The organism is Streptomyces sp. NPDC001770 (assembly GCF_053596135.1).
The window spans coordinates 1-47,830 of sequence record NZ_JBSFFN010000047.1 but is presented as its reverse complement, the minus strand read 5'-3'; the positions used below and the strand labels follow the sequence as shown (position 1 = coordinate 47,830).

The 47,830-nt window shown below is 72.3% G+C and carries 43 protein-coding genes and 1 pseudogene; 21 read left to right on the top strand and 23 right to left on the bottom strand.

Annotated features, from left to right (window positions below; genetic code table 11):
* Positions 1-136: 136 nt before the first annotated feature.
* Positions 137-1,084 carry an SDR family oxidoreductase gene (locus ACWCSV_RS30805; RefSeq protein ID WP_451147836.1) on the bottom strand — a complete coding sequence of 316 codons (948 nt, stop codon included), beginning with the start codon at positions 1,082-1,084 and terminating at the stop codon, positions 137-139.
* A 125-nt stretch (positions 1,085-1,209) separates the two neighbouring features.
* On the opposite strand from ACWCSV_RS30805, the gene ACWCSV_RS30800 reads away from it, so the two are divergent.
* Positions 1,210-1,773 carry a TetR/AcrR family transcriptional regulator gene (locus tag ACWCSV_RS30800; RefSeq protein ID WP_451147834.1) on the top strand — a complete coding sequence of 188 codons (564 nt, stop codon included), beginning with the start codon at positions 1,210-1,212 and terminating at the stop codon, positions 1,771-1,773.
* Between the two features lie 202 nt (positions 1,774-1,975).
* Here the strand turns inward: ACWCSV_RS30800 and ACWCSV_RS30795 are convergent, their stop codons facing one another.
* From ACWCSV_RS30795 to ACWCSV_RS30775, 5 genes are all read right to left on the bottom strand, one after another.
* Positions 1,976-3,073 (bottom strand): Ldh family oxidoreductase, encoded by a 1,098-nt coding sequence (locus ACWCSV_RS30795; protein WP_451147844.1) that lies wholly within the window; start codon positions 3,071-3,073, stop codon positions 1,976-1,978.
* A 55-nt stretch (positions 3,074-3,128) separates the two neighbouring features.
* The gene (locus ACWCSV_RS30790) at positions 3,129-4,847 is read right to left on the bottom strand and encodes a thiamine pyrophosphate-dependent enzyme (protein WP_451147832.1); all 1,719 of its coding nucleotides are present in this window, start codon (positions 4,845-4,847) and stop codon (positions 3,129-3,131) included.
* A gap of 13 nt (positions 4,848-4,860) precedes the next feature.
* Positions 4,861-5,721, bottom strand: coding sequence for an amidohydrolase family protein (locus tag ACWCSV_RS30785; RefSeq protein WP_451147830.1), 861 nt, complete (start codon positions 5,719-5,721; stop codon positions 4,861-4,863).
* Positions 5,722-5,841: 120 nt separating this feature from the next.
* Positions 5,842-7,041, bottom strand: a complete 1,200-nt coding sequence (gene lhgO / locus ACWCSV_RS30780; protein ID WP_451147828.1) for an L-2-hydroxyglutarate oxidase — start codon at positions 7,039-7,041, stop codon at positions 5,842-5,844.
* Positions 7,042-7,113: 72 nt separating this feature from the next.
* Entirely contained in the window at positions 7,114-8,562 is a 1,449-nt protein-coding gene (locus tag ACWCSV_RS30775; RefSeq protein ID WP_451147826.1) for an aldehyde dehydrogenase family protein, read from the bottom strand.
* Between the two features lie 229 nt (positions 8,563-8,791).
* On the opposite strand from ACWCSV_RS30775, the gene ACWCSV_RS30770 reads away from it, so the two are divergent.
* Positions 8,792-9,079 carry a putative quinol monooxygenase gene (locus ACWCSV_RS30770; RefSeq protein ID WP_451147824.1) on the top strand — a complete coding sequence of 96 codons (288 nt, stop codon included), beginning with the start codon at positions 8,792-8,794 and terminating at the stop codon, positions 9,077-9,079.
* 97 nt (positions 9,080-9,176) lie between these two features.
* Here the strand turns inward: ACWCSV_RS30770 and ACWCSV_RS30765 are convergent, their stop codons facing one another.
* The 12 genes from ACWCSV_RS30765 to ACWCSV_RS30710 form a co-directional block, all read right to left on the bottom strand.
* Positions 9,177-10,229 (bottom strand): methionine synthase II (cobalamin-independent)-like protein, encoded by a 1,053-nt coding sequence (locus ACWCSV_RS30765; protein WP_451147822.1) that lies wholly within the window; start codon positions 10,227-10,229, stop codon positions 9,177-9,179.
* Between the two features lie 3 nt (positions 10,230-10,232).
* Entirely contained in the window at positions 10,233-10,712 is a 480-nt protein-coding gene (locus ACWCSV_RS30760) for a GlcG/HbpS family heme-binding protein (protein WP_451147820.1), read from the bottom strand.
* Positions 10,709-11,500, bottom strand: a complete 792-nt coding sequence (locus tag ACWCSV_RS30755; RefSeq protein ID WP_451147818.1) for an alpha/beta fold hydrolase — start codon at positions 11,498-11,500, stop codon at positions 10,709-10,711. The genes ACWCSV_RS30760 and ACWCSV_RS30755 overlap by 4 nt, the downstream gene beginning before the upstream one ends.
* Before the next feature lie 25 nt (positions 11,501-11,525).
* Entirely contained in the window at positions 11,526-11,897 is a 372-nt protein-coding gene (locus ACWCSV_RS30750; protein ID WP_327178965.1) for a VOC family protein, read from the bottom strand.
* A gap of 34 nt (positions 11,898-11,931) precedes the next feature.
* Positions 11,932-12,720: a fumarylacetoacetate hydrolase family protein gene (locus ACWCSV_RS30745; protein WP_451147816.1), complete on the bottom strand. Its 789-nt coding sequence runs from the start codon at positions 12,718-12,720 to the stop codon at positions 11,932-11,934.
* A gap of 6 nt (positions 12,721-12,726) precedes the next feature.
* The gene (locus tag ACWCSV_RS30740) at positions 12,727-14,175 is read right to left on the bottom strand and encodes an NAD-dependent succinate-semialdehyde dehydrogenase (protein WP_451147814.1); all 1,449 of its coding nucleotides are present in this window, start codon (positions 14,173-14,175) and stop codon (positions 12,727-12,729) included.
* 78 nt (positions 14,176-14,253) lie between these two features.
* Positions 14,254-15,180 carry a VOC family protein gene (locus ACWCSV_RS30735; protein ID WP_451147812.1) on the bottom strand — a complete coding sequence of 309 codons (927 nt, stop codon included), beginning with the start codon at positions 15,178-15,180 and terminating at the stop codon, positions 14,254-14,256.
* A 162-nt stretch (positions 15,181-15,342) separates the two neighbouring features.
* Complete coding sequence (locus ACWCSV_RS30730; RefSeq protein ID WP_451147810.1) at positions 15,343-16,248, bottom strand: LysR family transcriptional regulator; 906 nt, start codon at positions 16,246-16,248, stop codon at positions 15,343-15,345.
* Between the two features lie 339 nt (positions 16,249-16,587).
* Complete coding sequence (locus ACWCSV_RS30725; protein WP_451147808.1) at positions 16,588-17,529, bottom strand: sugar ABC transporter substrate-binding protein; 942 nt, start codon at positions 17,527-17,529, stop codon at positions 16,588-16,590.
* A gap of 95 nt (positions 17,530-17,624) precedes the next feature.
* Positions 17,625-18,638, bottom strand: a complete 1,014-nt coding sequence (locus tag ACWCSV_RS30720) for an ABC transporter permease (protein ID WP_451147806.1) — start codon at positions 18,636-18,638, stop codon at positions 17,625-17,627.
* Positions 18,635-20,173 carry a sugar ABC transporter ATP-binding protein gene (locus tag ACWCSV_RS30715; protein WP_451147804.1) on the bottom strand — a complete coding sequence of 513 codons (1,539 nt, stop codon included), beginning with the start codon at positions 20,171-20,173 and terminating at the stop codon, positions 18,635-18,637. Before ACWCSV_RS30715 ends, ACWCSV_RS30720 begins: the two co-directional genes overlap by 4 nt.
* A 38-nt stretch (positions 20,174-20,211) precedes the next feature.
* Positions 20,212-20,805, bottom strand: a complete 594-nt coding sequence (locus ACWCSV_RS30710) for a carboxymuconolactone decarboxylase family protein (protein ID WP_451147802.1) — start codon at positions 20,803-20,805, stop codon at positions 20,212-20,214.
* Positions 20,806-20,991: 186 nt separating this feature from the next.
* On the opposite strand from ACWCSV_RS30710, the gene ACWCSV_RS30705 reads away from it, so the two are divergent.
* Complete coding sequence (locus ACWCSV_RS30705; protein ID WP_451147800.1) at positions 20,992-21,399, top strand: cupin domain-containing protein; 408 nt, start codon at positions 20,992-20,994, stop codon at positions 21,397-21,399.
* Positions 21,400-21,485: 86 nt separating this feature from the next.
* On the opposite strand, the gene ACWCSV_RS30700 is transcribed toward ACWCSV_RS30705, so the two are convergent.
* From ACWCSV_RS30700 to ACWCSV_RS30685, 4 genes are all read right to left on the bottom strand, one after another.
* On the bottom strand, positions 21,486-22,022 hold the full coding sequence (locus ACWCSV_RS30700; RefSeq protein WP_451147798.1) for a hypothetical protein: 537 nt from the start codon (positions 22,020-22,022) through the stop codon (positions 21,486-21,488).
* Positions 22,023-22,109: 87 nt separating this feature from the next.
* Positions 22,110-22,955, bottom strand: coding sequence for an ABC transporter ATP-binding protein (locus tag ACWCSV_RS30695; protein ID WP_451147796.1), 846 nt, complete (start codon positions 22,953-22,955; stop codon positions 22,110-22,112).
* Complete coding sequence (locus ACWCSV_RS30690; RefSeq protein WP_451147794.1) at positions 22,952-24,076, bottom strand: FecCD family ABC transporter permease; 1,125 nt, start codon at positions 24,074-24,076, stop codon at positions 22,952-22,954. Before ACWCSV_RS30690 ends, ACWCSV_RS30695 begins: the two co-directional genes overlap by 4 nt.
* Positions 24,073-25,047, bottom strand: coding sequence for a FecCD family ABC transporter permease (locus tag ACWCSV_RS30685; RefSeq protein WP_451147842.1), 975 nt, complete (start codon positions 25,045-25,047; stop codon positions 24,073-24,075). Before ACWCSV_RS30685 ends, ACWCSV_RS30690 begins: the two co-directional genes overlap by 4 nt.
* 431 nt (positions 25,048-25,478) lie before the next feature.
* Here ACWCSV_RS30685 and ACWCSV_RS30680 point away from each other — a divergent pair, with 431 nt between their 5' ends.
* From ACWCSV_RS30680 to ACWCSV_RS30645, 8 genes and pseudogenes are all read left to right on the top strand, one after another.
* Positions 25,479-26,462, top strand: coding sequence for an ABC transporter substrate-binding protein (locus ACWCSV_RS30680; protein ID WP_451147792.1), 984 nt, complete (start codon positions 25,479-25,481; stop codon positions 26,460-26,462).
* Complete coding sequence (locus ACWCSV_RS30675) at positions 26,459-27,250, top strand: 2,3-dihydro-2,3-dihydroxybenzoate dehydrogenase (RefSeq protein WP_451147790.1); 792 nt, start codon at positions 26,459-26,461, stop codon at positions 27,248-27,250. The genes ACWCSV_RS30680 and ACWCSV_RS30675 overlap by 4 nt, the downstream gene beginning before the upstream one ends.
* 88 nt (positions 27,251-27,338) lie before the next feature.
* Positions 27,339-28,553 (top strand): isochorismate synthase, encoded by a 1,215-nt coding sequence (locus ACWCSV_RS30670; RefSeq protein ID WP_451147788.1) that lies wholly within the window; start codon positions 27,339-27,341, stop codon positions 28,551-28,553.
* Positions 28,550-30,241: pseudogene (locus ACWCSV_RS30665) on the top strand ((2,3-dihydroxybenzoyl)adenylate synthase); the annotation flags it as partial. The gene ACWCSV_RS30670 and the pseudogene ACWCSV_RS30665, both read left to right, overlap by 4 nt.
* Positions 30,242-30,265: 24 nt before the next feature.
* Complete coding sequence (locus ACWCSV_RS30660) at positions 30,266-30,898, top strand: isochorismatase family protein (RefSeq protein ID WP_451147840.1); 633 nt, start codon at positions 30,266-30,268, stop codon at positions 30,896-30,898.
* 4 nt (positions 30,899-30,902) lie between these two features.
* Positions 30,903-31,130 carry a phosphopantetheine-binding protein gene (locus ACWCSV_RS30655; protein ID WP_451147786.1) on the top strand — a complete coding sequence of 76 codons (228 nt, stop codon included), beginning with the start codon at positions 30,903-30,905 and terminating at the stop codon, positions 31,128-31,130.
* Positions 31,127-35,065: an amino acid adenylation domain-containing protein gene (locus ACWCSV_RS30650; RefSeq protein WP_451147784.1), complete on the top strand. Its 3,939-nt coding sequence runs from the start codon at positions 31,127-31,129 to the stop codon at positions 35,063-35,065. Before ACWCSV_RS30655 ends, ACWCSV_RS30650 begins: the two co-directional genes overlap by 4 nt.
* A 244-nt stretch (positions 35,066-35,309) precedes the next feature.
* Positions 35,310-35,831 carry a 4'-phosphopantetheinyl transferase family protein gene (locus ACWCSV_RS30645; RefSeq protein WP_451147782.1) on the top strand — a complete coding sequence of 174 codons (522 nt, stop codon included), beginning with the start codon at positions 35,310-35,312 and terminating at the stop codon, positions 35,829-35,831.
* An 83-nt stretch (positions 35,832-35,914) separates the two neighbouring features.
* Here the strand turns inward: ACWCSV_RS30645 and fes are convergent, their stop codons facing one another.
* Complete coding sequence (fes, locus tag ACWCSV_RS30640) at positions 35,915-37,183, bottom strand: enterochelin esterase (RefSeq protein ID WP_451147780.1); 1,269 nt, start codon at positions 37,181-37,183, stop codon at positions 35,915-35,917.
* 208 nt (positions 37,184-37,391) lie between these two features.
* On the opposite strand from fes, the gene ACWCSV_RS30635 reads away from it, so the two are divergent.
* The 10 genes from ACWCSV_RS30635 to ACWCSV_RS30590 all read left to right on the top strand — a co-directional run.
* Positions 37,392-39,461, top strand: a complete 2,070-nt coding sequence (locus tag ACWCSV_RS30635) for a hypothetical protein (RefSeq protein ID WP_451147778.1) — start codon at positions 37,392-37,394, stop codon at positions 39,459-39,461.
* Between the two features lie 251 nt (positions 39,462-39,712).
* On the top strand, positions 39,713-40,765 hold the full coding sequence (locus ACWCSV_RS30630; RefSeq protein ID WP_451147776.1) for a YncE family protein: 1,053 nt from the start codon (positions 39,713-39,715) through the stop codon (positions 40,763-40,765).
* Positions 40,766-41,121: 356 nt separating this feature from the next.
* Positions 41,122-42,186, top strand: a complete 1,065-nt coding sequence (locus tag ACWCSV_RS30625; protein ID WP_451147774.1) for a lipoate--protein ligase family protein — start codon at positions 41,122-41,124, stop codon at positions 42,184-42,186.
* 122 nt (positions 42,187-42,308) lie between these two features.
* Positions 42,309-42,707, top strand: coding sequence for a TOBE domain-containing protein (locus ACWCSV_RS30620; protein ID WP_451147772.1), 399 nt, complete (start codon positions 42,309-42,311; stop codon positions 42,705-42,707).
* A 218-nt stretch (positions 42,708-42,925) separates the two neighbouring features.
* Positions 42,926-43,759, top strand: a complete 834-nt coding sequence (modA, locus tag ACWCSV_RS30615; RefSeq protein WP_451147838.1) for a molybdate ABC transporter substrate-binding protein — start codon at positions 42,926-42,928, stop codon at positions 43,757-43,759.
* Positions 43,760-43,821: 62 nt separating this feature from the next.
* Positions 43,822-44,661 carry a molybdate ABC transporter permease subunit gene (gene modB, locus ACWCSV_RS30610; protein WP_451147770.1) on the top strand — a complete coding sequence of 280 codons (840 nt, stop codon included), beginning with the start codon at positions 43,822-43,824 and terminating at the stop codon, positions 44,659-44,661.
* Positions 44,658-45,749: an ABC transporter ATP-binding protein gene (locus tag ACWCSV_RS30605; protein ID WP_451147768.1), complete on the top strand. Its 1,092-nt coding sequence runs from the start codon at positions 44,658-44,660 to the stop codon at positions 45,747-45,749. Before modB ends, ACWCSV_RS30605 begins: the two co-directional genes overlap by 4 nt.
* Positions 45,750-45,946: 197 nt before the next feature.
* Entirely contained in the window at positions 45,947-46,456 is a 510-nt protein-coding gene (locus tag ACWCSV_RS30600) for a hypothetical protein (protein WP_451147766.1), read from the top strand.
* Between the two features lie 113 nt (positions 46,457-46,569).
* Complete coding sequence (locus ACWCSV_RS30595; protein ID WP_451147764.1) at positions 46,570-47,412, top strand: DUF4097 family beta strand repeat-containing protein; 843 nt, start codon at positions 46,570-46,572, stop codon at positions 47,410-47,412.
* 98 nt (positions 47,413-47,510) lie between these two features.
* A partial coding sequence (locus ACWCSV_RS30590) for an ATP-binding cassette domain-containing protein (protein ID WP_451147762.1) occupies positions 47,511-47,830 on the top strand: 320 nt, incomplete at its 3' end.

The following is a 47,830-nucleotide window of genomic DNA, read 5'->3' as shown; positions in this document are numbered from 1 at the left end:
ACCTCCCCGGCCGAAGACACACGCGGGGAACGGCACGACGGCCACGGGCCGGGACCACGCGGACACCCCCGCACGGCCCCGGCCCGTCGCCGTACCACGGCAGGCCCGTCGCCGTACCACGGCGCCGGACACCGCTTCAGGCGCGCTGGGCCCAGGCGAAGTAGTGGCCGTCCTTCAGGTCGGCGATCAGCCCGGGACGGGTCGGCTGCCATCCGAGGAGGTCGCGGGTGATCCGGGCCGAGGCGGGGCCGTCGATTCCCCAGAAGCCGCCGAGCACACCGACGTACTCCCCCGCCTGCTCAGGGGTGACGGACACGGCCGGCACGTCGAGGTGCGCGGCGAAGACCTCGGCCACTTCCCGGATCGGGACGCCCTCGTCGGCGACCGCGTGCAGAACCGACCCGGCCGGCGCGGACTCCAGCGCGAGGCGGAACAGCCGTGCGGCGTCGTCGCGATGGACCGACGGCCAGCGGTTGGCGCCGTCCCCGACGTAGGCGGCGGCGCCCTTCTCGCGGGCGAGGCCGATCGCGGCCGGGATGAAGCCGTTGTCGCCGTCGCCGTGCGTGGCCGGGGGGAGGCGTACGACGGAGGAACGGACACCGGAGCCGGCGAACGCGAGTGTGCGGTGGGCGTTGCCCAACCGGCCCTCTCCACCGCTGATCGGGCTCCCACCGTCCCCTTTCTCCGCCAGTCCGTCGCGTTCGGTGGCGACGGCCCCCGGCGGGAGTCCGAGCACGCCGAGGATGCCGGAGGCGACCACCAGGGGCTTGCCGGTGCCGCCGAGGGCCTCGCCGAAGACCTCGATCGCGGCCCGGTCGGCATCGGTGGCCCCGGCGTAGTCGCCGGAGAACGCGATGTCGTGCTTGAACGCGAGGTGGATGACTCCGTCGGACGACGCGGCGGCGTCGCGCAGGGTGCCGAGGTCGTCGAGCGTCCCCGCCCGGACCTCCGCTCCGGCATCCCGCAGGGCTTGTGCCGCGGCGTCGGAGCGGGCGAGCCCGACGACCGTATGACCGGCGGCGAGCAGCTCGGGAACGAGCCCGCGGCCGACCCAGCCCGATGCTCCGGTGACGAAAACGCGCATGGGGAACCTCCAGGAAGGGGGCGTCCGCCGGGCGAATCCACGGCAGGCGGCCCTTGAAGTCTGCCCCCATTCTTTGTACGGTCGTACCAGAAAAGTCAAGCGGCATCCAAGGTACGGAGGCATCGATGGCGGGGCGTCCCGTGGACCATCAACGGCGGGCCGAACTGCTCGACGCGGTGGTCGACTTCACGGTGGACCACGGGTTCTCGGAGCTGTCGTGGCGGCCCGTCGCCGCGGCCCTCGGGGTTTCGCCGACGACCCTGGTGCACCGCTTCGGCACCAAGGAACAGATGCTGCAAGCCGTCCTCGGCCGCCTGCGGGAGCGCATCTTCCGGGCCACCCGCGACACGGTCGGCCATCAGGCCGGCCTGGCGGCCTCCGTGCGCGCGGTCTGGAACAGGGCCTCCGACCCGCGGCAGGGCGCGGAATTCAGGCTGTTCTTCGCGGTCTACGGGCGTGCGCTCCAGGCGCCGCAGCAGTTCTCGGACTTCCTGGAGCACGTCGTGGCGGACTGGATGAACGCCCTCCGCGATGCGCAGGGGCCGGACGCCGATCCGGCGGCGGCGACCCGCACGGCCACCCTCGTGATCGCCACGGTCCGGGGCCTGCTGCTCGACCTGCTCGCCACCGGTGACCGGGACCGGGTCGAGGACGCGGCCGAGAGCTTCCTCGCGGCTCTCGACGGATGACCGCCGCCTCGTCGCCGCACAGGTCCCGACCACTGGCGGGCCGGACCACCGGGCCGGGCTCCGTGCGTCGTCCGTGAAGCGGAGAGGCCGGGGAGGAACCCCCGCACAGTGGGTTCCTCCCCGGCCTCCTCGTGGGCGGTCGGCGCGGGGGGCGGGTCCGGTCCTGCCGGTACCGTGCCGCCCGCCTCACCGACGCCGCTCCTCAGCCCGCGGCCACCGGCTCCGGCGGAATGACGCCGAACTCAGCCGCACGCCCGGTGAGCTCGCGCCAGACCTTCGGGGCCACCGGGAGACCCTTCTCGCCGCGCTCGACGGCCAGGGCCGCGCTCCGCTCCCCGGGGTAGAACACGCCGGAGGCGTCGTCCGCCTGTGGCAGGCCCTTGAGGGTGGCCAGTGTGGAGTCGACGGCGGTGGTGAAGGCCGCCGGGTCGCCGAACGCCGCCGGGTCGAGGGCGATGAGCAGCGCGTTCTGGCGGTGCTTGCGGCCCTTCGGGTCGTCCGAGTGGAAGGCGGCGAAGATCGGCGCGCCGACGAGGACGCTGGTGAGCAGCTCGAAGGCGATCGACATGCCGGAGCCCTTGGCGCCGCCCAACGGGAGCGGCATGACGGCCTGTTCCGGGTCGGTGGTGGGGGTTCCGTCGGCGGTGGCCGCCGCGCCTTCGGGGAGCGGGGTGCCGCTCGCCTTGGCCTGGCGGATCCTGCCGAGGGCGATGGTGGCGGTGGCCATGTCGAGGACGAGCGGCGCGTGGGCGTCGGCCGGTACGGCGATGGCGAGCGGGCTGGTGGCGACGGCGGCGCCCTTGACGCCGGTGTAGCCCATGTTGGGCATGCCGGAGACGAACCCGATGCCGATGAGGCCCTGTTCGGCGATCTTCGACACGTAGTAGCCGATGGCCCCGGTGTGGACGGTACGCCGGACGGCGACGGCGGCGATGCCGTTGGTACGGGCCCGGCTCACCGCCTCGTGGGCGGCGGCGGTGAGGGCCACCGGGCCGGGCGCGTGGTCGGCGTCGATGACCGTGGCGGCCGGGGTCGACGATTCGACGGTGAGCTCGGCCTTGGCGTTGGCCACACCCTTGGCGAGCAGGTCGAGGTAGGCGGGGACGCGGGCGATGCCGTGCGAGTCGACGCCGCGCAGCGCGGCCCAGACGAAGACGTCGGCGGTGGTGCGGGCGGCTTCGGCGGCGAGGCCGCCCTTCTCCAGGAGGGCGGCGGAGAAGGTGCGCAGGTCCTCGGCGGCAACGAGGACCTTGCCCGGCTTGGAGGTGGGCCGGTCGGTCAGGGTGGGCCGGTCGGTCATGGCGGGCTGGTCGGTCATGGCGGGCTGGTCGGTCATGGTGGCGGTGCCTCCTGGGTCAGCGGGTGACGAGTACGTCGACGACGGCGGTGGTCCCGTCGGCGACGGCCTTGAGCGCGCGCTCCAGCGCGGGCGCGAGGGCGTCGGTGGTGTCGACGGTCTCGGTGTGCATCCCGAACGGCTCGGCGAACGCGGCGAGGCGGGGCAGCCGGTGCAGGTCGGTGCCGAGCCATTCGCCGGTCCCGGCGGCGGCGCCTTCGGGGTAGAACCTGCGGTGGTTGAGGTTCATCGACTTGTAGACACGGTTGTTGAACACGAGGATGAGAACCGGCAGTTCGTACGTCCTGGCGGCGTCGTACGACTGGATCACCGGGTTGTAGGTGAAGGCGCCGTCGCCGACCGTGAGGACCACCGGCTTGTCCTTGGCCGCGAGTTTGACGCCCAGGGCGACCGCGATGCCCTGTCCGAGTCCGCCCTGCACGTAGAAGTACGAGTCGGGCTCGGAGGTCCGCAGGTGCCGCTTCACGATCCTGCTGTGGGTGATGGTCTCGTCCACGACGATCCCGCCGGTCCCGTCGAGCAGCCGGCGCAGGGTGGCGGCGACGAGGACCGGGTCCACCCCTTCGCTCTCCTCCGCCTTCGTCTCGGCGGCGGTGACGGCCGCCTGTTCGGCGGCGTACCGCTCCTCCTGCGCGGTGCGGCGCAGGGCGACGGTGGCGCGCTGGTCCTCGGTGAAGTCCCTGGCCCGCTTGGCCAGTTGGCGCAGTGTGTTGGCGACGCTGCCTTCGAGGTAGGCGTCGGCGAAGAGTACCTGGTAGACGATGTGCGGTCGCTGCGGCACCTCGTCGACGACGACGATCGTCGCCTTCGAGGGGCGGCGGCTCGGCGGGTAGAAGGGGACGCGGCAGTTGACCAGGAGGATCAGGTCGGCTTCGTCCATCCAGGGGCCGATGTCGCTTCCGGCGTGCAGCGGGTGGGTGCGGGGGAAGTTGCCGCAGACCGCCGAGTCGGGTTCGACCACCGGGATGTTCCATGCCTCGGCGAAGGCGAGGAGCGCTTCGAAGCCGCCCTCCTCGCGGCCGGCCGTCTCCGTGACGATCACCGGGTTCTTCGCGTCGCGGATCAACTGGGCGACGGGGTCGACCTCTTCGGGCGAGCTGTGGGTGGAGCCGGGCGCGACGATCGGCTTGGCTCCGCGGCCGTCCCACTCCTCAAGAAGGATCTCCAGGGGGATGTTGAGGTAGGCCGGGCCGGCCGGTGCCCGCCAGGAGAGTTCCGCCGCCCGGGCGATCATGGTGGGCAGGGTGTGCACGCTGGCGGCCTCGGTGGCCCACTTCGTGAAGGGCTGGGCGACGCCGTGCGGGCCCCCCACGATCGAGAGGTTGCGGTACCACTGGCCGCCCGGGTCCTGCCCGGGGCCGTCGCCGTAGGTGCTGGACTCCGAGGAGGTGACGACCATGGGGACGCCGGCGAGCAGCGCCCCGTGGATCGCCATGGAGCCCTGGAGCAGGCCGGGGGCCGCGTGCAGGAGGACTCCCTGCGGGCGGCGGGTGACGAGGCCGTAGCCGGTGGCCATGCCGACCGCGACCGTCTCGTGGGTGAGGTCGAGGTAGTGGGGGGCCGGGTCACCGTCGCGGTGACGCCGGGCCAGTGACTCCCACACCGGGGCCCATTCGGACCCCGATGAGCAGAAGAGGTAATCGGCGCCGACGGCGTTGAAGGCGGAGACGACGGCGTCACCGCCGTCGACGCCTGGCGTGTTGCTGCTGTCCGTCATCTCAGGTGTTCCCTCAGCCCTCGACCGGCCAGCCGAGGACCTCGCTGATGCCGCGGCCCATCATCCATTCGAGCTCTTCGGGGGTGAAGTCCCAGTGCTTGGTGAACTGCTCGATGGTGTCGGTGTAGGTGATGCCGTGACCGAGCAGGCGGGTGATGTCGGTGCCGTAGAAGCACCGCTGCGGCCCCATCCTGTCGACCATCTCGCGGACGTACTTCTCGATGTTCTTGTTCGGGAAGGGCTCGGTGGAGTACCCGGGCAGGGCCGAGACCTTGACGTAGATGTTGGGGTACTGGGCGAGGTCCGCGGTCTCGGAGACCCAGTAGCCGATGGAGTCGTCCACACAGCGGGCCATGATGCCCATGTGGTCGATGATGATCTTCAGCTCGGGGTGCTTGGCGGCGATCTGGCCGAGTTCGCGCTTCCAGATGGGCGCGTGGACCATCGTGGGGACGCGGAGCTCCTCGGCGATCGGCCAGTACCAGTCGTTGGTGCCGTCGATCATCCAGTTGCGGTCCTGCGGCCGGTGGAAGGTCAGGCGGGTGCCCTTGATGTGCGGGTTCTGCGCGAAGTCCCGCAGCATGGCCGTGCCCTCGGCCTCGTTGTCCTGGGGGACGCGGGCCATGATGCCGAAGCGGTCGGGGTGGGCCTCGCAGGCTTCGAGGGCGTAGTCGATGCGGTTGCCCTCCCACGACGGCGGAAGGATGAGGGCGCGGTTGACGCCGGCCTCGTCCATCAGCTCCAGCGCCTCCTCGTAGGAGAAGGCCTCCTCGCGGTGGCCGTTGAGGCGGATGCGCTCGCGGGCTCCGGGGACCCAGGGGCGGTCCGGGGCCTCTTCCTTCCAGATGTGGATCTGGGTGTCGACGACGAACATGGGGAGCCTCTTCCGTTGCGGGGTGGGGTGGTGTGCGTCAGACGTTAGAGCTGGTGGGGGCGTTTGCTAAGACCCCTGGAGCGCAACCAGTTGTTGCGCGAACCGGCAGGTCGCAGGCGGTCACGCCGGGGCGAACACGGCCTCGGCGATGTGCTCGGCGATGGCCATGGAGGCCGTGGCGGCCGGCGAGGGGGCGTTGCGCACGGCGGTGACGCGGCCGGCCCGGTGGATGCGGAAGTCGTCCACGAGCGAGCCGTCCGGGTCGAGTGCCTGGGCGCGTACGCCCGCTCCGCCGCGGACCACGTCGGCGGCGCCGACGCCGGGGACGTACGCCCCCGCGTCCCTCATGAAGGCCCTCGTGGAGAGCGAGCCCCGGTACTCCTTGATGCCGGTCCGCCAGTGCTGGGCGGCCATCCGCCAGGCGCCGGGATACGCGGCGAGCCGCGCGAGGTCCTTCACGGAGACGTCCGACAGCCGGTAGCCCTCCCTGGCCAGTGCCAGGACGGCGTTGGGGCCGACCTCCACGGAACCGTCGACCCGGGGGGTGAAGTGCACCCCGAGGAAGGGGTAGCGCGGGTCGGGTACGGGGTAGATCAGGCCGCGCACCAGTCCGGTGCGCTCCGGTCTGAGCAGCATGTACTCGCCCCGGAAGGGCACGATCCTGGGCGCCTTGTCGTCCCGCGCCAGCCGGGCGACGGAGTCGGACTGGAGGCCCGCGCAGAGGATCAGCCGGTCGACGCGTACGCGCTCCTGGCCCGAGGCGACCTCGATGCCGCCGGTCACTTCGGTGAGCGCGTCCACCGCGAAACCGAGCCGCACCTGGCCTCCTGCGGCCTCGATGTCCTCGGCGAACTGGCGGGCGACGGCCGGGTAGTCGGTGATCGCGGTGCGCGGCGAGTGGAGGGCCGCGATGCCGCCGGCGTGCGGCTCGATCTCCTTGATCTCGTCCTTCGAGATCTTCCGCAGGTCGGGCACATGGTTGTTCCTGGCCCGTTCGTACAGGTTCTCCATGCGGCCGAGTTCGTCCTCGCGCACGGCGACGACGAGCTTGCCGGTCTCCTGGTACGGGAGCTTGTGCTCCTGGCAGTACGCGCGCAGCAGGGCGACGCCCCGTACGCACAGGTCGGCCTTGAGGCTGCCCGGGGCGTAGTAGATGCCGGCGTGGACCACGCCCGAGTTGTGCCCGGTCTGGTGGACCGCGACCTGCCGTTCCTTCTCGAAGACCACCACGCGGGTTCCCGGGCGGCGCAGCGCGATCTCGCGGCCCGTCGCCAGGCCCACGATGCCGGCTCCGACGATGCCGATCGTTTCGTCGCTCATCGGCATCCTCCTTTCTTGCTGATTACGCTGGGTGGAACTGGGTGGAGCCCGATGATTCCGGGTGGCCGCGCGTCAGGAACCGAAGTGGAGGGCGACGGTCTTGACGCGGGTGTAGAAGCGGAGGGCCTCGGTGCCCTGCTCCTTGAACGCGGAGCCCGAGTCGCGGAAGCCGCCGAAGGGGTGGTGCACGTCCCAGCCGGTGGTCGTGGTGTTGACAGCGACCTGCCCGCAGTCGGCCTCCTCGGCGAATCGGTGGGCGGCGCGCAGGTCGCGGGTGAAGAGGGCGGCGGCGAGTCCGAAGCCGGAGTCGTTGACCTCCTCGACGGCCTCGTCGAAGCCGTCGACGGCGCGGACGACGACGACCGGGCCGAAGACCTCCTCGCGCCAGACGGCCATGTCGCGGGTCACGTCGCCGAGGACGGTCGGCAGGACCCAGCAGCCGTGGGCGTACGCGTCGTCCTTCGGGGTGTCGCCGCCGACGAGGACGGTGGCGCCCTCCTGGACCGCGCGCGCGATGTCGTCGAGGACGCTCCGGCGCTGGCCGGCGCTGACGAGCGGGCCGACGGAGAGGGTGCCCGTCTCCCGGGAGCCGAGCCCCAGGGCGGCGACCGCGTCCAGCAGCAGCCCGGTGAACTCCGCGTGCACGGACCGCTCGACGAGGACGCGGCTGGTGGCGGTGCAGCGCTGGCCGGTCTGGCCGAACCCGGCGGCGATCACGGCCTTCACGGCGGCCGTCAGGTCGGCGTCGGCGAGGACGACGGTGGCGTTCTTGCCGCCCAGCTCGCCCTGGAAGCGGACGTTGCGGTCGGCGAGCGAGCGGCGGATGGACTCGCCGACCGCGTTGGAGCCGGTGAAGGTGACGGCGGCGATGCGCGGGTCCGCGAGCAGCGGGGCGGAGATGGAGCCGCCTCGGCCGGTGACCACGCCCAGCACTCCGGCGGGCAGGCCGGCGTCGTGCAGGGCGCGGGCCAGGTGGAGCGCGGACATCGGGGTCTCGGAGGCCGGCTTGAGGACGACCGCGTTGCCGGCGGCGAGGGCGGGGGCCAGCTTGCGGGCCGGGGTCAGCAGCGGGTCGTTCCACGGGGTGATCGCCAGAACGGTGCCGAGGGGCTCGTTGTGGAAGCTGGTGCGCGTCTCGGGCCGGGCGTCGTGGACGAGGGTGCCGTAGCCGGTGCGGGCGAGACCCGCGTAGTACTCGAAGAAGTCGGCGGCCTTCTGGACCTCGCCGCCCGCCTCCTGGAGGGTCTTGCCGTTCTCGGTGACGACCGCGTCGGCGATTTCGGCGGCCCGCTCGCGGAGCAGCCGGGCCGTCTCGTGGAACACCCGGGCCCGCTCGAAGGGGCTGGTGCGCCGCCAGAGCGCGAAGCCCTTCTCGGCCTCGTCGTACGCGCGGGTGACCTCCCGGGCACCGAGCGCGGGGACCCGGGCGACCGGGGTGCGGGTGTCGGACGGGTCGTGGACCTCCAGCCATGCGTCGGCCGCCACCCACTGTCCGCCGAGAAGGGTTTCCATGGTGCGCATCTGGATCATTGCTCCCGTCCGACCGCGGCTGCTGCGCGCGGTCTACCGATGTAACGGCGTGGTCGTCACGACAACACCGCAAGTCCGCGGGGGTGACCAGGCCCGCGGCGGCAGACATTGCTTGCACGTCGCGCACGGGCCCCCGCGCGTCGGCTGTGCTGGAATCGGCACCGCTGAAGGCCCTGACGAAGTCCCCGACGAGAGCCCTGACGAAGAAGGAGGCCGCACCATGGCATTCGCCGTGATCGCCCACTACACCTGTGACCCCGCCGATGAGGACACGGTGCGTGCCGCGCTGCTGAAGACGCGCGCGCACACGCTGACCGAGCCGGGGAACCTCGGGTACGAGGTGCACGCGGAGGTGGACCGGCCGGGCGGGTTCGTGCTGTACGAGCGCTACGCCGACCGGGCCGGCTTCGACGCCCACGCGGCGGCGGACTACTTCGACGAGCTGATCGTCCGGACGGTTCGGCCGCTGCTGACGGACCGTGCGGTGACGTTCGCTGAGGTGCTGTAGCCCGGGTGGGCGCCATGGCGGCGGGGGCCGGACGCGGAGGCGTTCACCGGCCCCCGCCGCCATGGGCGTGTCCTGATCCCCCGCCGCCGTGCGCGGGTCAGAACTCGTTGCCCCAGCAGTAGCGGGCGAGGGTCTCCACCTGGACCAGCTTGCGGTGCTGCTCCTCGGCGCTCAGCAGCGGGCGGACGGCCACGTCCGCGAAGCCCCGGGAGGGCGAGAGCGCCATGTCCTCCAGGTCCTTGACCTCGGCCGCCGCGTCGATGCGGGCCATCACCGCGTCGATCTCCTCCATCGCGGCGGTGGTCGCGTCCACCGCGCCGAGGCAGGCGTCGCGGTCCTCGGGGAGGGCGCGGAGCAGTTCGAGTTCGGCATCGGTGCCCCGGTCGAGCGGCAGCACCCAGCGGTCGGCGGGGACCGTCGCGTACAGCCGCTCGGCGCGGGCGCGGTCCACCGCGCCGGGTGCTGCCCAGCCAGGCGCGACGGCGATCCGTACGCCCTCGGGGCGCTCGTCCAGCCGGACCGCGAGGGCCTCCACGGCGAGGGCGTCCTCGAAGGAGAGTGCGCCGGTGGCGCCGGGTCCGGCGGCCGTGTGGGCGAGCAGCAGCGGGTTGTTCAGCTGGATCAGGCGCACCCCCTTGGCGACGAGCAGCCGGATCTCCGCGTGGACGATCTCCGCCAGGGCCTCGCCGAGTTCGCGGGCGGAGGCGGGGCCTCCCGAGCCGGCCAGGGCCGGGTCGAAGGTGGTGGCGGCGAGGTACGCCGGGGAGGGCAGCGCGACCTTGGGCGCGACGACCGTCAGCTCGCCGAGCAGGCCGGCCCACTCGGCGACCAGCGGGCCGCCGGCCTCGGGGAGGGTTTCGGCGACCCAGCGGGCCAGGCCGTCGCTCTCCTCGCCGGTGCGCCGGAATCCGGTGACGCGGTCGAGGACGGCGCTGCGGAAGTCCTCACGGGGCAGGTCGCCGTCGGTGACGACGGTGGAGCGCAGGCGCCGCTGGAGGACCACGGCCTCCTTGACGGCCGCGCGCTCGGCCTCGCGCAGGCTCTCGGCGTCGGCCCCGCTCCCGGCGGTCCGCTCGCGGGCGGCCAGCAGGGCGGGCGGCCGGACCAGGCTGCCGTGATGGTCGATGCGGTAGTTGAACGTGTCCGCCATGGTTCAGGCGTCCTTTCCGGCGTTCGTGACGGGCTTGCCGGAGACGCCCCAGGCGGCGAACTCCAGTTCGTACCCGAGGGCGGCGAGCGTCTCGTCGGCGATCTGCTGGTCCTCGTCGGCGGTGCCGCCGGCGATGCCGAGGCCGCCGATGATCTCGCCGTCCTTCTTGATGGTGACGCTGCCCTCGGTGGCGAGGATGGGCATCGCGGCGCCGGGCAGCTGGGAGAGCTGGGAGAAGAAGACCGGCTGGCTCTCCTGCCACTTCTTCAGCATCTTCCCGGGGCGCTGCATGACGGCGGCGGTGTACGCCTTGGCCCGGGCGATGTCCGGGGTGAGGGGGCGGGCCCCGTCCGGGCGGCGGATGGCGACGGGGAAGCCTCCGGCGTCCACCACGGCCACGCTCACCGCCTTGCCGAGGGCCTGGGCCCGCTGGTGGGCCTCGGCGATGATCTCTTCGGCGGCGGCGAGGGTGAGGGTGCTCATGCGGCTTCCTTCGGTGCGGTGAGGGTGCGGCGCAGCCGGGCGACGGCGGCGTTGTACGGCTCCGGGGTCTCCCAGTACATGGAGTGCGGGGCGCCCGGGACGATCTCCAGGTGCGAGCCCTCGACCAGTTCGTGGGCGCGGGTGACCGTCTTGACGCTGAGCACCGCGTCCTTCTCGCCCGCGAGGAAGGCGACGGTGACGCCCGAGTCCCGTATCGCGTCCAGGGCGGGGCCGTCGGTGTCGAGGTTGCGCAGGTCCTGCATGGTGGCGGTGTTGAAGGTGCCCATCTGCTGGAAGAGGAAGGTGAGGTCCTTCCGCTCCTGCTGGAACTCCTTGGTCAGCAGCCGGTCGATGACGGGGAGTTTGACGGCCTCGGCGCGGTCGGCCGCGGCGAGTTCCTTCAGCTCGGGGTGGCTGATGCCGCCCAGCGAGTGGCCGAGGACGACCGCGCCGACGCGCCCGGGGCGTACGAGGCCGGCGCGCAGTGCGGCGACGGAGCCGATGGACTGGCCCACCAGCATGGCGTCGGTCAGGTCCTCCTGATCGAGCACGGCGACGACGTCCCCGTAGAAGGCCTGTCCGTCGAACTCGCTCTGCGGTACGGACAGTTCGGTCCGCCCGAAACCACGGAGGTCGAGCGTGACGACGGTGAATTCGTCGCGGAGGGCCGCCACTTGCTGCCACCAGGCGGCGTGGTGGCCTCCGGAGCCGTGGACGAACACGATCGCCGGGCCGCTGCCGTGGCGCTCGTAGTAGATGGACGCTCCGTCTGAATCGACGTAGGGCATGGAAGGATCTCCTGGTCTTGGCGGTTCAGTTGGGGCGCTTGCCGTGGAAGACCAGCTCGATCATCGTGTGGTCGGGGTCGTGGATGTAGCAGAACTTGGACTGGTTCTCCGGGCGTTCGATGGGGCGGGTGTGCCGGATGCCGAGGTCGGCGAGGTGCTCCATGAAGTCGTCCCAGTCGTCGACCTCGACGGCGAAGTGGTAAGGCGCCATCCGGTCCATGTCCTCGACGGGGGTGAAGTGGAGGTCGAAGTTGCCGCGGGTCATCAGCACCACGCGGGTGTTGGACTTCGGCATGATCCGCTTCATCCCGAAGACCCGGGCGTACCACTCGGCGGTGCGGTCGGGGTCGGTGGTGGGGAAGTTGACGTGGTGGATGTAGCGGGGTTCCTTGCTCACGGGGTACTGCCTTTCGGGGGAAGGTGGTGGCCGCTCAGCGGCGGTCGGGCTCGGCGAGGACGGTGTTCGACAGGACGCCGATGCCGCTGATCTCGACGTCGACCGTGTCGCCCGCCTCGATCTGGCCGGTGGACTCGGCGCCCATCCACAGCACGTCGCCGGGGTGCATGGTGATGTGCCGGGTGATCTCGACCATGAAGTCGTAGGGGTCGAAGACCATGTCGCCGGTCGGGAACAGCGCGCGGGTCTCGCCGTTGACGCGCAGCGTGGTGGTCTGTGCCAGGGCGTCGACGTCGGTCTCGATCCAGGGGCCCATCGGCTTGAAGGTGTCGCTGTTCTTGGCTCGCCAGAAGGTGCGGTCCTCGTGCTGCCAGGTGCGGGCGCTCACGTCGTTGCCGATGGTCCAGCCGAAGACGGCGTCCCGCGCCTGTTCGTACGTGGCGTGCCGCAGGGTCCTGCCGACGACCGCGACCAGTTCCGGTTCGGCCTCGAACCGGCCGCGTACCCCGGCGGGTTTCACGATCGCCGTGCCGTGGCCGGTCAGCGCGTTGTTGGCGCGGTAGCCGGCCTCCGGCCGCTCGGGCACGACTCCGGCCTTGTCGCCGAGCAGCCGGGCGTGCTCGATGTGACGCGGGTAGTTCATGCCGGCGGCGTAGAAGACGGGTGGGACGACGGGCGGCAGCCACTCCGCCTCGGCGAGCGGGATGGTGCCGATGACGGTGGGGTCGCCGTCCAGCGGGGAGTCGGAGAGCAGGCGTACGGAGTCGTCCTCCACGCGGCCCCAGACGGCCCGGCCGCCCACCCGGACCCGGGTGTATCGCATGGCGGATCAGTCCGTCAGCAGGTGGGAGACGCGCTTGGTGACCAGGTAGGCGTCCAGGCCCTCGGGGCCGCCCTCGCGTCCGTAGCCGCTGGCCTTGACCCCGCCGGACGGTGCCTCGTGGACGGATCCGCCGCAGTGGTTGAGGGAGAGGATGCCGGCCTCGAACTCGCGGGCGAGACGCTCGGCGGTGGCGGCGGAGCGGGTGAAGCCGTACGCGGCGAGGCCGTAGGGCAGCGAGTTGGCGATCCGCAGGGCCTCGTCGAGGTCGCGGAACGCGACGATGGGGGCGAGCGGGCCGAAGGGCTCGTCGGACATGAGCGCGGCGTCCTCGGGGACGTCGGTGAGGACGGTGGGGGCGAAGAACCAGCCCGCGCGGTCGAGGCGTTCGCCGCCGGTGCGGATCTTCGCGCCCTTGGCGACGGCGTCGGCGGTGAGTGCCTCCATCGCGCGCAGCCGGCGCTCGTTGGCGAGCGGGCCCATGGTGACGCCCTCGTCGAGCCCGTCGCCGACGACGACCGCCTCGGCGGCGCGGACGAACTCCTCGGTGAACTCCTCGACCAGGCTCTCGTGGACGAGGAAGCGGCTGGGCGAGGTGCAGACCTGGCCGGCATTGGCGAACTTGGCGGCGGCGGCGCGGCGGGCGGCGGTCACCGGGTCGGCGTCGGCGCACACGATGACCGGGGCGTGGCCGCCCAGCTCCATGAGCGACGGCTTCATCTCGGCCCCCGCGGCGGCGGCGAGCAGTCTGCCGACCGGCACGGAGCCGGTGAAGGCGACGAGCCGGGTGGCGGGGTGGGCGATGAGGTGGGCGGAGACCTCGGCGGGTTCGCCGAAGACGAGGTTGAGCACGCCTGCGGGCAGCCCGGCGTCCTCGAAGCAGCGGACCAGTTCGACGGCGGTGCCGGGGGTCTCCTCGGAGGCCTTGATGACGAGGGAGCAGCCGGCCGAGAGCGCCGCGGCGATCTTCCGCATCGGTGAACCGGCGGGGAAGTTCCAGGGGGTGAAGGCGGCGACCGGGCCGATGGGCCGGCGGCGGACGGAGAGCAGGGTGCCGTCCTCGGAGGGGATGATCCGGCCGTAGGCGCGGCGGGCGTCGTCGGCGTCCCAGCGCAGGGCCCCGGCGACCCGTTTCGCCTCCCCGGTGGCTTCGCTCAGCGGTTTGCCCTGTTCGCGGGTCATGATCCGGCCGACCTGGCCGGCGCGGGAGACGAGCAGGGCGGCGGCTTTGTGGAGGATCGCGGTGCGCTCGGCTATCGGGGTGTCGCGCCAGAGCGCGAAGCCGGCGGCCGCCGCTTCGGCGGCGCGGTCGAGGTCGGCGGTGGTGGCGAGCGGGACGTGTCCGATCACCTCTTCGGTGGCCGGGTTCACGACCGGTACGGTCGCTCCGGCCCCGCCCTCGCACCATTCGCCCGCTATGTACATGCGGATGGCGGGGTAGTCGTCGTGGGTCGTCATGGGTGCGTGTGCCCTCTCACGCTCGGCGGGTGGGTAGTCGGGAGGCGCCGGGTGTCGTCCGGCGGGTGCGCGGGCCCGTCAGGAGGCGGGGGTCCCGGACGCGTCACGGGAGGTGCGCAGGGTCCAGATGTGGTGCGGCGGGGTGGTTTCGTGGACGCGGGTCTCGTACGAGGCGTCGACGCGGTCCATGTCGGCGGCGTACTCGACGCGGCCGCCGCAGGGGGCGTGGACGAAGCGGAAGACGTTGGAGCCGACGGTGTGCCGGCCGAGCCTGCGGGCCTCCTGCCAGCCCTGGGCGATCATGTGGTTGCCGCCCTCGATCACGTCGTCGAACCCGGGGACCTCGTAGCTGACGTGGTTGACGCCGGCCCGGTCCGGGCGGTGGCAGAGCAGGAAGTTGTGCTGGTCGTCGTCGCCCTCGCACTGCATGAAGGTGCCCATCGGCTTGACGATGTCGGTCGCCCGGAAGCCGAGCCGGTCGAGGTAGAAGGCGACGGCCTTCTCCTGTCCGGCCTTGGGGATGTTGAGGGCGACGTGGCACATGCGCAGCGGGCGGACCCGGCCGACGGGTTCCAGCGGGGTGTTCCAGCGGCGCACGCTGCCGGAGGTGTTGGCCTCGCGGGGTCCGCCGGCCGTGTCGGGCGCCTCGGGGCGGGCGAGGGCGAGGCCGAGGCCGAAGCCGGTCTCGTCCCGGGTGTGGTGCACCCCGTCACCGGTGAGGGTGACCTCGCGGTCGACGGCGACCCGGGCGACGAGCTTCGCCAGTTCCGCCTCGGTGTCGACGCCCCAGACCACCTCGCGGAGGGTGGGGCCTTCTTCCAGGGCGGGCGGCAGGGAGGGGCCGGGGAGGGTGTCGAGGTGGAGTGCCTGGCCCGCCTGGGTCTCGAACGTGGCGCGGGTGGCGGTGCGTTCCCCCGGGATCAGCCCGAAGTCCGTGAAGAAGCGGACACAGGCGTCGAGGTCGTCGATGCTGTAGGTGACCGACTCTATTCTCTGAATTCCCATGAACTCCTCGTTCCGCGGGCCGCGGGCGCTGGACGCGTTGCACCGGCCCGGTCAGCATAGAAATCCGTACGCACAGCCCTCAATGAACCGGCATTTCGGATGATGCAATCATTTCTTGCACGGATGGTCGCGTCGTCCGGTTGCCCCGGGGCCCCCGTTGCCTCACATGGCGGGAATGGGGTTCTCCGAGAACCACTTGGCGAGGAATTCGAGGAATACGGTCACCTTGCGCGGCGTCTCCTGGCCGGGTCCGTAGATCGCGTACAACGGCCGTTCGGGGACCGCGAGTTCGGGGAGCAGTACCCGGAGCGCGCCGGAGACCAGGTCGTCGTAGGCCGGCCGCTGCGGGAGCAGAGCGATCCCCCGGCCGTGCACGGCCGCCTTCTGCAGTGCGATGTAGGAGTTGGACGAGAACGCCACGTTGCGGATCTTGTGCAGGGTGCTCGCGTGGCCGTGCCCGACGCGCCAGACGGGATCGTTGACGTGGACCAGGCAGTCGTGGAAGGCGATGTCGTTCGGGTGGCTCAGCGTCCCGTGCTCTTCCAGGTACCTCTCCGACGCGCACAGTACGAAGGGAAGTGAGGCGATTTTCTTCAGGCGGACACTGGAGTCCCGCAGGTCGCGCGTATGGAAGGCGATGTCGAATCCGCCGTCCAGGAAATCGTAGGTGCGGTCGGAAATTCCGCCCAGTTCGAAGCGGACGACGATTTTCGGGTGGGCGACGGAGAAGGCCGATATGGCGTCACCGAGATCGAGGCTGCCTATCCACTTCGGGCAGATGATGTTGAGCGAACCCTCCGGCCGGTCGTGGAGCTGCGCGATGTGCGAGTCCTCGGCGGAGATCTCCTCCAGGATGCGCGCCGCGAACTCCGCGTAGCGGAGTCCGGGCTGGGTGAGGCTGACGGAACGGGCCGTGCGGTTGACGAGACGGACCCCGATCTGGCGTTCCAGTTCCGCGACGTGGCGCGAGATGAGTGATCCCGAGGAGCTCAGCGCTTTGGCCGCCCCGCTGAAGCTGCCGATGTTGGCGACGGTGACGAAGCTGCGCATGAGGAGCAGACGGTCCATGGTGGTACCTCCGGCCGCTCACGGCCCCGGTGGTGGCCGGGCCGTGCGTGGCGGGTTGTGCGGGCGGAGCCTCCGCGCGGCGCTCCGGAACGGGATCACTCAGTGGGTGCGCGGAATGGGTGTTCCGGAACGGGGTGCGCCGGAACGGGGGGTCTTGGAACGGGTGTGCCGGAACGGGGCGTCTCGGAACGGGGTGTGCCGGAACGGGCCGTCTCGGAACGGGGTGTGCCGGAACGGGCCGTCTCGGAACGGGTGTGCCGGTACGGTGTCGCGGGCCCCCGGTGCCCGGAGTCTGTCGGGTGACCGCCGATCGCCCGATCGGAGGCCGCCCGCGCCGGCTCAGGGGCAGTACTGCGGAGCCTTGTCCAGGTTGTCCTTGGTGACCAGCAGGATCGGCGTCTTGTCGATCTTGCTGATCTTCTTTTTGTCGAGCAGTCCTATCGCATTGTTCACCGCAAGGGAACCCGTGCTCATGGCCGAGTTCGCCACGGTTGCGGAGAGTTCGCCCTTCTCGACCCCTTCGAGGCCCCGGTCGGTGCCGTTGACCGTGACGATCTTGACGTCCGCGCCTGCCGAGGAGAAGGCCGTACGGGCGGCGAGCGCCATCTCCTCGTTGGCGACGAAGGCGTACTGGAGATGCGGGTGCGCCTGGATCATGTTCTCCGCGACGTCCTTGGCCTTGGCCGCGTTGAACATGCCCGGCTGGTTCGCGACGACCTTCGCGGTGGCCGGCAGTGCCTTGGTGAATCCGGCGACCAGCATGTCGGAGGCGGCACCGGGGGCACCGGCGATCACGCCGACCTCCACGGACCTGCCCGCGGCGTCCTTCTCCACCCAGCCCGCGTCCAGCGCGCCGACCGCGCCCAGGTCCACGACGACCGCGCCGAGGATCTGGGAGGGGTCGTCGGTGACGACGGAGGTGAGGAAGATCGGTATGCCGGCGCTCTTCGCCTTGGCGATGTCGCCCTTGAGCGCGTCGACGTTCACCGTCTGCACGATGAGCGCGTCGACGTTGCGCGAGATCATGTCCTCGATGTTGGACAGCTCGGTGCCGGGATTCTGGTGCGAGTTGGCCGTGTAGATCTTCGCGTCGCCGTTCTTGGCCGTGGCCTCCACCGCCTTCTGGAGGCAGGTGTGGAACTCGGTGTCACCGCCGTTGACGAAGCCGAGGGTGACGGAGTCACCGCCGGGACCGGACTGGCCGCTGCAGCCGCTGAGAGCCAGCGCGGCTCCCACGACGGTCGTGGCCAGCACTCTTCGCGGGTGGGTGGACAGGCTCATGGGGTATCGCCTTTCGTGGCGTGCGTGGGACATCGGTGGCCGTGCACGGAGAGTGGGGCGCGGTACGGGAGTGCCGGACCGCGTGACGGAGTGCGTCAGTGACGGGACTTCTTGTGGAGCTGGTTGGCGATCGCCGCGATGAGCAGGACCGAACCGACCGAGATCTGCTGGAAGTAGCTGGACACCTGGAGCAGGTTCAGGGCGTTGGCGACGACGCCGAGCAGGACGACGCCGAGGGCGGTGCCGACGACGGTGCCGCTGCCTCCGGCGAGCGAGGTTCCGCCGATGACGACGGCGGCCACGGCGGTGAGCTGCAGGGTCAGACCGCCGGTTCCGGGGCTGCTCGCGCCGAGCCGGGACAGCAGCATCAGCCCGGCGAGTCCGGCGAGGGTCCCGGCCAGCCCGTAGAGCAGGAGCTTGTTCCGGTTGACGCCGATGCCGCTCAGACGGGCGACGTGCTCGTTGCCCCCGATGGCGAACGCGTCGCGGCCGAAGACGGTGAACTTCATGACCAGACCGGCCACCACCAGCACCAGGACCGCCACGATCAGCAGGTAGGGGATGCCGAGGATCTTGCCGTTGCCCAGGGAGGAGAGGTGGGTGCCGATCGACACGCTCAGACCGTCCAGGACGAGCAGCGCGACCCCGTCCAGCAGGGTGGCCGTCGCCAGCGTGGCGACGAAGGGTGCCACGTTCGTGTAGGTGACCACGAGCCCGTTGACCAGGCCGATGAGGGTGGCCAGCACGAGGGAGACGACGACCGTCACCGCGGTGGACTCGCCGTGGGCCAGCAGCTGGGCGGCCACCGCCGTGACCACGGCCGCGTTGCTGCCCATCGAGAAGTCCATGCCTCCGGCCGTCATGAGCAGCGTGAGACCGGCGGCGAGCACCGCCGACACGCTGACCTGGCGGAGGACGTTGATGAGGTTGGTCGAGGTGGCGAAGGAGTCCGTCTCCAGGCTCGCGAAGACCACGACGATGATCAGCACGGCGAAGAGGCCCGCGTGCGGGACACCGAAGAGGGACCGCAGCGAGGTGCGCGCCCCGGAAGCGGTGTCCGGGCTGCTTTCCTTCGCGCGGGGCTGTGCCGGGGGCGCTTCGAGGCTCACTTGCTCTGTCCTCCGAGGGCGAGGGCGACGAGTTGGTCGCGGGTGATGGTGTTGACGTCGTGTTCGGCGACCGCCCGTCCCCCGCTGACGACGATCACCCGGTCGGCCAGCCGCATGACCTCCTCGGCGGAGGAGGAGGCGAGCAGCACGGCGACACCGCGGGCGGCGAGGTCGTCGACGAGGGTGTGGATGTCCGCGATGGCAGCGACGTCGACGCCGTTGGTGGGGTCCTCCAGGAAGCAGGCGACGGGCGCGGTCTCCAGCCACTTCGCCAGCAGGACCTTCTGCTGGTTGCCTCCCGAGAGGCGGCCGACGGGCGGGTTGCGGGTGAGGGAGACGACTCCGTAGCTCTCCCGCCGCGGGGCGGCCCGGCGGGAGAGGGCGGACCAGCGCTGGAGGCGGCGGCGCTCCAGGCGGTCGCCGGCCAGCATCAGGTTCTCGTCCAGCGAGAGTTCCGGGATCAGGCCGAGGGCCCTGCGGTCGCCGGTGACGCAGCGCAGACCGCTGGCGAGGGACCGGGGTATCCGGCCGAAGGGTACGGCGTCGCCGTCCACGCTCATCTCGCCCGCGTCGGGGCGCCGGCGGCCGGAGAGCAGGTCGAAGAGGCGTGACTGCGCGTCGCCGGCAGGGCCGAGGACGGCCACGATCTCGCCCTTGCGCACCTCGACCGCGAAGTCCTCGATGGCGCGGCCGTGCGTGAGCCCCCGGACCGCGAGGCCGGTCTCCCGTGACGGGGTGGGGCGTTCGGGGCGGGTGGAGACGACGTCCCGGCCCACCATGGCGCGCACCAGTCCCGCGGCGTCGGTGCCGGCCGCCGGCCCGCTGTGCACCACCGCGCCGTCCCGCAGGACGGTGACGTGGTCGGCGACGGAGAGCACCTCGTCGATGTAGTGCGAGATGTAGACGACGGCCATGCCCTCGTCACGCAGGGTCCGCACCAGCGCCCTGATGCGGTCGGCGGCCTCGGCGCCGAGGCAGGCGGTCGGCTCGTCGAGGATGAGGACCCTCCCGCCGCGCCGGACCTCGCGGGCGACCTCGACCATGGTCTGCTCCGCGACGGTCAGCCCGCCCGCGGTCCGCTCCACGTCGATGGCGATGCCGAGGTCCGCGAGAGCCTTGCGGGCCTGCTCCCGGACCGACTTCCAGGCGACGAACGCGCGGGGTGCGGGCAGGTCGCCGAGGAGGATGTTCTCGGCGACGGTCAGCTCCATGACCAGTTCGCGGCGCTGGGGCACCGTCGAGATGCCGAGCCGCCGGGCCTGCCGCGTCGACAGGCCCGGCTGCGGCTGCCCGTCGATCTCGACGGTGCCGCCGTCCGCCTGGTGGACTCCGGCCAGTACCTGGACGAGCGTGGACTTGCCGGCCCCGTTCATCCCCATCAGGGCGTGGATCTTCCCCGGCCTGATGTCGAGGGAGACCCCTTTGAGGGCGGCGGCCCCGCCGAAGCTCTTCCTGAGGTCGCGGATGCGGACCACCGGCTCCCGGGGCGCCTCGACGGCGGTGGTGCTCCTGTGCGGTGCGGTACTGGTCGTCACGTCACAACTCCCCTCGGTACGTCGGTCGGCGGGCTGGGTCACGGCTGTGACCGCTCCCCGTCACCGGCGACGCGGGCGAAACCGCGGATGTCGGGGAACGGCGGCTCGCGGTCGGCCTGGAGGTCCACCTGGAAGGTGTTCAGGCACATGCCGAGCATCGTGAAGTTGCCCAGCGAGCCGATGGCGTCGACCAGGCCCTGGGAGCCGAAGTGCTGGTGGGCGGCGGCGAAGGTCTCGTCGGAGACGAAGTGCTTCTCCAGCACCTCCTGGCAGAAGGTGTAGAAGGCGGTGTCCGCCTCGTCGTCGAACTCAGGGGTCCGCCGCTCGGCGATCGCGTCCACGGCGGCGGCCGGTACACCGGCCTCGATCGCCGCCTCGACGTGGGCGTTCCAGGAGTACTGGGCGTCCCAGTTGCGGGCGGCCATCAGGAGGGTCAGCTCCCGCAGGTGCTTGGGCAGGTCCGAGTCGAACCGGACGAACGCCCCGAGGGACTCCACGCGTTCGCAGAGCCCGGGGCTCCGCAGCCAGACCCGGAACGGTCCGCGCACCCCGCCACGACGAGCGGTGATGCGGGCATGGAGCTCCTGCTGGTGCTCGTTCATCTCTTCGGTACGGAGAACGGGGAGGCGCATGGCCGGTCCCTGCCTTTCGATCTGCGACACAAACTCGAAATGTGCGATGGCAGCAGACCGTACATCCGGCTGGTAGAGGCTCACCCTTCTCGGAACGCAAGGTAAAGGTGCGCATCCGGGGCCTCTCAGCGGGGCCCGTTTCCCCTAACGTCGGACGACGCCTCTCACCGTCGAAAGGGTTTGCACATGAGCGTCATCGTCAAGGCCGCCTCCGTCCCGTTGCTGGACCGGGGAGGTTCGATCGTGACGACCCCGCTGGTCACGACCGTCTCGGCGGCCGGCGAGAATCGGATCACCAGCGGAATGAGCGTTTATCCGGTCGGTTCCGGGGCGCCGATGCACTCGCACAACTGCGACGAGCACGTGACGATTCTCGAAGGAGAGGCGGAAGTACTGGTGGAGGGCTCCGTGACGCGTTTGGAGCGCTACGACACCACGTACATCCCCTCTCCCGTCCCCCACCTCTTCCGGAATGTCGGTGACACTCCGCTGCGCATCCTGTGGGTGTATACCTCGGGGACGGTGACGCGCACGTTCACCGACACCGGGGTGACGGTCGAACACCTCTCGGCGGAGGACCTGATGGGGCGCTGAGCGGCAGGCGCCCGGCCGCGCATCGGGCGGGGCGGCCCGGCCGGGGGCCGCCCGTACTCCCGGGGCGCACACGCCGGCGGCGGCTCCTACTCCGCGTCCGCCCGCGACAGCGCCTCGGAGATCAGCCGGGTGGCGAAGTCGGGGTCGTCGGTGATGCGGTTGATGTGCTCCGCGAGCAGGAACGCGGTGGCCTCCAGCGGGTTCATCTCCACCTTGGCCCACTCCCCGAACTGGCCGCGCCACAGGCTGGGGCTCAGCCCGGTGGCGGCCGCGATCACCAGGCCGGCCATGGTGGGGATGGTCTCGGGCCGGATGCTGACGGGCATCATGCGCATCGTGGCCACGAGGTTGGGCACCACATACTCGACGACGTCCTTCCCGTGCTCCTCGTGGGCCTTCCGCAGCCACGTCATGAACATGTAGATCAGCGTGCACGCGCCGTCCAGCACGTCCCTGGCCCCGTCCGGCCCGAGGGACGCGACGAACTGATCGCTCAGCTCACGCTGTTCGGGATCGGTTTCGCCGTCGCGGTCGTGGATGGTCCTGAGCCGTGAGTCGATCATCATGAGCGCCGCGCCCACGTCGCCGGCAGGGGCGTGTTTCGGGTCGTAGAGCGATGACACAGGAGTCCTCCTCGGGGGTCGGCCCGCGGCCGGCGTGACCGTACGGTAGACGGCCGAAGGGGCCCGGCCCGCGGGTTCCGGAGGCCTTCACCCGATGGTGGCTCCTTCCGTCACCGCCGTGCGCGCCCGGGCGACCACGACGGGCGATTCGTCCACCGGTGCCTGAAGGACGTCGGCCTCCACCCCGTACAACTCCCGGACCAGGGAAGCGGTCACGGTGGTGCGCGGGTTTCCCTGGGCCACGACGCCGCCGTCCTTCATCGCGACGAGGAGGTCGGAGTAGCGGGCGGCGGCGGCCAGGTCGTGCTGGACCATGACGACCGTACGGCCGGCACGCGCGACGTCGCGGACGAGTTCCAGGACCTCCACGACGTGCCCCAGGTCGAGGGCGCTGGTGGGTTCGTCGAGCAGGACCACGGGGGTCTGCTGGGCGAGCACCATGGCGAGCCAGCAGCGCTGGCGCTGGCCGCCGGAGAGCCGGTCGAGCCGCTCACCGGCCAGGCCGGTGGTGCCGGTGGCCTCCAGCGCCTCGCGCACCGCGGTCTCGTCCTCGCGCGACCACTGCCGCAGCAGGCCCTGGTGGGGGTGGCGGCCGTACCGTACGAGCCCCGCGACGGTCACCGCCTCGGGGGCGCGGGGCGACTGGGGCAGCAGGGCGACGCGGCGGGCGGCCGGGCGGCGGCCGAGCGTCCAGATGTCCGCGCCGTCGGCGTGGACCGTACCGGACTCCGGCCGGTGGAGCCGGGCGACCGCGCGCAACAGGGTCGATTTCCCACAGCCGTTGGGGCCGACGATCGAGGCGACCCGGCCGGCGGGCACGGTGAACCCCGCGTCCTTGACGACGGTGCGGCCGGGGTACGAGACGTGGAGCCCGCGGACTTCGAGGCCGCCCGGGGCGTTCTTCGTGGAGGTGTTCATGACGGGGGTGCTCATGCCTTTGCTTCCGTGCGGTCCGAGCGGAAGAGGACCCAGAGGAGGAAGGGCCCGCCGAGGACGCTGGTGACGACGCCGACAGGGAGTTCGACGGGGGCGGCGACGCGGGCGAGCGCGTCGGCAGCGGTGACGAGGGCGGCTCCGGCCAGGCCCGCGCCGAGGACCGGTACCCGGGTGGGTCCGGCCAGTCGCTGCGCGAGGATGGGGGCGCCCAGCGCGATGAAGGCGACCGGTCCGCCGACGCCTACGGCGACCCCGGCGAGCAGGACGGCCAGGGCGAGCGCGGCGGCGCGCACCCGGCGCAGGTCGACGCCGAGCGTGGCGGCCATGTCGTCTTCGAAGCGCAGGAGTTGGAGTCGGTGTCCGGACGCGAGGGCCCATGGGACGAGGAAGCAGAGGGCGATCAGCAGAGGCGTACCGGCCGCCCAGTCACGGCCGTTGAGGCTGCCGACGGCCCAGAGGAACACCCCGCCCGCCGAGTTGTCGTTCTCGCGGGACATCACGAGGTCACTGACGGCCCCGACGAAGGTGGAGACGCCGATGCCGGTGACCAGGACGCGGTAGCCGGCGCTGCCGGCCCCGCCCGCGCACAGCACGACGAGCGCGGCGGCGGCGACGGCACCGACCGGGCCGAGCCACCACATGCCGACCATGCCGGTGGAGGTTCCGGCGGCCGCGGCGACGACCGCCGCCGTGGCCCCTTCGTTGACGCCCACCAGGTCCGGGGTGGCGAGCCGGTTTCCGGCGAGGGTCTGGGTGAGGCAGCCGGAGATGCCGAGCGCGGCGCCGACCATGATGCCGACGAGGACGCGGGGCAGCCGGAATTCCTGGATGACCATCACGGTGCCCGCGTCGCCGGTGCCCAGCAGCCCGGAGAGGGTCCGCGTCGGGCTCATGCCGGAGGAGCTGGCCAGCACGGCGACCGCCACGAGCAGCGCGAGGGCGGGAACGAGAAGCGCCGCGACGAGGGCGCTGCGGCGCGGGAAGAGCCAGGAGAGACCTCCGGCGCGCAGCACGGTGGAGTCGGGCGGGGTGAGATCCGGCCGGGCAGGCTTCCGCCGGGGGAGGCCGTCCGCGGCGGGGCGGGGCCCGACGGGCGCGGGCCGGGTGTTCCCGGTCATGCGGCGGCCCCCGCGGTGGAGAGGCGGGAGGAGCGGGCGATCCAGACGAGCAGGGGGCCGCCGACGAAGGCGAGGAGCACGCTGACCGGGGTCTCCCAGGGGCGGATGACGATCCGGGCGAGGATGTCGGCGAGGATCATGACGTCGGCGGCGATCAGTGCGGAGAGCGCGAGTTGGGCGCCCACGGACGCGCCGGCCAGGGCGCGCGCGGCGTAGGGCGCGAGCAGTCCGAGGAAGGCGATGGGCCCCGCGACCGCGACGGCGCAGCCGGCGAGCAGCGACACGGCGACGGCCACCACGAGGCGGATCCGCCCGGGGTGGTGGCCGAGCGAGCGCGCTCCGTCGTCGCCGAGGCCGAGGGCGGCGAGCGGCCTGGCGCAGCAGCCCGCGGTGAGCAGGCCGAGCGCCACCAGTGGTACGAGGGGCACCAGTTGACCGGTTTCGACTCCGGCGAGCGAGCCGATGGTCCAGTAGCGGTAGGTGTCGAAGGTGGACTGGGTGCCCAGCAGGACGTACGAGGTGAGGCCGTGGAAGGTCGCGCTGAGCGCGGCACCGGCGAGCACCAGGCGCAGCGGTGAGCCCGCGGACCGCCCGGAGGCGGCGAGCAGAAGGACGACCGCGCTCGCCGCCATGCCGCCGAGCAGCGCCCAGACCAGCAGGGCGCCGGAGGATTCGGCGTGGAAGAAGGTGAGTCCGAGGACGACGGCGAACGCGGCGCCGGAGTTGACGCCGAGCAGCCCGGTCTCCGCGAGGGGGTTCCGGGTGGCGGCCTGGAGGAGGCAGCCGGCGGAGCCGAGGCAGAGGCCCACCAGGATCGCGGCGAGGGTGCGCGGGAGGCGTACGTCCATGACGGCGAGGCGCAGTCGGGCGTCGGCACGGGCGGACGGGTCGCCCCAGAGGTAGTCCCAGGCCCGGGCGGGTGGGGTGGAGCCGGTGCCGGTCAGCAGGGAGACGAGGACCAGGCCGAGCAGGGCGACGAGGGCAACGACGGCCCACCTGGCCGGACGACGCCCCCCGGCCTCCGCCCCGGAGGTCCACCTGGACGGACGCGTGCCCCGGGCCCCCGCTCCTGAGGTCCGGCACTCGGCCGGAGCTCCGACGGCACTCCGGGCCGGGTGCGGGTCTTCGGTCTTCGCTCCAGCGGTCCCGGCCGGATACGGGTCTCCGCTGCCCACTCCGGTCCGATTCCCATGAAAGGCCCTGGATGTCCCGGTTTTCACCCTCCCTGGAGGGCCCCCTTGCGCATTGAACATATGGTTAGCCTAACCTAAGTAACGATGACCGGTCCGGGGCCCCCCACGCCGATCCGGCCGGGATTCGTCGTGCCCGCACGTGGCCCGTCCCCCCATGACGGGACATCAAGCACCCGCCCGTTCCACCCTTCCCACGGAGGTTTCCGGCCATGACGCCGAACCAGTCCCCCACTCCCCGCCGCACCGTCCGCCCGCTGGCCGCGGTCGCCGTCCTCGGCATCTGCGCGTTCACGGCGACCGCCTGCGGCTCCTCGGACTCGGGTGCCGCGTCCGGTGGTTCCGGCAGGAAGAGCGGCACGACCGTCACCGACGCGGCCGGCACCGAGGTGACCGTCCCCGCCGATCCCTCGCGGGTCGTGGTCCTGAGCGAGATGGACCTCGACTCCTCGCTCACCCTCGGCGTGAAGCCGGTGGGCCTCACGGCGGGGCGCGGCCAGAAGGGCGCCCCGGCGTACCTGGCGGAGAAGGCCAAGGGCATCCCGGTGGTGGGCGCGGTCACCGGCCCGGACATCGAGAAGGTGGTCCGGGCAGACCCGGACGTGATCCTCGCCGGGCAGATGACGGACACCCAGGTGCTCGCGCAGCTGCGGAAGATCGCGCCCACACTGGTCACCATCGGGAACGACAAGGACTGGAAGAAGTCCCTGTCGCTCACCGGTGAGGTGCTCGGCAAGGCCAACGAGGCCGACGCCTTCCTCGCCGGCTACGACACGAAGGTCGCCGCCCTCAAGAGCGACCTCGGTCCCGAGGCCGGCGCCGAGGTCTCCGTCGCCCGCTACTCCCCGCAGGGCTCCGCCGTCATGCAGCAGGGCGTGTTCGTCAGCGACGTGCTGAACGACCTCGGCTTCACCCGTCCGGGCATCCAGGCCGAGAAGGGCGAGGGCCACTCCACGCCGATCAGCGACGAGAACCTCGCCGAGATCGACGGTGACTGGCTCTTCATCGGCACCCTGACCTCGACCGGCACCTCCGGCGTGGTCGACCAGCTCTCCAGGAAGCCCGCGTACCAGCAGCTCGGCGCGGTCAAGGCGGGCCATGTGACCGAGATCGACGGCTCGATGTGGACGAGCCTCGGTGGCGCGGAGGCCGCGGTGAACGTCCTGGCCGACCTCCGGAAGGCCATGGTCAAGTGAGCACCGAGTTCGACGGGAGGCTCGCGTTCGTCACGGGCGCCGGGCGGGGCATCGGCGAGGCCGTCGTCACCGCGCTCGTGGAGCGCGGCGCCCGGGTGGTGGCCACCGACGTCGCCGCCGACGGCATCGAGGCCCTCGCACGGAAGTACGGCTCCCGGGTGGTCGCCCGCCCGCTCGACGTCACCGACGCCGAAGCCGTCGATGCGGCGGTCGAGGAGGCCGAACAAGCCCTCGGTCCCCTGGAGTTCGCGGTCAACGTGGCCGGTGTGCTGCGCAACGCCGACGTGCTCGACACCACCGACGCGCACTGGGCCGCCACCTTCGCCGTCAATGTCGACGGAGTGTTCCACGTCTCCCGTTCCGCCGCCCGGCGGATGGCCGCGCGCGGCCGGGGCGGCATCGTCACGGTCGCCTCCAACGCGGCGGGCATCCCGCGCGCCGGCATGGCCGCGTACGCCGCGTCCAAGGCGGCCTCGGCGATGTTCACCAAGTGCCTCGGTCTGGAGATGGCCGCGCACGGCGTCCGCTGCAACAACGTCTGCCCCGGCTCGACCATGACGGACATGCAGCGCGCCATGTGGGCCGATCTTGACCCGGCGGACGTGGCCGCCGCCGCGGACCGCGTCGTCGCGGGCGACCTCGCCGCGTACCGGACGGGCATTCCGCTCGGCCGCATCGCGGACCCCTCCGACATCGCCGACGCCGTGACGTTCCTGCTGTCCGACCGCGCCCGCCACATCACCATGCAGGACCTGTACGTGGACGGCGGCGCCACCCTCCGGGCCTGACCCCCGGCCCCTGGTAAGCGCGCTCCGTCCCCCTGTCTCACCGCCCCGCCGCCGACCCGGCGGGAGCCCTCCACCGCAGGAGACACCCATGTCCACCTCCGTGCACGAATCCCCCTCCGCCGCCGGCCTCACCCACCCCGGCTCCGTCGTCCCCGGTGCGGCGACCGCACTGCTCGACGCCTACCGCCCCGGCACCGACCGCTTCGTGGCCTCGCCGACGCGCACCCTGCTCGGCCGCGGGGTGCGCGCCGAAGTGCCTCACGGCACGGACCCGGTGGAGGAGCGCGTACGCGGCGTCCTGCATGCCCAGCGGCAGGGCGGGAACCCCGCACCCGTCGTCGTCGGCTCCCTCCCCTTCGACGCGGACGCCCCCGCCGCGCTGGTGGTCCCCGAGTCCGTCGAGTGGGCGCCCGCGCTGCGCCAGGACCCGCTGGTGGCGCTGCCCGCTCCCGCCGCCGAGGACGGCGGCGCGTGGCAGGTCCGCGAGGTCCCGGCCGCCGCCGAGTACGCCGGGGCAGTCGCCTCCGCCGTACGCCGCATGCGCGCCGGGGAGTTCGCCAAGGTGGTGCTGGCCCGCACCCTGGAGCTGACCGCCCCCGCCGAGCCGGACCTGCCCGCGATGCTGAGCCGGCTCGCCCGCCGCGACCCCGGCGGCTATACCTTCGCGGTGCCCACCGGCCCCGGCCGCACCCTGATCGGGGCGAGTCCCGAGCTCCTGGTCGCCCGGCAGGAGGGGCGGCTCGTCGCCAACCCGCTGGCCGGTTCCGCGCCGCGCAGCCCGGACCTGGCCGAGGACGTCCGCCGGGCCGCCGCGCTGCTGGAATCCCCCAAGGACCTGCACGAACACGCGGTGGTGGTGGCCGCCGTGCGCGAGGCCCTCGCCCCGTTCTGCACCCGCCTCGACGTGCCCGAGCGCCCCACCCTCGTACGGACCGCCACCATGTGGCACCTGTCGACGACGCTCACCGGCGACCTCGCCGACCCGGACACCACCGCGCTGCGGCTCGCCGCCGCCCTGCACCCGACCCCGGCCGTGTGCGGGACGCCCACCCCGGCCGCCCGCGCCGTCATCGCCGAGTCCGAACCGTTCGACCGGGGCGCGTACACCGGCATGGTCGGGTGGCAGGACGCGGACGGCGACGGCGAGTGGGTCGTCACCATCCGCTGTGCCGAGGCCGAGGGCCGCTCGCTGCGCCTGTTCGCCGGGGCCGGTGTGGTGGCCGGCTCCTCGCCCGAGGCGGAGACCGCCGAGACCGGGGCGAAGTTCCGTACCTTCCTGAACGCCGTGGGAGCCCAGCTGTGACCGCCACCGAGCCCGATCCGCTCACCCCGGGGACCCCTGACGCGCTCGCGCCCGAGCACGACCCGCTCGCCCCCGGGAGCCCGGACGCGCCGACCTGGCCCGCGGAGTTCGCCGCGCGCTACCGCGCCGCCGGGTACTGGCGCGGCGAGACCTTCGGCGACTTCCTGCGCGAACGCGCCGCCGCGCACCCCGACCGGACGGCGCTGGTCGACCCGGCGCCGGTCCGCCGCACCTGGACGTACCGCGAACTCGACGAGAGCGCAGACCGGCTGGCCGCGGGGTTCGCCGCCCGGGGGATCGCCAAGGGCGACCGGGTCGTGCTCCAGCTCCCGAACATCGGCGAGTTCATCGAGGTCGTCTTCGCGCTCTTCCGGATCGGCGCGCTCCCCGTGTACGCCCTGCCGGCGCACCGGGAGACCGAGATCGAGCACTTCTGCGCGTTCTCCGAGGCCGTGGCGTACGTCGTACCCGACCGCCACGCCGGCTACGACCACCGTGACCTCGCCTCCCGCGTCAAGAAGCTGACGCCCACCCTGCGCGAGGTCTTCGTGGTGGGCGATCCGGGCGAGCACACCGCGCTAGCCGACGTGCCGGTCGAGCCGACCGGTCCGATCGAGGGCCCCCGCCCGCACGAACTGGCCTTTCTCCAGCTCTCCGGCGGGACCACCGGCGTCTCCAAGCTGATCCCCCGCACTCACGACGACTACATCTACTCGCTGTGGGGGTCCAACGAAATCTGCGGAGTCGACGAGGACACCAGGTTCCTCGTGGTCCTGCCGGCCGCGCACAACTTCCCCATGAGCTCGCCCGGTTGGCAGGGCGTGCTGTACGCGGGCGGCACCGTCGTACTGAGCCCCCGGCCCGACCCGGCGACGGCCTTCCCGCTGGTGGAGCGGGAGCGGATCACCATGACCGGCATGGTGCCCCCGCTCGCGCTGGTCTGGACGGACGCGGCCCCGGCGGCGAAGGAGGACCTGTCGAGCCTGGAACTGGTCCTGGTCGGCGGCGCCAAGTACAGCGAGGAGGCCGCCCGGCGCCTCGGCCCGGCACTGGGCTGCCGGCTGATGCAGGTCTTCGGCATGGCCGAGGGGCTGGTCAACTACACGCGGCTGGACGACGACGAGGAGACGATCGTCACCACGCAGGGCCGCCCGATCTCGGCCGACGACGAGGTCCGCGTCGTGGACGACGCCGACCAGGACGTCCCCGAGGGCGAGTTCGGCCACCTGCTCACCCGGGGGCCGTACACGATCCGGGGCTACTGGCGCGCCCCCGGCCACAACGCGCGGGCCTTCACCGAGGACGGCTTCTACCGGACCGGCGACATCGTGCGCCGCACCCCCACCGGCCACCTCGTGGTCGAGGGCCGGGCGAAGGACCAGATCAACCGGGGCGGCGAGAAGATCGCCCCCGAGGAGGTCGAGAACATCGTCCTCGCCCATCCCGCCGTCCATGACGTCTCGGTCGTCGCGGTCCCCGACCCGTACCTCGGCGAACGCTCCCTGGCCTACGTCATCCTCCGCGAGGCCGCCGGTCCGCTGAAGTCCGTCGAGATCAAGCGGTTCGTCCGCGAGCGCGGCATCGCCGCGTACAAGGTCCCCGATCTGGTCGAGTTCGTCGACGCGTTCCCGCAGACGGGGATCGGCAAGATCAGCAAGAAGAGCCTGCGGTCCGCCGCACCGGCTCGGCACCACGAGGAGAGGCCCGATTCCATGGCACTGCCCGCCATCGCCCCGTATCCGCTGCCCATGGCGGAGGAGTTGCCCGCCAACCGGGTGGCGTGGAAGGCCGATCCGTCCCGTGCGGTGCTGCTCGTCCACGACCTCCAGAACCACTTCCTGAAGGCGTTCCCGGCCGGCGAACAGCCGGTGACCGGCATGCTGGACAACACGGCCCGGGTGCTCGGGAAGTGCCGCGGCCTGGGTGTCCCGGTGGTGCACTCGGCGCAGCGCGGCGGCCAGACCCCCGAGGAGCGCGGCCTCCAACTCGACTTCTGGGGACCCGGGGTGGCGGACGACCCGGCAGCCCTCTCCGGGCCGGAGCGGGTGGCACCCGTGGGGGGCGAGCGTGTCATCACCAAGTGGAAGTACAGCGCGTTCGTCCGCACCGAACTGGACGCGTTCATGCGGGAGCAGGGCCGCGACCAGCTGATCGTCGTCGGCGTGTACGCGCACATCGGCGTGCTGATGAGCGCTGCGGACGCGTGGCAGCGCGACATCCAGGCGTTCGTCGTCGCCGACGCGGTCGCCGACTTCTCCCGCAAGGACCACGACATGGCGCTGCGGTACGCGGCCGGCCGTTGCGCCGTGGTGACCACCGCCGACGCTCTCTTCCAGGAGGTCTGACCCGATGTCCCTCACCCTTGAGCTGATCCGCGCCGACATCGCCGACTCCCTCGGCGAAGACCCCGAGGACATACCGGTCGACGAGAACCTCGTCGACTACGGGCTGGACTCGGTGCGCATCATGGCGCTGCTGGAGCGCTGGCGCCGCGAGCACGATGTGGAAGCCGCCTTCGCGGATCTGGCCGAACAGCCCGCCGTGGAAGCGTGGTTGCCGCTGCTGGTGGCCTCGTGAGCGCCCCGGCGACGAGCCTCGGCGCCCCGGACACCGAGGCGTCGGCCGCGGAAGTCCCGGACACCGTACTACCGCTGACCGCCGCCCAGTCGGGCATGTGGTACGCCCAGGCTCTCGACCCGCTGAGCCCGGCGCTCAACACCGCGGAGTGCGTCGAGATAGACGGCCCCGTCGACCCGGAGCACTTCGCCGCCGCACTGGCGCAGGTGGTCTCCGAGGCCGACGCACTGCGCATCCGGGTGGAGGACTCCCCCGAGGGACCGCGGCAGCGCGTGCGCGGTGTCGTGGAACTCCCGCTTCACATAGCGGACTTGCGGGCGGATCGGGACCCGGACGAGGCCGCCGGGGTGTGGATGAGGGATGATCTCGCCCGCCCCTGCGACCTGGCCCGGGGCCCGGTGTTCGGGCACGCGCTCTTCCGCGTGGGCGAGGAGAGGTGGCTGTGGTACCAGCGCATCCACCACCTCGCCATGGACGGTTTCGGCTACTCCCTGCTCGTACGCCGTACCGCCGAGGTCTACAGCGCGCTGGCCGCCGGCGAGGCGCCCGCCGCGACGCCGTTCCGGCCGCTGGCCGAACTCGTCGCACAGGACGCCGAGTACCACGCCTCCGAAGCCCTTCCGGCCGACCGGGCGCACTGGAGCGAGGCGTTCGCCGACCGCCCCGAGGCGCCCCAGCTCGCGGGGCGGGGCGCGCTGCCCTCCCGGACCTCGCTGCGCCGCACGGCCTCGCTCCCGGCGGAGACGACGGAACACGTGAGGGAGTTGGCATCCCGGTTGCGGGCGACCTGGCCGGAGGTGCTGATCGCCGCCCAGGCCGTCTACGCCTCCCGGGCGACCGGCCGCTCGGACGTCGTGCTCGGGCTGCCCATGATGGGCCGGATGGGTTCGGTCGCCCTGCGGGTGCCGGGCATGGTGATGAACGTCCTGCCGCTGCGCCTGGAGGTCTCCCCCGAGGCGGACTTCGCGCAGCTGGTGCGCCAGGTCGTCCTGGGCATCCGTACGGTGCGCCGCCATCAGCGCTACCGCTACGAGGACATCCGCCGCGACCTCGGTCTGCTCGGCGAGAGCCGCGCTCTGGTCGGCCCGCTGGTGAACGTCATGCCCTTCGACTACGACGTGCGCTTCGCGGGATCGCCCGTGCGGGCCCGCAACCTTTCGGCCGGCCAGGTCGAGGACCTCACGGTCAACATCTACGACCGGGCCGACGGCCGGGGGCTGCTCGTCGACTACGACGCCAACCCGGCCCTCTACACGGAGGACGGGCTCGCGGCCCACCAGGACCGGTTCACCGGTCTCGTCGCCCGGCTCGCCGAGGCGGACCCGCGTCTGCCGCTCGCCGCGCACACCATCGCCACTCCGGGCGAAGCCTCGCTGATCCTCGGGGAGTTCAACCGTACGGAGCGTGAGCTCCCGGCGACGAACCTGATCGGCCCCATCGAGGCGCAGGCCCGCAGGACGCCCGCCGCGACGGCCCTGGTGTACGGCGAGGAGGCACTCACGTACGCGGAGCTGAACGCCCGCGCCAACCGGCTGGCCCGGCATCTGAGGGCCCTCGGCGCGCGCCCGTACACGGTGGTGGCCCTCTCGGTCCCCCGGTCGGTCGAGCTGATCGTGACGTTGCTGGCGATCCTGAAGACGGGCGCGGCCTATCTCCCGCTCGACCCGGACTATCCGGAACAGCGCCTGCTGGACATGCTGCGGGACGCGGCACCCGTCTGCGCGGTGACCGACCGGGCGGGCAGGCTGCCGGACGGCGGCGCCACCCCCCTCGTCGTGCTGGCGGGTCTCGACGTCTCGGACCGGCTGCCGACCGACCTGTGCCGCCCCCTCACCCCCGCCCACCCGGCGTACGTCATCTACACCTCGGGCTCCACCGGACGCCCCAAGGGGGTCGTCGTCCCGCACGGGGCGATCGACAACCGGCTGCGGTGGATGCAGGACACCTACCGGCTGGCCGCCGGGGACCGGGTGCTGCAGAAGACCCCGTCCTCGTTCGACGTGTCGGTCTGGGAGTTCTTCTGGCCGCTGCGCGAGGGCGCGACCCTCGTCGTCGCGGAGCCCGGCGGGCACCGCGATCCGACGTACCTGGCCCGTCTCGTCCGCGAACAGGCCGTCACCACCCTGCACTTCGTGCCGTCGATGCTCCAGGTCTTCCTCGCCGAGCCGGAGGCCGCGCGGTGCACCGGCGTCACCCGGGTGTTCTGCAGCGGCGAGGCGCTGGCCCGCGAGACCGCGAACCTCTTCGCGCGTACCCTGCCGGGCGCCGGGCTGCACAATCTGTACGGCCCGACCGAGGCGGCCGTCGACGTCACCCACCACACCTGTGCGGCCCAGGGCGGTGGACCGGTGCCCATCGGGCGTCCGGTGTGGAACACCCGGCTGTACGTGCTGGACGCGGCGCTCCAGCTCTGCCCGCCCGGGGTTCCCGGAGAACTCTTCCTCGCCGGGCGGCAGTTGGCCGAAGGTTATCTGGACCGCCCCGAGCTGACGGCGGCCCGTTTCGTGGCCGACCCCTTCGGCCCGGCCGGCAGCCGCATGTACCGGACCGGTGACCTGGCGCGGTGGACCGCGAACGGCGAGGTCGAGTACCTCGGGCGCACCGACCACCAGGTGAAGTTGCGGGGCCAGCGCATCGAACTCGGTGAGATCGAGGCGGCCCTGTCGGCGCAGCCCGGGGTGGAGGGTGCCTGCGCTCTCGTCCGCGAGGACGACGGCGAACAGCGCCTCGTCGGTTACGTCCAGGGGCGGGCGGACCCTGCCGAGGTGCGGGCCGCGCTGACGCGCGTGCTGCCGGACCACATGGTCCCGGCGGCGGTGGTCGTCCTCGCGGCGTTCCCGCTGAGCCCGGCCGGCAAGCTGGACCGACGCGCGCTGCCGGCACCGGTGTTCACCGGCGGCAAGGGGGACCGGCGCCCGTCCGGGGCGCTGGAGGAGAAGCTGACCCGGCTCTTCGCCGACGTCCTCGGCGTCGAGGGGGCCGGCCCCGACGACGCGTTCTTCGATCTCGGCGGCACCTCGCTGCTCGCGATGAAACTGGTGGCGCGGGTACGGGAGGAGTGCGCGACGGAGCTGACGATCGGCTCGCTCTTCGAGACGCCGACCCCGGCCGCCCTGGCGGCACGCCTCGTGGGCCCCGGCGCGGGAGCCGACGACGCGCTGGACGTCCTGTTGCCGCTGCGCGGTGGCAGCGGCCGTCCCCCGGTCTTCGCGTTCCACCCGGCGGGCGGTATCGCCTGGTGCTACGCGGGCCTCTCGGCCCGCCTCGGCGCCGGACAGCCGCTGTACGCCGTCCAGGTGCGCGGGCTGACCGACGACGAGCCGCCGGCGGCGACGCTGCGGGACCAGGCCCTGGACTACGCCGGGCGGCTGCGTGCCGTCCAGCCCCACGGGCCGTACCGGCTGGTGGGCTGGTCGGTGGGCGGTGTCCTCGCGCAGGCCGTGGCGGTACTGCTCCAGGAGGCGGGCGAGGAGGTCGAACTCCTCGCGCTGCTCGACGCGTTCCCGTCCGAGATGTGGCGCGCGCGCCCGGCCCCCGAGGAGGGCGACGCGCTCACGGCGGTGCTGCGGATGGCCGGCTTCGAGCGCACGGACGAACGGACCCGGGACGACGTCCTGGCCACCCTGCGCAGGGCGGGCAGCCCGCTCGCCGGGCTCAGCGGCCGTACCCTGTCCAGGATCGTCGACATCGTGCCGCACCACGCGCGGCTGATGCGCGAGCACCGGCACGGCACCTTCCGGGGCGACGTGCTGTTCTTCACGGCCGCCGCGCCGAGGGCCGAGGACTGGCTCACCCGGGAGGCCTGGCGTGCCCATGTGACGGGCGAGATCGTCAACCACGATCTCGACTGCACCCACGCGCGGCTCCTCCAGGGCGATAACCTCGACACCGTCGCGACCGTCCTCGCGGCCCGGCTGAAGGAGCTCGACGGATGACCGCCCCGACCTGCCCGTCCGCCCCCGCACGCGCGTCCGCCCGGTGGTGAGTACGCCGGCAACGGCGCGGCCCTGGACGCCGGGAGACCGGCCTCCGGGGCCGTCCGCGCTGGACGGCGGGGGCCCGCTGCTGTGGTCGGTGCGCCCCTGGGGCCCGGCCCCTTCGGCCCCGAACCTTCCTGTCGTTCTCGACGAGGAGGAGCGGCGCCGGGCCGCGGCGTTCCGGCGCCCGGAGGACCGGGCGATGTACACGGCCTCGCACACGGCGTTGCGCGTGCTGCTGGGCGGAGTTCTGGAGCTCCCGCCCGCGCGGGTGGCGCTGGTCCGGCTGGCGTGTCCGGGGTGCGGCGCTCTCCACGGCAGGCCCGCTGTCGCGGGGCCCGCCGGTGAGCGGGTGCACTTCTCGCTGTCGCACACGGACGGCCTGGCGGTGGTGGCGCTGGCCGCCCGGCCGGTCGGGGTGGACGTCGAGCGGCCACCCTCGGCGCAGACGGCCGCGGACGTGGCGAGGTCCCTGCACCCGTCCGAGCAGGCGGAGTTGGCGGGCATCACGGCGGCGGAGCGGCCTGTCGCCTTCGCCCGGTGCTGGACCCGCAAGGAGGCTTACCTCAAGGGCACCGGCGAGGGGCTCACCGGCGAGGCGCTGGGCGGCGCCTATCTGGGTACGGGGCCGTCCCCGGCCGCGCCTCCGGCCGGCTGGGCTCTGACCGACGTCGAGGTACCGGCCGGATTCGTCGCGGCGTGCGCGGTGAGAGTGGCGGGGTAGGCGGTACGCCCTTCCGGGCCCTGGCGGGGCGGGGTAGGCGGTACGGACTCCGGGCCCCGGCGCGGCCGGGCCTGCCGTACGGGTCAGGCTCCGGGGCCCAGCAGTGCGGTCAGCCCGTCCGCCATTTCCGTACGCCACCACAGGTAGTCGTGGCCGCCGTTGAACTCGCGGTAGTGGTGGTCGTATCCGGCTTCTTCGAGGACGTCACGCAGCCGCCGGGCGGCGGGCAGCGCGACCCACTCCTGCTCACCGAAGGAGAGCCGGAACCGCACCGGGCGGCGCGGGGCGGCGGCGATCCGGCCGGTGAGCCACTCCGGGTCCGGCCCGTTCGGCCACCAGTAGGAGGCCGACTGGACCAGGGCGTTGCCGAAGCGGTGCGGGGCCGTCAGCGCCGTGTACGTCGCCGACAGACCGCCCAGGCTCTGCCCGGCGATCACGGTGCGCGCCGGATCGTCCGTGAGCGGCAGCCTCCGCGCGGCCCACGGGATCAGCTCCTCCGCCAGGAAGGACGCGTGGGCGGGCCGGCAGGCGAGGTCCCGCCAACGTGAGCCGGAGTCGACGGAGTCCACCAGGATCGCGGCCGTCGGCGGGATCCGGCCGTCCGCGACGAGGTTGTCGAGGAGGGTCGCCAGTCCCAGCTCCGGCTGCCAGTGCTCGCCGTCCAGCATCACCAGCACGGGGAGTCCGGCCGGTCCGGTGGTACCGCCGGCCGGAGCGGGCGGTTCGTACAGCCAGACCCGGCGTTCCTCCCGCAGGTGCTCGCTGGGGACGCTGTGCCCGGTCACCGTGCCCCGGGGCGTACCGGGGCGGGGTTCCCAGTCCGAGGCGGACCGGGACTTCCGGATCTCCGCCCAGGACACCGCTTCACCTCCCCAGCGGCGAGGCAGGCGGCGGGAGTTGAACGGGTCCGGGCGGCTCCGGGTCCGCAGCCACTGCCAGTAGCCGGGCTCTCCGGCCTCGGGGCCGTCGCCCTCGTCCACGTGGAAGTCGTACGTACCGCGCCAGTCGCGGCGCAGCCGGAGCGTCCAGTGCCAGATGTCCGTGCCGGGGTGGCGCTCCATCATGTTGTCCCCGGGATTGCGCGGGTCGCCGAGTTTGTTGGGCATGACCTGGACCGCCCGGGTCGCTTCCGTGCCACGCCAGAGGAAGGTGACCGCCGCCTGATCGGGGCTGCCCTGCGGATCGGGGGCGACCAGCGGCGTCCCCCGCTCGCGCACCCGCTGCCAGAACTCCTCGACCCCTTCCGGCCCGGGCAGTTGGACGCCGGGCGCCGCGAGGAACGGAACCGCGTCGGGGCGGGCCGTCCTGGGCGGATGGAGGGGAGCCCCCTCGGGCGGTGCGGACGCGAACATGCGGGCGAACTCCGAAGAACGGCAACAAGTAAGGCTTACCTTACCTCGCGCGGACCCTCCCCCACCCGCGCGGGCCTCCGTGAATTTTCCAAGATTGGTTAGGCTAACCTAACTAAATGTTGGCGACATCCTGCCGTACAGGCCAGTGGACGCCGCATCCCTCCCATGCACTTTTCCTTGCCTTCTTCTTGCCTGCCAGGAGCACGCCATGAGCGCAGACAGACCTGTCCGTACCTCCGTACCGCCGCTGCGCGGTCCCCGTGGCCGGGTCGCGCGGGTGGCCGCGCTCACCGCAGGGGCGACCCTGGGCCTCGGCGTGCTGTCGATGCCGCTCGCCTCGGCGAGCGACTCGGCGGCGACCGGAACGGCGGCATCGGCGGCTGACGAGGCGTCGACTCCCGCCGTCACCCTCGGATCGACCTCGGTGAAGCCGGGCGGAGAGGTGTCGTTCACCGCGACGGGTTTCCCGGCGGACAGCAAGGTCAGCGTCAAGCTCGACGACGCCGCGCTCCTCGCCCAGTTCACCAGCGGCCCCGACGGCAGCGTCTCCGGCACCGTCACCATCCCCACCGACACGGCTCCCGGCACCAGCCACTGGCTCCGCCTCCTCGCCCCCCGGACCAGCGTCAGGAGCGCCGGACTCACCGTCACCACGACACCGTCGGTCGCTCTCGGCACCACGTCCGTGAAGGCGGGCGGCAGCGTCTCGTTCACCGCGACCGGTTTCCCGGCGGACAGCAAGGTCAGCGTCAAGCTCGACGACGCCGCGCTCCTCGCCCAGTTCACCAGCGGCCCCGACGGCAGCGTCTCCGGCACCGTCACCATCCCCACCGACACGGCTCCCGGCACCAGCCACTGGCTCCGCCTCCTCGCCCCCCGGACCAGCGTCAAGAGCGCCGGACTCACCGTCACCGCGGCCACCACCACGCCCGAGCCGGCCACACCGAAGATCCGGCTCGGCACCACGAAGGTCGCCGCGGGCGGCACCGTGTCCTTCTCGCTGTCCGGCTTCGTCCAGGGCCAGGACGTCACGGTCAAGCTCGACGACCAGGCGATCCTGAAGCAGTGGACCGCCGCCGTGAAGGCGGACGGCACGTTCTCGGGTACGGTCACCGTCCCCGCGACCGCGGCCAAGGGCGCGCACTGGCTGCGCATCCTCGCCCCGGAGCCCTCCACCAGCCTGAAGGCCGACTTCACCGTCACCTCCTCGTCCTCCACGGGCGGTGCGAGCAGCGGCGGTTCCAGCAGCGGCGGCAGCGGCGCGGGCGGCAGCTCCTCGGGCGGATCAACCGGCGGTACGAGCACGGGCGGTAGCGGCACGGACGGTACCGGCACCGGCAGCAGTTCCGGCGGCTCGTCCACCGGCGGCACCGCCGCCTCCGGTACCTCCGCCACCATCACCGCCGGTTCGAGCGTCGCCGCCGGCGGCAAGGTGTCCTTCCGGCTGACGGGTTACCCCGCGGGCCAGCAGATCACCGTGAAGTTCGACGACGCCGAGATCATCGGGCAGTGGCCCGGCGGCATCGCGGCGGACGGCACGTTCTCGGGTACGGTCACCGTCCCCGCGACCGCGACCAAGGGTGCGCACTGGCTGCGCTTCCTCGCCCCCAACCCGTCCACCAGCACGAAGGCCGGCTTCACCGTCACCTCCGGCGCGGACCCCTCGGCCGCCGGCAGCGGTACGGGTGGTGCGAGCGCGACGGCGGCCACCGGCACCACCGCCGCGGGCGGGTCGGCCGCGGCGATTCCCGCCGCCACGGGAGCGCCCGCGAGCGCCGCCAACGCGAGCGGGGCAAAGGCGGAGATCACCGCCAGCGAGGTCCGGCCGGGCGGGAAACTGCACTTCAAGGTCGTGAAGTTCCCCGCCTCACAGGTCGTCACCATCAAGCTCGACGACGACGCCATCCTCGGCCAGTGGGACGTCGATGCCGAGGGATCGTTCGAGGGAGACGTGGAGATCCCGGCCGAGGTGACGCCCGGCGCGCACTGGCTGCGCTTCCTCGCTCCGAACCCCGCCACGACACTCAAGGTCGACTTCACCGTACTGGCCGCCGATGCCGCCTCGGCCTCCCCCTCCTCCTCGGAAACGGCGGCGACCACCACCGACGCGACGGTCAACGCCGCCTCGGTGCGGAACGTCGGTACCGGGGTCTCGTACGCGACGATCGCCTGGGCAGCCGGAGCCGCGGCCGTCGGCGGTGCCGCAGGAGCGGCGGGCGCAACGACCTTCATCCTGCGCCGGCGCAAGCCGCAGCAGGAGCAGCCCGCAGCCATCTGACGTTCGGTCACCTCTCCAAAGAAGCAAGGGCACGGGACAGCCGTCCTGGCCAACTTCGGCACCATCGCGAGGCGTTGCGCACCTGACCGTGCGCGACGCCTCGCGGCGCATTTGACGGACCGCAGGTTCACCACCACCAGGAACTGTGATGCACACCACCCGGAAAGGCGCAGAACTTAGGTAAGGCTAAGCTAACCTCATAAGTAACACCGCGCCACAAGAGGCGCACCAGTCAAGGAGATTGACGCAGCATGACGTCTGTTACCCGCCGCTCCCTCAGCACCGCCGTCGTCCTCGCCGTCGGCGGTTCGCTGGCTCTGGCCGGCACGGCGACTGCCGGCGCCACGACCCACAAGGGCGGATCCGCCTCCACCGTCACCTCCGCCTCGCTGGCCACGGGCCTGTACCAGTCCTCGTACTCCGAGCGGAACCACGTGCTGTGGACGACCACCGCCGTGGGCCGCCCGCCGGTCACCAACTCCAGCCTGCTGAAGGTGGACCCGCGCACCCTGAAGGTCGAGAAGACCATCGTGCCGCCGGTCACGGACGCGGCGACCGGCGCGGTCGAGGCCGTCTACGGTGTCGCGGTGGACGACGAGCACAACACCGTGTGGACGACCAACACCCGCAACAACACGGTCTCGGTCTACAGCCAGAAGACCGGCGCACACCTCGCCACCCTGCCGGACGTGGCGCACGGCCGTGACATCGTGGTGGACGAGAAGCACGACACGGTGTGGGCGAGCAGCTTCGCCGGTGCGAGCCTGGTCGCGTTCGACTCCAAGACCCTCAAGGAGAAGGGCCGGGTCACCATCGAGGGTTCGAGCCCGACCGGCCTCACGCTGAACGAGAGGACCGGCGCGGTCTACACCGCCGACATGAACAACGACCGCGTCATCGAGGTCGCCCCGCACAAGGCGCCGCGCTTCATCCCGGCGGGCGACGGCGCGATCTCGGTCGCCCTCTCCGCCAACGGCAAGACCGCGTACACCGCGAACCAGACCGCCGGCACCCTCTCGGTCATCGACCTGAAGAAGGGCGCCGTCACGTCGACCGTCACCACCGGCAACGGCCCGCTGGCCGTCGCCACCGACAAGAAGTCGGGCCGCGTGCTCGTCGTCAACCGCACCGACGCCGACGTGACGGTCGTCGACCCGAAGAAGGGCGCCGTCGTCGAGACCCTCGCCACGGGCGCCAACCCGAACCACGTCACGGTCGCGGACGGTGTCGCGTACGTCGTGGACAAGTCCGGCTCGGGCACGGACGGCAAGGACCTGATCCACCGCATCGTCCTGGGTCACTGACCCCCGGGCCCGCCACCGGCCTCGTACGACGGACGGCCGTGACCTGCGACGGCCGACGGCCCGCGCCCTACCGCTCCGGCGGAGGTTGTGGGCCGTCGGCCGTCGCGGTCCGTGTCGCCGGCCACGGAGCGGGCAGGCGGGGCTCCGTCGCGGATGCCGACGACGGCCGCGCAACGGAACTCCGGGCGGGGAGCGGTGGCCTGCCCGTGCCGGCCCCACGACGGCGTTCGGACGAAGCGGCGAGCCCGCCGGACACGAGCGAGCATTAAAGTGCGATACGGAGCATGTGCGCGCTTTCTGAAGACTTCGGAGCAACAGGCTCACGGGCCACATCGCGCGCTGAGGGGAGCACGGCCGTGCATGGTGAGTACAAGGTGCCCGGCGGCAAGCTGGTCGTCGTGGACCTGGAGGTGGAAGGGGGTGCCCTGCGCGGCGTACGGGTCGCCGGGGACTTCTTCCTGGAACCCGACGAGGCCATCACGGCCGTCGACGCGGCGCTGGAGGGAGCACCCGCCGACACCGATGCCGCCGGGCTGGCCGCGCGCGTGGAGGCGGCTCTGCCCGAGGGCACGGTGATGTACGGGATCACCACCGAGGGCATCGCGGTGGCGGTGCGGCGCGCGCTCGCCCACGCCACGGACTGGACCGACTACGACTGGCAGTTCATCCACGAGGGTCCCCAGTCCCCCGAACTCCACATGGCGCTCGACGAGGTACTCACCGAGGAGGTGGCCGCCGGGCGCCGTGCCCCGACGCTCCGCGTCTGGGAGTGGGGCGCCCCGGCGGTGATCATCGGCAGCTTCCAGTCGCTGCGGAACGAGGTCGACCCGGAGGGCGCAGCCCGCCACGGTGTACGGGTGGTGCGCCGGATCTCCGGGGGCGGGGCCATGTTCGTGGAGGCGGGGAACACCATCACGTACTCCCTGTCGGTGCCGGCCTCGCTCGTCTCGGGGCTCTCGTTCGCGGACTCGTACGCCTATCTCGACGACTGGGTCCTGGCGGCTCTCGGCGACATGGGCATCAAGGCCTGGTATCAGCCGCTCAACGACATCGCGACCGAGGTCGGGAAGATCGCGGGTGCCGCCCAGAAGCGGGTGACCGGGCCGAAGGGCGGTCCCGGGGCGGTGCTGCACCACGTGACCATGAGCTACGACATCGACGCGGACAAGATGCTCGAAGTGCTCCGCATCGGCAAGGAGAAGATGTCCGACAAGGGTACGAAGTCGGCCAAGAAGCGAGTCGATCCGCTCCGGCGCCAGACCGGGCTGCCGCGAGAGACGGTCATCGAGCGGATGGTCGACTCCTTCCGCAACCGTTACGGGCTCACCGACGGCCGCGTCACGGCCGACGAGCTCGCGCGCGCGGAGGAGCTGGCCGCCACCAAGTACAGCGGTGACGAGTGGACCGCCCGCGTGCCGTAGTTCCGGACGCAGGACCGGCCGCCCGGTACCGGCACAGTGCGCCCGACCTGCGACGGCGGACGGTATCCGCGCGCGCCGTCCGCGCTTGCGTCCGCGAGGACCGGGAACCTACGGTGACGCCCATGCAGTCCTACACGATCGGCCAGGCGGCCCGTCTCCTGGGCGTGAGCCCGGACACCGCACGACGGTGGGCCGACGCGGGCCGGGTGGCCACGCACCGCGACAAGAGTGGGCGCCGGCTCATCGACGGCGGGGATCTGGCGGCCTTCTCCGTCGAGGTCGCCGGGAGCGCGGGCGGGAGCGAGGACGAGGTTCCGTACACGTCCGTCCGCAACGCCTTCGCGGGCATCGTCACGGCGGTGAAGCTCGGTGATGTCGCCGCACAGGTCGAGATCCAGGCCGGGCCGCACCGGCTGGTCTCCCTGCTGACGCGCGAGGCGGTGGAGGAACTGGGCCTGGAGGTCGGCATGGAGGCCACCGCCCGCGTCAAGTCGACCAACGTGCACATCGACCGCGTCTGATCCGGGTCACCCCCGCACCCCAGCCCCGGGACCACGTGGTTCCGGGGCTGACGCATGTCCGAAAACGGGCCGCCGCGGTAACGCTACCGAACCGCATATGCCCCATGCGAAGCATCAGTATCACGGCTATTGCCAGGTAATTGTTATCTTCCCCCTTGCATCTGCGCCGGTATGATCGGTCCGTGCATCTGTGCCGACCAGAGGGAGCAGACCCCGTGATCACCCGTTCCGCACGCCGGACCCGTAGGACCCTGCAGTGGACGGGCGTGGGAGTCGCCGCGCTGCTGGCGCTGAGCGCCTGCTCCTCCTCCGACGACTCCTCGTCCGGCACCGCCACCGCCTCGGCTTCCGCGTCGGCCGACGTCACTCCGAAGCTCTCCGGCACGGTGACCGTGTTCGCCGCCGCGTCGCTCAAGGAGAGCTTCACGACCCTGGGTGCCACGTTCGAGAAGGCCCATCCGGGGACGAAGGTCACCTTCAACTTCGGGGGCAGCGACAGCCTGGCCGCCGGGATCACCCAAGGCGCCCCGGCCGACGTCTTCGCCGCCGCCAGCACCAAGACGATGGCGATCGTCACCGACGCGAAGGACGCGGTGGGCACGCCCGCCACCTTCGTGCGCAACCAGCTGGAGATCGCCACCCTGCCCGGCAATCCGGACAAGGTCGCCACCCTCAAGGACCTCACGGACTCGAGTCTGAAGGTCGTGCTCTGCGACAAGACGGTGCCCTGTGGTGCCGCCGTGCAGAAGGCCCTGGACGCCGCCGGGCTCAGGCTCACCCCTGTCAGTTACGAGCAGGACGTGAAGAGCGCGCTCACCAAGGTGGAGCTCAAGGAGGCCGACGCGGCCGTGGTCTACAAGACCGATGTGAAGGCCGCGGGTGACAAGGTGGAGGGTGTGGAGTTCCCCGAGTCCGCCGACGCCGTCAACGACTACCCGATCACGCTGCTGAAGAACGCCCCCAACGCCGAGGCGGCGAAGGCGTTCATCGAGCTGGTGCGGTCCGCCGAGGGCCAGCAGGTGCTGACCGGGGCGGGGTTCATCAAGCCGTGAATCGGCACTCCGCGTCCGACGCCGTGACGGGCCCTTCGGTGGGCCGGTCACGGCTTCGCCGCGTGCGGAGCGACAGCACGGGCCGGAGCGGTGGGAAGGGGCGTGTCGGCGGTACGGGCCGGCGCGGCCGGGTTCCGCTGCCGCTGCTGCTGCCCGCCCTGCTGGGCCTGGTGTTCCTGCTGCTGCCGATGGTCGCCCTGCTCGTACGGGCCCCCTGGCGGAGCATGCCGGAGCAGTTGTCCAGTACGGAGGTCTGGCAGGCGCTCCAGTTGTCGCTGATCTCGGCCACCGCCGCCACCGCGGTGAGTCTGGTGCTGGGCGTGCCGCTCGCCTGGGTGCTGGCGCGCACCGACTTCCCCGGGCGCGGCTTCGTACGGGCCCTGGTGACACTGCCGTTGGTGCTGCCGCCGGTGGTGGGCGGTGTGGCGCTGCTGCTGGCGCTCGGCCGCAACGGTGTGGTGGGGCAGTGGCTGGACTCCTGGTTCGGCATCACCCTGCCGTTCACCACGGCGGGGGTGATCGTGGCCGAGGCGTTCGTGGCCATGCCGTTCCTCGTCATCAGCGTGGAGGGCACGCTGCGGGCCGCCGACCCGCGGTACGAGGAGGCGGCCGCCACCCTGGGCGCCTCCCGCTTCACGGCGTTCCGGCGGGTCACCCTGCCACTGATCGCCCCGGGCATCGCGGCGGGTGCCGTACTGGCCTGGGCCCGCGCGCTGGGCGAGTTCGGGGCGACGATCACCTTCGCGGGCAACTTCCCGGGCCGGACGCAGACCATGCCGCTGGCCGTCTACCTCGCCCTGCAGGACGACCCGGAGGCCGCCATCGCGTTGAGCCTGGTACTGCTGACGGTGTCGATCGCGGTGCTGGCGGGGCTGCGCGACCGCTGGATGACGGCGTCATGACGGCTACGTCCGCCTCCGCCTCCGAAGTTCCGGACTCCCCGGCATCGGCCGAGGGGCTCGACGCCCGGCTCGTCGTGGACCGGGGCGCCTTCCGCCTGGACGTGGAGCTGAGCGCCCGGCCCGGCGAGGTCGTCGCCCTGCTGGGGCCGAACGGCGCCGGGAAGACCACGGCGCTGCGCGCGCTCGCGGGCCTGACCCCGCTCTCCGAGGGCCGTCTACGGCTGGACGGGGCCGCGTTGACCGGCACACCGCCGGAGTCCCGTCCGGTCGGAGTCGTCTTCCAGGACTATCTGCTCTTCCCCCATCTGTCGGCCCTGGACAACGTGGCCTTCGGACCCCGCTGCCGGGGCGTGCGCAAGTCCGAGGCGCGGGCCCAGGCTGCCGCGTTGCTGGACCGCATGGGACTGACCGACCGGGCCGGGGCGAAGCCGCGCCGGCTCTCCGGCGGCCAGGCGCAGCGCGTCGCACTCGCCCGCGCCCTGGCCACCCACCCCCGGCTGCTGCTGCTCGACGAGCCGCTGGCCGCGCTCGACGCGCGCACCCGCCTCGACGTACGGTCCCAGCTCCGGCGCCATTTGGCCGAGTTCGAGGCGGTCGCGGTACTGGTCACGCATGACCCGCTGGACGCGATGGTCCTCGCCGACCGGCTGGTCGTGATCGAGCACGGCCGGGTCGTCCAGGAGGGTGCGCCGTCGGACATCGCCCGCCGCCCGCGTACCGACTACATCGCGCAACTCGTCGGGCTCAACCTCTACCGGGGGCAGGCCGAGGGCCACACCGTCCGGCTCGACGCCGGTCCGGCGATCACCACCACCGAGGAGCTCACCGGACCGGCGTTCGTGGCGTTCCCCCCGAACGCGGTCACCCTGCACCGGGAGCGTCCCACCGGCTCCAGCGCCCGCAACCTCTGGCGGTGCGAGGTCGACGGGCTGGAGACGCACGGCGACCAGATCCGCGTGGACCTCGCGGGCGAGCTCCCGCTGGCCGCCGACCTCACCACGGTCGCCGCCGCCGAACTCGACCTGCACCCGGGCGCCACGGTCTGGGCCGCGGTCAAGGCCGCGCAGACCCACGCGTACCCGGCCTGAGGCCCCGCCCGACACCACGTGGCGCGACCTGGCACCACCTGGCACCATCTGGCGGCACGCCACCCTGCACGGCACCACGCGCGCGCCACGCGGCACTCTTTCATTCCCGCAGGTCAGAGCGGTGCCGTCAGAGGGGCAGCCGCGCACTGGCTCACACCCACTTGCAGATGGCGCCAAAGTGGTGCCATTATGGCGTCATGGATCTCACCCCGTATGTCGACACCCTCCGCCGCGAACTCGCGGTGGCCGCCGATGCCGGCGGCGACGAAGCCCGCGAGCTGGCGGAGCGACTCACCGCCCCCCTGGAGTCGGCGACCCGGCTGACCCTGCTCAACGTGCTCTCCGCCGCGATGGACGAGGTCACCCGCGAGCTCGCCCCGGGCTCGGTCGACGTACGGCTGCGGGGACTCGACCCCGACTTCGTGGTGACACGACCGCCCACCGACTCCCCTGCGGCGCCCGCCGCCCCCGTCGAACCGCCCCCCTCCCTGACGCCTGCCGACGGCGACGAGGGCGGCACCGCCCGCGTCAACCTGCGCCTGCCGGCCCACCTCAAGACGCGCGCCGAGGAGGCCGCGAGCCGCGAGGGCCTGTCGGTCAACGCTTGGCTCGTACGGGCCGTGTCGGCTGCCGTCGACGGCAGCCGGCCGCGCACGACGGAGAAGGCACAGGCACTCGGGCAGAGCTTCACCGGCTGGGTCCGCTGAAGACCGTCCCGGCCTGAAGCCTCCCGCGGCCGGCACCAGCCCAGCACATCCCTCATCCATGACCTCGTCCCACCAGCAGGGACGACCTCAAGACCCCGGAGGACGGGACAGCCATGCCTTCTTTCGACACCCCCGAAGCGATCTCGGTCACCGCACGCGTGGAGGCCGGCTCCATCCAGTTCACCGCGGACGACCGCCCCGACACCGTCGTCTCGGTGCGCCCCCGCGACCCGAAGCGGGACATGGACGTGCGGGCGGCCGGCCAGACCGAGGCGACGTACGCGAACGGCACACTGAGCATCAGGACGCCCAAGTCCGGCCTGTTCGGCCGTACCGGCGTCGTCGACGTCACCGTCGAACTGCCGTCGGGCTCGCGCATCGACCTGACCGGCGCGTGGACCCAGGTACTCGGCGAGGGGCGCCTCGGCGAGGTCCGCGTGAAGACCTCGTCCGGCGACGTCCGCCTCGACACGACCGGCCCCCTCCATCTGACCGCCTCCCACGGCTCGATCACCGTGGACCGGATCGAGGGCAAGGCCGAGATCACCACCAGCTCCGGGAGCCTGCGCGTCGGGGTCGTCGACGGGCCGGGCGTACTGAAGAACTCGCACGGCACCACCACCGTCCGGGCCGCGACCGGCGAACTGCGGGTGAGCGGCGCCCACGGCGACATCGAGATCCACCGCGCGGAGGACTCCGTCACCGCCACCACCGCCTACGGCACCTTGCGCGTGGGCGATGTGGTCCGCGGCACGCTCCAGCTGGAGACGAACTACGGGGCCATCGAGATCGGCATCCGGGAGGGCTCGGCCGCCTGGCTCGACGCGAGTTCGGGCTCGGGCCAGGTACGCAACACGCTCGCCGCTTCCGAGGCGCCGGCCGATTCCGACAGCACCGTCAAGGTCCGCGCACGCACCCGGCACGGCAACATCGACATCCGCCGCGCCGCGGCCTGACCGCGCGGGAGGGCCGGCTCCGGCCGCCCTCCCCACCCCCCACCCCCCTCACCTCCTTCCTTCGTTCGACCGCGAGGACCCTCATGCCAACTCATGTCATGCCCACGTCCAAAACGGCGGCCCACCCGTCCCCGGCCGCCGTCTCCGCCATCGGTCTGCGCAAGTCCTACGGTGACAAGGCCGTCCTCGACGGCATCGACCTGCGCATTCCGGCCGGGTCCGTGTTCGCGCTCCTCGGCCCGAACGGTGCCGGCAAGACCACCGTCGTCAAGATCCTCTCGACCCTCATCACCGCCGAGGGCGGACAGGTCCAGGTGGCGGGTCACGACCTGGCCGCCGCCCCCCAGGCGGTACGGGCCTCGATCGGGGTCACCGGCCAGTTCTCCGCGGTCGACGGACTGATCACCGGCGAGGAGAA

What these genes read in the sequence shown, in the direction of transcription:
- ACWCSV_RS30765 (WP_451147822.1), bottom strand. Translation starts at nt 10,229, where the DNA reads ATGGCGGACACGTTCAACTACCGCATCGACCATCACGGCAGCCTGGTC.
- ACWCSV_RS30645 (WP_451147782.1), top strand. Translation starts at nt 35,310, where the DNA reads ATGTACACGGCCTCGCACACGGCGTTGCGCGTGCTGCTGGGCGGAGTT.
- ACWCSV_RS30705 (WP_451147800.1), top strand. Translation starts at nt 20,992, where the DNA reads ATGAGCGTCATCGTCAAGGCCGCCTCCGTCCCGTTGCTGGACCGGGGA.
- ACWCSV_RS30755 (WP_451147818.1), bottom strand. Translation starts at nt 11,500, where the DNA reads ATGCCCTACGTCGATTCAGACGGAGCGTCCATCTACTACGAGCGCCAC.
- ACWCSV_RS30605 (WP_451147768.1), top strand. Translation starts at nt 44,658, where the DNA reads ATGACGGCTACGTCCGCCTCCGCCTCCGAAGTTCCGGACTCCCCGGCA.
- ACWCSV_RS30710 (WP_451147802.1), bottom strand. Translation starts at nt 20,805, where the DNA reads ATGCGCCTCCCCGTTCTCCGTACCGAAGAGATGAACGAGCACCAGCAG.
- ACWCSV_RS30730 (WP_451147810.1), bottom strand. Translation starts at nt 16,248, where the DNA reads ATGGACCGTCTGCTCCTCATGCGCAGCTTCGTCACCGTCGCCAACATC.
- ACWCSV_RS30795 (WP_451147844.1), bottom strand. Translation starts at nt 3,073, where the DNA reads ATGACCGACCGGCCCACCCTGACCGACCGGCCCACCTCCAAGCCGGGC.
- ACWCSV_RS30635 (WP_451147778.1), top strand. Translation starts at nt 37,392, where the DNA reads ATGAGCGCAGACAGACCTGTCCGTACCTCCGTACCGCCGCTGCGCGGT.
- ACWCSV_RS30785 (WP_451147830.1), bottom strand. Translation starts at nt 5,721, where the DNA reads ATGTTCGTCGTCGACACCCAGATCCACATCTGGAAGGAAGAGGCCCCG.
- ACWCSV_RS30655 (WP_451147786.1), top strand. Translation starts at nt 30,903, where the DNA reads ATGTCCCTCACCCTTGAGCTGATCCGCGCCGACATCGCCGACTCCCTC.
- ACWCSV_RS30735 (WP_451147812.1), bottom strand. Translation starts at nt 15,180, where the DNA reads ATGGGAATTCAGAGAATAGAGTCGGTCACCTACAGCATCGACGACCTC.
- ACWCSV_RS30595 (WP_451147764.1), top strand. Translation starts at nt 46,570, where the DNA reads ATGCCTTCTTTCGACACCCCCGAAGCGATCTCGGTCACCGCACGCGTG.
- ACWCSV_RS30630 (WP_451147776.1), top strand. Translation starts at nt 39,713, where the DNA reads ATGACGTCTGTTACCCGCCGCTCCCTCAGCACCGCCGTCGTCCTCGCC.
- ACWCSV_RS30600 (WP_451147766.1), top strand. Translation starts at nt 45,947, where the DNA reads ATGGATCTCACCCCGTATGTCGACACCCTCCGCCGCGAACTCGCGGTG.
- ACWCSV_RS30690 (WP_451147794.1), bottom strand. Translation starts at nt 24,076, where the DNA reads ATGACCGGGAACACCCGGCCCGCGCCCGTCGGGCCCCGCCCCGCCGCG.
- ACWCSV_RS30745 (WP_451147816.1), bottom strand. Translation starts at nt 12,720, where the DNA reads ATGCGATACACCCGGGTCCGGGTGGGCGGCCGGGCCGTCTGGGGCCGC.
- ACWCSV_RS30680 (WP_451147792.1), top strand. Translation starts at nt 25,479, where the DNA reads ATGACGCCGAACCAGTCCCCCACTCCCCGCCGCACCGTCCGCCCGCTG.
- ACWCSV_RS30620 (WP_451147772.1), top strand. Translation starts at nt 42,309, where the DNA reads ATGCAGTCCTACACGATCGGCCAGGCGGCCCGTCTCCTGGGCGTGAGC.
- ACWCSV_RS30695 (WP_451147796.1), bottom strand. Translation starts at nt 22,955, where the DNA reads ATGAGCACCCCCGTCATGAACACCTCCACGAAGAACGCCCCGGGCGGC.
- ACWCSV_RS30760 (WP_451147820.1), bottom strand. Translation starts at nt 10,712, where the DNA reads ATGAGCACCCTCACCCTCGCCGCCGCCGAAGAGATCATCGCCGAGGCC.
- ACWCSV_RS30670 (WP_451147788.1), top strand. Translation starts at nt 27,339, where the DNA reads ATGTCCACCTCCGTGCACGAATCCCCCTCCGCCGCCGGCCTCACCCAC.
- lhgO (WP_451147828.1), bottom strand. Translation starts at nt 7,041, where the DNA reads ATGAGCGACGAAACGATCGGCATCGTCGGAGCCGGCATCGTGGGCCTG.
- ACWCSV_RS30740 (WP_451147814.1), bottom strand. Translation starts at nt 14,175, where the DNA reads ATGACGACCCACGACGACTACCCCGCCATCCGCATGTACATAGCGGGC.
- fes (WP_451147780.1), bottom strand. Translation starts at nt 37,183, where the DNA reads ATGTTCGCGTCCGCACCGCCCGAGGGGGCTCCCCTCCATCCGCCCAGG.
- ACWCSV_RS30775 (WP_451147826.1), bottom strand. Translation starts at nt 8,562, where the DNA reads ATGCGCACCATGGAAACCCTTCTCGGCGGACAGTGGGTGGCGGCCGAC.
- ACWCSV_RS30790 (WP_451147832.1), bottom strand. Translation starts at nt 4,847, where the DNA reads ATGACGGACAGCAGCAACACGCCAGGCGTCGACGGCGGTGACGCCGTC.
- ACWCSV_RS30800 (WP_451147834.1), top strand. Translation starts at nt 1,210, where the DNA reads ATGGCGGGGCGTCCCGTGGACCATCAACGGCGGGCCGAACTGCTCGAC.
- ACWCSV_RS30660 (WP_451147840.1), top strand. Translation starts at nt 30,266, where the DNA reads ATGGCACTGCCCGCCATCGCCCCGTATCCGCTGCCCATGGCGGAGGAG.
- ACWCSV_RS30725 (WP_451147808.1), bottom strand. Translation starts at nt 17,529, where the DNA reads ATGAGCCTGTCCACCCACCCGCGAAGAGTGCTGGCCACGACCGTCGTG.
- ACWCSV_RS30805 (WP_451147836.1), bottom strand. Translation starts at nt 1,084, where the DNA reads ATGCGCGTTTTCGTCACCGGAGCATCGGGCTGGGTCGGCCGCGGGCTC.
- ACWCSV_RS30770 (WP_451147824.1), top strand. Translation starts at nt 8,792, where the DNA reads ATGGCATTCGCCGTGATCGCCCACTACACCTGTGACCCCGCCGATGAG.